Below are 45,317 nucleotides of genomic sequence, written 5' to 3' on the forward strand. Positions count from 1 at the left end.
TGTGGATAACTTCTTATCATCACCAGTTACCGCTTTATAAGCTTCATCGGGAATTCCCTCTTGCAAGCAATCCAAATCCAACACTCCTACTAGGGAATTTCCACATTTAATTCTGTGGTCTAAAAAATTGAGTGGTAACTTGCCAGGAAAGCCTTCAATCCATAATGCCACTTTGCACAAATCCACTGCTAAGGGATTTAAATCCACCCCATAGATGCAATTTTGAATTACATCTCGAATCGCTAGCTTTAAAGGTTCGCTGCCTGGCTCTGCTTCTTGGGTGCGGACTTTGGCTAATTCTTTACCGATACGACGTGCTGCGGCTAAAAGAAAATGTCCCGAACCACAAGCTGGATCGACTATTTTTAGACTTAATAATGCTTTTTCTAATTCGTAATTCGTAATTCGTAATTAGCTTTTGTAGTACGAATTTTTTCTTCAATTACAGGTTCTAATGCCGTTTTTATCAGTTGTTGTACGAGTTGGGGTGGGGTATAGTAAGACCCCGTGGTTTTGCGATCGCTCCCAAATACCAATTTAAATTCGTAATTCGTAATTCGTAATTCGTAATTAAATGTTGAATTACGAGTTACGAAGTCTGAGTCACGGGTTACTTGGGGATGAAAGTCTAACAAACTCTCGTAAACGCTCCCCAATTCTTCCACATCTAACGCCCCATAATTCACCCGCCGCAATTGTTCTTTATCTTGATACAGCGACAGGTGGCGAATTGCTACTAGTAAATCGTAGTTATCAATCGCAAGATCGCCTAAATCTGGCAGCGTATCGGAGCCAAATAGATCGCCATTTAAAGGCGACAATCCTAATAATCTTCCCCGCCAGTTTTCATCAAACAACAGAAAAGTGACCCACAATCCCTGCCACAAATCTTGAAAACCTTCCCGCCGCCAACTAGGACGTTCCGCTAACTCTCGCAGTCGCTCAATGCTGTAGTATTCGCGGTAGATTCGCTCTTTCTCTCTATCTTCTCCGATTAACAATAAATTCCGCGACTCTGCCACCATTAAAAACAGCAGACGATAGATTAGCCGCAATAATTGACGATAATAATTTAATTCGTAATTCGTAGTTCGTAATTCGTAATTATTAGAAAACTTTTGTCGCAAGTGTTCGTTATTTGGGTGTTGCAGAAAACCCGTACCTAACTGGATCAAAGCTTTTTCTACACCGTCCCGCAGGCGATCGCGGACTCGTCCTCCCTGTTGCAATGCCTGCTGATGGTAATATTCCAGCAAGCACTTATCCGCATCGTCCATTCCTTGAGGCAAGCGGGAACGGTGGAACAGGCGATAAAACAGTCCAAACTCGGCAAAATTCTCGCCGTTGAGAATTTGCTCTAGGTCAAATTCAATATAGGTAAGGCGAGTCATCAAGGAAGAGTCGCGCAGTAACCGCCAGCGCAAACCGTTAGTTGCGATCGCCCACAAGTGTTCCGTCTTGTTGAGATATTCCTGCACCAGTGCATGGGCTGATAACCTGGGAGTACCGCTAGGGGGACGCCGATCCACCTTTACCCGACAACCGATAATGTGGATGGGTGGCTTGTTTTCTCCTGGTTCGGCGCGATGAGAAATTGCATAAGTTTGTCCCTCCACCACTTCAGCTTTGGCAGTGTAAACGGGGTCGTAGCCGAGGCTTCGTAACAGCGGCACTGCCCATTCGCGGGTAATCGTTGTCGCTGGATCGTCCGCGTCCAACCTTAATAACGCTCGTTGAAACGCCGCCCAGTAAGCTTTGGCATCTCCCCAAGCAGTAGCAATCTCGTCTGCTAGCTTGTCCGTTTTGGCAAAACCAAAATCCTCCGGTGCTTGTCCTTTGATACTGCCCGTCAGCACCAGAGAAGTCAGATCTGGAGCGATTAAGTTGCCTTCAATTTGGACGGCTGTAATTGTAGATGCTACTGATTTCATAAAACTCAAAATTAAAAATTCAATAATTCCAGACAGAAGCGATTGCACCTGGACGAAAGTTGTAATTCCTAAGTCCTTTTGCGCTGCCCTGGTTGGAGAATGTAAACGCCCAGAATGTCCATCGGTAGCTGAGGTTTAACCTGGATCTGCCCTTCTTTGGTAATTGCTCTGACGCGCCGATGCGATTGAGAAAGTTCGTGCGATCGCTCTCTAGCAAACAGTTCCAAATCTGGCTCTAGTTCGGTGATTCTGTTGAGCAACTCCTGTAATTCCATTTGTTTCATGGCTTGTGGAACGTCGCTTACCGGAGTAGCTTGTTGCAGCAGGGACATTGCCTCTTGGGGCGAAAGCCAAATCGGATCGGACGGAGAACCAGTAAATCCAACTACGGCACACTCTTCCGCCAGCAATGTTTGATGTTTGTGACTATCTAACAAGTGTCGCAGCCGTAACAACAGCAAAGTCGTGCGCTTCAGGACAGCATCCGTCGTGGTAAAGCCGCACCGCGCTGCTTTGGGATCTTTAGCGTTTTCTAGTGCATCTTCGAGGATGTAACGCGCTAAAGCTTCAACTAGGGGGTGATTTCGTCCCACGTATTCCACCCCTTCTAGTGCAGGGGTTGTAAACGTTAGCAACCGCGACTTATTTCCTACGCAACTAATGTCGGGCGGGACACCCGCCCGCCCGTTGCTTAGCAATGGCTGGAGAAATTCCGGTGGTGTTGGCAACAGCCATCCCTGCTTTTTCTCGATTAGCCCCAAGTTCAAGCTTGAGCAAGCAGATTGCACGAACCGCTCCACATCTCGCTCGTTGCCTAAAATCTCGTCAGAGTCAATCAATTCCCGTTCTACATCCTCTGGCTTGATAGTGCGCTGAGCAAAGCGGGTGCGGCTGGCTTTTTCTCGTTCTACTGCTTTATCCCAACTCTTGTGGACTTGCTCGACGGCAGAATCTTCATCCTCTAACAAATCCAGCAGCGACAGCTGCACGGCATCGGTAGCGCGATCGAACAGAGATTTAAACACCGCTTCCGATACGGTAGTGCTGTCCATCGGCACGGGAACGGTAATCCCCAAGGTTTTGTGGATCTGCACGGCTTTGCGAATCAAGACTTCTAGCACTGCACCATCTACGGGATTATCCTGACCGTAAAGCAGGCAGCTTTTAACTTTCGAGACAGGTTGACCGTAGCGATCGATCCGCCCTTCCCTTTGCTCCAAGCGATTTGGGTTCCAGGGCAAGTCATAATGTAAAACAGCACTAAAATGCGATTGCAGGTTTACCCCTTCGCTCAAACAATCCGTAGCCACCAGAACTCGTTGAGGATAAGACTTCAACTCTTCTAGGCGAATTTCCCGCTCGTCTTCCGATAGTTCTCCAGTAATTGCAATGACTCGAATTTGGCTACCTTTTTTCTCTAGTTTTTGTTTGAGAGCATCGGCAACATAGTTAGCAGTGGCAATATAGCGACACCAGAGAATGGGGTTCATCCCTTCTTTGAGCAAAGATTCAACAATGGCGATACACGATTGCAACTTCAGATCGCGATCGCCCCGCAGTTTCTCTGCGGCTTGGATAAAAGCTTTCAACTGCCTTCTGTCCGCATCCCTGTAGGTTTGCTGTCCCTGTTCCACAGCCACTGTAGGTTGAGCATCTACAGATTGTTCTTGTTCTGTAGGGTCGTAGACGTAGGAACTCATCAGTTCCTCGTCCAAAGGCGAGTCTTCAATTTCCCTGCTTCCAACTCCCGCTCCCCGACTCCCAATTTGCTTGCTCAACGTTGCCACTGCCGCTGCTGGCGAAGACATGACGCAACGAATTAAAGCCAACGCCGACCAGTATCGTCCCCGACGTTGGGCATAGCTCATCTCCTGTGTCGTAGTTTTTACTAAACCGCGAGCGAAGTTGTAGACATCCTCGAATAGCTCTCGATACTCTTTCGATAGCTTGTAGGGCTGTTCTTGCGACTCTCTTTCTGGAAAAGGTGTCTCATTCCCCAACCACAGCTTGACATCCGCCCGCCGCCGCTGGACGAAATGGCTGGCTAATTTGTCTCGCTCCTCTTTCGTCAGGCGATCGAGACTCAAATGCTCGAACTCTGACTGGAGCAACCCTAGCAGCGACAAAAAAGATTCTTCAATGCCGCTGTGGGGAGTGGCAGTCAGCAACAATACATGGCGGTCTTGTTTCTTGGCAATCTGCTCGATTAATTGATGGCGTTGTTGTTGGGACGTACTCTTGCTGCCTGGACGAGTACAAGTATGCGCCTCATCCACGATTACCAAATCTGGACAGTGAGTGATAAAGCTAGCACGACGACGCTCTGCCTTGGCATAGTCCAAACTGACAATCAGGTGACGATAGTAACTAAAAATATGGGAACCGTTCGGCACTCCTCGCTCCAACTTGGAAGCCGTACCGGAACGTACTACGATTGCATCAATATGAAACTTTTCTCGTAATTCCTGCTGCCACTGGTCGCACAAATGCGGAGGGCATAGAACGACTAATCGCTTTGCCTCGCCCCGATCCAACAATTCGCGGGCAATTAATCCAGATTCGATGGTTTTACCAATCCCGACATCATCCGCAATCAGCAGCCGTACCGTCTCTAATCTCAGCGCCATCAACAGGGGAACGACTTGATAAGGACGGGGACGCAACGATAAACGTCCCAAGCAGCGAAACGGTCCCGCACCACTCCGCAGCAACAGACGTGCTGCATCCATCAGCAAGAGCGCAGCACAATGATCTTGTACTCGATCGCCTTGAGGTAAGGGAAAAGTGGCTGATTCAATAGCTTCCAGCCCTAGCTCTCGATAGATCCCAGCGATTTCGTCTTCATTCCCACTCAACGGACGCAAGCGGATAACGTCCTCAAGTTTGGACGGCAGCACAACCCACTGCCGACGGCGACAAGTAACTATAGAACCTGGTGTAGGATTTAGTTTTTCCATCACTGTGTCCTTTGAGCGCGAGCTGCTTGCGTTCCTGTAAATAAGGCACGCAGATATTCCTTGATGAAAGCCATATGCCACCAACCCCCGCTCTCTAAAAGTGTTTGTTTAGTAAGTGGCGATCGCCGCAAAAGTGCCGTTAGACGAAAGCCGCTTTTTCATTTGAAAACTAATTAGCTAAATACTTCTGCAACAATTCCTCGCCGCGATCGCCCATTTGTTCTATACATTGCCAAATCTGCTGCTGCGCTAGCGGTAAAGGTTCGCTACGCCCGTTTTCCCACCGATTAATCGAACCGCAGGTAACTCCCAAATGAGCTGCGAATTGTTCTTGTGTCAGCCCAACCAACAACCGTAATTCGCGAACGAGCTGACCGATTTGTGGCTGATTCATTACTAAAGGTCTTTTGACTGACATCTGACTTCTAAACTCCAGTTCGGGCGCTATATGGGTTAACACTTGTCGCATCACATCCCACATCCTATTTGCTGTAGAGATTTAGCGTAACCAGAGAAAATCACGATCTTCGGTCGGCAACGAACTACAGTAATTAAATGGAATTAGACAAATGATTAGCTTTCCTTATTCAAAAGATTTACTGAAGGCAATAGCTAATTTATTTGCGATCGGCAAGCTTTTTTAGCACTACCTATACAAAAACTTTATTTAGTAGAAATGTCTTGCGTAAATTCCGCAAATATATAATAGGTATGAATAAACAACGGCAGTTTTAAATGTTGTCCGTACACTGACGTTGTGTAGCTTTTATTGACTGGACAAAGCAACACGAGCAGCAGTTTTTGGTAGCGAAAACTCGTTCGTAAGTGGGGGAAGTGCAGATAATTTGACCTCAAGCAGTATGTTCAGATCGCTAGTGAAGGCTTAGAATATCACAGGTTTCTATTACGTGAGGTTATGACCTGTTTCTATTACGTGAGGTTATGACCTGAGCCAATGAAGAGCGAAGTAGGAAAGAGCTTGGGAAAGGCAGTTGTTATCTTGCCTTCCTGTTGAGTAAACCCAACCAGATGCTGATGGAGCGAGTTTATTTTCAATTTCATGCCGAACTAAATGACTTTTTGCCTCCAGTGAAAAGACAGGTTTGGTTCGTGCGCCAATTGCAGGAAAAGGCAGCCGTCAAAGACGCGATTGAAGCTTTGGGCGTACCGCACCCAGAAGTTGACTTAATTTTAGTTAATGGCGAATCAGTTGATTTTTTCTATTTAATTGGCGATGGCGATCGCGTTAGCGTTTATCCTATTTCAGTAAGAGTTGAGGCAAGTCCTTCCTCTCGCGTGCGACCACCACAGCTAGCTCAGATCCAGTTTGTCCTGGATATCCATTTGGGCAAACTTGCTACCTACTTGCGTTTGTTGGGCTTCGACACCTTGTATCAAAATGATTACGAGGATGAAGAGTTAGCTAAAATTTCTAGTCGCGATCGCAGAATTTTATTAACCAAAGAGCGGGGTTTGTTGAAGCGCAGTATTGTCATCTACGGCTACTGCGTGCGGGAACAAGACCCGTTTAAGCAAGTAGTGGAAGTCTTGCGACGCTTCGATTTATTTAACGCGATCGCCCCTTTACAAAGGTGTTTGCGCTGCAATGGTTTGTTGCAATCGGTGAGTAAAAAAGAAATTGGCGATCGCCTCCCACCTAAAACGAAAGAATTTTCCGATAAATTCTCAATCTGTCAGGAATGCGCCCAAATTTACTGGCAAGGCGCACACTTTAGCCGCATCCAAAATTTTATCAAACGGATTCAAATGAGTATGACCAAAACCCACTCGTCATGAAATCACTCAATCACTGCTCGATCCTGAATACAACTTTCAACCTCGAACAAATGAATTACTTGAGCAATATATCTATTCGCATATCTTCCTGGCTGCTACGTTAAGTATCTTCACCGGATAGTGGCAGTGGTCAACAAAGCGCGTGTGTCTAGTGGCAGAATGAAAAGCATTAGACTTGAAGATCGATGAATATGCCTTTTAACATCCGTCAGCTAGATAATCTCTCCTACGATGATGTTGAACCGATCCTCGATGACTACATCAATGGTGCGCTCGAACAATTTGTCAACTCTCCTGAAGGAGAAGCCCACCTCAAAAACTACCCAGAAGGCGGCGGCTGGATTGGCACATTCATTGAAATGGGCTACAACTACGGCGAGACGACGCTGCCCAAAATGACGAAAGGGGACGTACAAACCCTGATGGAATATACTCTGCCGCGCAAAGTCACCATTTTCGCTCCGGCTGAAGCCGAAGATGCCATTCCCGAACTGGTTGCCTTCTGGCAGTTTCTCCAACGGGAATACAACCTTCGCAGCGCCAAGGCGATCGTCAAATATCTGGAATCGCTGGCATCCGAATTTCCCAACATGATGAGCGATCCCTCTAGAGGTGGTATTGCTAAAGCATTTATGATGATGGGTCATCAAGCTGGATTTGATATGACCGCTCCCGAAGGCGTTCAAGCATTTCAACAACAGTACAACACAACGCCAGCCTCAAATCCGACACTCCCGACCTGACTACCAATGCGCTGAAAAATTTGATTCAGGGGGGATTAGCTCTGCCGGACTCCGAGCGATCGACTCCATCCCCGTCCAAACCGAAAGGAATGGGAATGCAAAAGACTCCGCCCGCGAACAAGACTTCTCGCAAGAGAACTAGCCGTAAGAAGAAATGACGCTCCGAATTCGTGGAGTCGTCAAAGCGGCTCAAAAGGCGCAAGATAGCTTAAATAGTGGCATCCCCTCCCAGGAGGTTGCTGCTTTTAAAGCATTTGTCACTAGCTCGCTTGAATTGATCGAGCGGTTATGCGATCGAGGGCGGATGACACCAGAGCAATTGCCAAGTAGATCGCGTTTGGCTTACTCTTTTCTCAAAGGGATCGATCTGGACAATCTGCCGATGTTGGAAAGCCGTATTGTCTCTCCAAAAAAAGCGCCGATTGGTGTCAAGAACATTAAAGGAAAGCAACGTAGTATATTGCAGCAACTCTCATCTTTGGCTGCTAGTCCCACCCCAAAACCCGATCTATTCCAAAAGCTGCTTGACTCATTAACACAAGCTGTTGCAGAAATTGAAAACATTTGCTGCCAACAACAGGCAGCACCAGCCGACTTAAGTAATTCCTCTAGCTCAATTTATGCTTGGATGAAGTTTTTGAGCGATCGATCCCATCTACAATTGCACCTTCAGGCGACTCGTTCTACCTGGCAAATTGCTCAAGCAGTTTCTAGAAAGCATTGTCAGGAGTTAGGAAATGTAACAGTTGAGGTGACGTACCAGGCAGGATTGTACAAATACAAGCGGCAAGGAAACGTTGCTACTCTCACTATCAGCGAAGGATTTATCCATGCCAACGGGGAAGTTTTGACAGCACTGGTGACAGACGCATTGCTGGGCAAGAGCCAAGAGCGATCGCGGCTCATCAATGATTTTGCTGGTTCGCCAGAATATAGTCAAGTACTATTGGAGTTGGACTCGTTTGCCCGTGCAAATCGAGACAAAGCTCAAGGCAAGTGCTACGACTTGGAAGAGTTATTCGATCGACTCAATCGCGAGTATTTTGCTTCAACTTTGGTCAAACCACGTCTGGATTGGAGCCAACTCCAAACTTACCGCAAGTTTGGCTACTATCACCCAGCTAAAGACCGAGTGGTTATCAGCTCAACTCTGGATGATGCCAGAATTCCCCAGTTTGTGGCTGAGTTTGTCTTGTATCACGAACTCCTACACAAATATCATGGGGCAAAATTAGTAAATGGCAGGCGTATGGTTCACACTCGTGAGTTTCGCCGAGACGAGCAGCAGTTTAAGTTTTATCAAGAGGCTTCTAGATGGCTGGAAAAGTTGGCTTGGAACCAATCCCAGGTTTTTGAGCTAGAGCAATGGCTGTAAGTTATCCAGCTTGGGTTGCATCAAAAGCTTGAGACACAGTCGTTTAACGTTGCTGGTGAAACTCAGGCCAACAGTGAAATTCTCTTCATTCTATGTTGCTGCATCAGCGCAGCCGTATACCTATGGTGATATTGCCGCCTCGATCGCCAACATCCGCTGCTGGGAATACTTGACACGGCATTTATCGCCAGCTATCATTCAACCATATGGTTGAATTAAATGCGGCTCTCGATCTGATTTTTGCTGCTCTCGCCGATGCGACACGCAGAGACATCCTTGGGCGTGTATCGAGAGGAAAACACACCATTAGCGAATTAGCCCGATCGTATGCCATGTCTTTAGCAGCGGTGGCGAAGCACGTCAGCGTGCTTGAGAAAGCAGGACTAGTGACTAAGTGTCGAAGTGGCAAGGAGAAAGTGATTCGGATTGAACCAAAGGCGATCGAAGTCGCCGCAGCGCATCTGAGTCAGTATGAAAAAGTCTGGGCTGCCCGCTTCGATGCCTTGGAAAAATTAGTCGAAGAAAATTGACAAGTAGGAACATAACTGTATGGCAGATCTAAAAGTCACAGTCCCAGAAAATTCACAAAATATCTTGGGCATCGTCACGATCGATGCTTCTTTAGAAAAGGTATTCGAGGCATATGTTAAAGAGGAACTCTTCGCTCAATGGTGGTGTCGTGGTAATCCAATGAAAGTGTATCGCTTTGATTGTCGAGATGGCGGCAGCTGGCATATTGCCGAGCAATCGGAAGATGGTAATGAGTATGAATTTACTGGTTGTTTTCACGAAGTCGCTCAAAATCAACGTATTGTGCAGACGTTTGAATTTTTGGGGATGCCAGAACGCGGACACGTCATGCTGGAAAAAGCTGAGTTTGTATCGATTAACGATCGTACAACTGAGATTCGGACGCACAGCACCGCCATGAACCAAGAAGACCGTGATGGCATGGTGGCAAGCGGAATGGAAAGCGGCTGGCGGCAGTCAGTTGAAGCCCTTGGTAAGCTTTTAGAATCAGACAACTAGCTTTCGCAAGCTGGTCTAAAGACCGATTCTGGTTGGAAACAGCCGATTCCAGGAGATCGATCGGGGTGTCGCATCACAACCGCGCTGCACCGGAACGTAGCAATACGGTCGGTTGAGTTGCAAAGGTTATATGCCGTCGCTACATTTTGCCGTTAGGCTTGACAAGCATTCTATGGAATCCATCAACGAACAAATCACGCGCATCTCGGAGAAACTAGGGAGAGTTGCTACGTGCACGCCTAGTAATGTTTTTGGAGTAGAAGGACATAGATTTCTCCTCCATCAGCCACTGGAAGTCCCTGACGTAGAAAGATTTGAAGCCAAATACCAAGTAAAACTTCCCGTCGGTTATCGCGCCTTTATCACTCAAGTTGCGAACGGTGGTGCAGGACCAGCCTATGGAATGTTTTCCCTTGAGTGTGCTTTAAGGTGTCGCTTAACGGAGTCCCCTATTGACGTTGTTCCAGATGACATCCTAAAATTCCCCTTCCAGCATACTTCAGCTGACAATCCCGCTCGGGATGATGAAGTCATTGCTATGTTCGAGCAAGCCGATCCGGGGGAAATTACTCTAGATGAACTTGATAAGTACCAACTTTACCTACTTTACCTAAGTGCGGGCACGCTCGCTTTATGTCACGAAGGCTGTGGTTATCTGCATAGATTGGTTGTGAGTGGACCAACCCGTGGACAAATGTGGCTTGATGGTGAAGTCAGCGAGCAAGGATACTACCCTCTTGGGGTGAGCTTCTTAGAGTGGTATGAGAAGTGGCTTGATGATGTTATTGCTGGCGGTAGGGGAACTTGGTGGTTCAATGCCTAACAGTTCACTGGAGTCGGACGGCAGGGTTATACAGCCTCAGTAGATTATTTTTCTGTTGACTCGAACGACGCTCTGTTGTGTAATCGCCGATAACTCTTACCTTCAGGCAATCGAGCGTCAGCGAAACGCCGTGTTGCCCGATTGCTCACCGCGCTCCATGCGATCGCGCGCTCGCCAACAACCGATCGCATAACACTGGTTCCTAGCTATTTTCACGTATTCAGTCATGGCATGGTTGGGTAACCTAATTCCCTAGATTGCTAGCAATTTTAGAAACCTACTACCAAAATTTCATTGCCGTCCGTAGTTGCAATTCACCAGCCCCTAGCAATGGAGCGGAAAATTTAGCCCTCAACCACAATTAGCCAATCTAGAGTTGGTAACCGCGCGATCGTTCGCGAACGATCGCTCTTCCACCCCGCCCCTGGACGCACCATCGTTCGCTCTTCCACCCCGCCCCTGGACGCACCATCGTTCGCTCTTCCCAGCCCAAACGAAGTTAACCGCGTCTCACTCGAGCGCGAAACTAAAGTTTTGCACTCAAATCTATCACAGAGAAAATATTAATTATTGCTAAAAGAGCTGCTCCAGTTTTTGACTATCAGATACCCTCTTGGCAGTTAACGCTCGTCAATTTTATGCCAACAACGATTGAAACTCAATTGGTCGATTTTTTGCAGCAGCAGGCTCGGAATTTGGGCTGCTTCAACTCTAGCTAGCACTGGCTCAATCTCAAACGACACATTTGTTACCAATCGTCCTGTGGCAAGAGAATTTGTTGAGTTTAGAACAACTAGAACAAGTATTCGATTGGTGGTCAACAGCTGCAGAGATCCAACTACGAATCCAGTCAGAAAAACCAACAATAGCAAGAATTAGTTAGACAGCGAAAGTTGAGACAGCGTTTATAGTAGGAGCGACACAAATTATTTACTGGCTAGAAAAAATATTAGTCCATGATAATTGAGGCTATGACAATTGAGGAGATCTATCAGTTTTTTGCGACCCAGCCACCGATTTATTTAAGCAGCGAACAGGCAGTTTGCTATGTGCTGTCGGTTTTGCTTATAGAGGAATCCTACGGCACCCGACTGATCCAAAAACTGGAAAGCGACTACCCGCCGTATCGACTGTCTGATACTGTCCTCTACGCAGCACTGAATTTTTTGGAAACTGAAAGAGCGTTAGCGCAGCTGAACGAAGTTATCGCTTCGCGCCCTCAAAAAGTAGATGGGCGCGGTCGTCCGAGGCGGATGTATTCGGTCAGCCCCCAATGGCTTGATGAGGCACAAAAACTCGCCGCTTTATGGCGAGGATTCGTTACCAAACAGCCACAAGTAGCTTCATCTGTTGCCGTTTGAAGCGCGATGCGATACGTGCGGTATGCTCTTCGACCATGCACACGCATTCGCGAAGCGACCTTCGCATCCAAGTCGCGAGCGTGCGATCGGATCTCAACTAGATGCTACTGGGCACCAACGCCAAAAGCAAAGCAGCTGCTGACTACTTAGGAGGCAATCGATTTGAAGGACACAACACCACAAAATCCCCCACCACAAAACTCTCAGCCACCAGTCACCCGTTGGGAACTGATCGACGCGATCTCCAAACTGTACGTGATTCGGGACGATCCAAATCAATTGAAAAAGACTCTCAATAAACCCAGAAAGCCTTATTGCTAGTAGTTGCAAAAGTCCGAGTCAACGTGTTGTCGGGTTTAAGTTTGAGCGATTTTTCCTGACTTGACGAAATCCCCAAAACATCAAGTCGCTCTTTGCCGTAGGATAGGAATTGTGAAGTAAATCTAAACCCAATCTCACAAGTGAAGATCAAAGGCAACGGACGCGCCAAGATACTAACTCAAGCTGAACTAGAGCGCCTATTTACACGCGGATTTCTTAGCTCTAGGGACAAGCTGCTATTCGCGATCGCTTACTACTGTGCCTGTCGCGTCAGTGAAGTGCTGGCGCTGACCGTGGAAGATTTAGCGGGTAGTGTAGTGACGCTGCGTAAATGTACCACTAAAGGCAAGATGGCGACGCGCACGCTGCCTTCGCACCCGAAGCTACAGGGATATTTAGCAGCTTACGATCCACCGTCTGGTCTGTTATTTCCAGGACGCAGTGGAGACAAGCCACTCACCAGAGCAGCTGCCGATCTGATCCTCAGAGCTGCTTGTAGAAGAGCGAGGATTAGGGGAGCTTCGACTCATTCATTTCGTCGCACGGCGCTGACGAATATGTCTAATGCCAACGTGCCGATCCGCGTGATTCAGGAAATATCAGGGCATAAATCGCTCACAGATCTCCAGCGCTATCTAGAGGTGAAGCCAGACCAAGTAGAGTCAGCGATCGCACTATTGGTTTAGTTTACAACTTAGCACTTGAGGAGAGAGTGGACGAGGCGGGTATTGTGGCTAGATTTTTTGGTAAAGTTGGCGCTGCCATCGGGTAGGGGTAAGCCAGTAGCCGTGAGGCATTTTCTGGAGTTGAGGAAACAGCAAGAACGCACCCAGGAGGTAATCGATCAATTTGTCGTAGCTCTGGATGCGGGTGAAAGATTGCAGTTGTCTTAGTACCGCCAAGAATGCTTCAGACGTTTCCACTCCCATCATCATCATCTCTCGTTCTTGCTGCTGATTAAACTCGACTTTCGTACCGTGCCAATTCCACAGTAAGCAGCACTGCTGTAGGGATAGATGAAGCGGTTGCAGTAGCAATGCGGCACGATAGAAGAGTCCAGAGCGCCTCAGCATATAGGGGTGAATTGGAAAAGTCAGGTTGGCAATCTTGCCTGCTTGAGCAATTAAATAGTGTAGCGATCGCTCGCCCAGGCGCGTTTGCCGTTCTGTGGCAAACAACCAATCGCATCGACGCTCAAGCGCCAGTTGTCGCAGGATCTCGACTTCGGCGGCGCAGAGGAGTTGAAGATTGATTTGTTTGTGGAGACGAGCGCCACTTTTGAGTTCGCGATTGCGGATGAGGTAGAGCGTTTTTCCAGTCAAGTCTAGGTCCGCTCGGCGCAGCCAACACAGCTCAGATGGCTGTAGACATTGGCAAAATAAAGTCATCGCGATCGCCTTGTTCCTGGTGGGGTAACGAGTCTGCTCCATCGCGGCGATGACGGCATCAACTTCATGAAGGTAAAGAAATTCGCGTTCGCGGCGTTGTTGGAATACAGTTTTGAGTGGTGGCGGTGTCCTGGGCATGAAACAAATAAATTTTTCGGCAAAGTCCGCGATCTTATCGTGCCACACGATTTGTCACTGTGAAGGCGATAACGAGAACTACGACGAGTGCTCCGCGCTTCGCCCCAACTTAAAGGGGTGAGCGTTGAATATTCAGATTCTAACTGGAAAATAAAACTGATATTCTAAATAGAATATCAAATAGAAGATTGCAAAATACAGACATCGTATGCCACCAGTTGACCAGCTCGTAGCCCAACTCGTGCAAGAACGCTCTCAAACTCAGATGAGCGAAACGCAACAGCATTCTGCGGCAGCAACTCCCCGTTTGAGACAACTTTCTGGGCATGAGTGGCGGCATCTGGAAAAAGAGCCAATCTATTTACTCAAGCTGACAGTCAAAGTGGGAGTGCAATCGTTGAAGTTGGACGGCTCCCACTTAGGGATTGGGGATGATGTCTTGAGATTGTTGGAAAGTGAGGCAAAGGGGGGTTACGCCGCCAAGATCAACCACCGCCTCAAAGATGCTGCAACCAAACTCCAAGCACGACAGAAAATCATCTACAACCGCTACACCCTTTTGAGCGAACCGTTCCGCTTCGTCCACGAATCGGTACTGCCCGATGCCCTAGAAGCAATTGAAGGAATGATGGCGGAAGCTGACTCTTTGCGGCAAGGAATTTTAGCAACATACGAATCAGAATACGCTGGCTTCTTGTCGTGGGTGGAGCAAGTACTAAAAGCCGCAGCATTAGAACCAAAAGCAATTGAGCTAGCGTTACGGCAGTATGCTGGTGCTTATCCGACTCAAAAGGAACTACAAGTAAATTCATTGCAAATTCTAGTGGAAGGACCGATAAAAATTCCTTCCCTGCTAGAGCGTTCGGAGCGCGAAGCAGAAGTGCAAAGGCAGCAAGCAGAAGCAGAGGTAGCCTCTGTCGAACGGCAAAAACTCAAGTTAATCGAGCGATCGCAACAAACGCTACAGCAGACGTTGATTTCAACTTTATATGACGCGCAAATCAGAAGTCGGGACGAAGCAGACGCAAAGCTAGCACAATTGCTAGAAAGCTTCAATTTGTCGGGAGCGGATGCGACATCAAGAACGGGGCAGAAGTGGGACACCTTAATTGCTCGCTTGCAAGTCCTGATGCAATACGATTGCGATTTAGAGCCTGTGGTGGAGAGGGCGAGGCAGCTGGGGCAACTCTACAGAAGCGACAATCCCGACTTAGAGCGAGTACAGCAGCATTTGGAAGATTTCAGAGCCATGCTGAAGCAGCGCGTGCAGCAACAAAATTCGACTGGGGAGGGACTTACTAACCTGACGAAGGCGTTGGCGCTGGATGCGGGTTACTCCGAGTTACTTCGGCAGTTAGAGGCGATCGCACAGCAACCAGATCCGGAGCAGTTACGGCAACTCAAGGGCAAGTTGGCATCGATGGAGAATTTGTTTAAATTCCGTACCAAAGACTTGCTCAAGCGCTGGGAGATTGCTGAGGCAGCCGTGCGCCAGTCCTTGGGGCTAGAAGCAACAGCCAAGACAAAGGATCTCGTTACCGCTCCAGATACCGTCGATAGCGACGAGCGCGAGCGACATGACTCGATCGACCGACCTTACGACCCAGAGGCTGGATTTTAGGAGAACTCACTTTCTAGTTGGAATACAGAATTCAGATTCTAGTTAGAAAACAAAATTAAATCATCATGATTAAATCATGGCAATCGCTAAAAACACCAAAAAGTTAGCTGCTCAAGTCTCCAACAATGCCAAGGCTGGCTCTGCTCCAGAGCGGTTGCAGCAGTTACGGCGAGAGTTGAATCAGATTTTCTTGGAGCGTTCTAGTGCGATCGATGGAGTGCTAGCCGTATTGCTCAGTGGTGGAAATGTGGTTTTATTTGGTCCGCCTGGTTGTGCTAAAAGCTGGATGTTACAGCAGCTGTGCCGAGCGATCTCTGAAGCTGTATTCTTCGATCGCCTGTTGCAACCGACCATTACACCAGACGAGTTACTAGGGCAACTGTCGCTGCGAGCATTACAGCAGCAAGACGAGCTGATCCGCAACACCAAACGCCGACTGCCGGAAGCGCACATTGCCTTTTTAGATGAAGTGTTTCGCGGCAACTCTACTAGTCTCAACGCCTTGTTGCGATTGATGAACGAACGAGTCTTCGAGAATCCAGAGCCGCAGCCAGTCCCACTACTGTTCCTGTGCGGTGCTGCCAACAACGTTCCCACTGATGGAGACTTGGATGCTTTTGTCGATCGCTTCGTCTATCGTCCTTGGTTGCAGTACGTCCGCAAATTGGGTTCCAAGCGGGAATTAATCCACCGCGCCAGACATAACATCAAACCGGAGGTGCTGGTGCGCCTGAGTTTGGCAGAAATTAAAACTTTGCAGCAGCAAGCAGCGATCGTACCTTTTTCCGACGAACTGGCAGAAGATTTAATTAAATGTCAACTGGCGCTGGAGAAGGAAGGATTTTTCATTAGCGATCGCAAGTTGCAACAGCTAGTGAAACTGCTGCAAGCTCACGCACTGGTGCAGGGCGATGAGCAAGTGTACCCAGAATCCTTTCACGAATTGCTGCCAGACTGCCTGTGGCAAAGAGATCCCAAAGAACGGCAGAAGATCGGTCAAATTTTGAATGCTTGCATTCCCGATCTCAACCAACAAGCCGTATCTTGGTACGACGCGGCAAAGGAAGAGGTCAGTACTGTGGTGAGGGCAGCTAGAGAATACGATTTGCGTCCGAACAATTCGTCCGAACAAAAATTGATCGAAGCAGCCGACAATGCCGCGAGTCGCTTAGAGGATATTGCTCGCAAGATTGAGAAATTAATCGTCGATAACAAGAGCCGCAATGCCCGACGAGCGCAGAGAATACTGACCGATATTCGCGAAGAATTGCTAGTAGAAGTTGGCGGTTATAAAAACAAAGTTTATCAATAGTTAAATGAGTTGAATGGTAGCTTCTATTCGCTATGTGACTCAATTGCTTGTTCGGGATAAAGTTGCTCGTCATTTGTTACTTTGTACCACCAGTAACCGTCACTGGAGTCGTCCAGATCGAACCAACGGCGCACGATGTGAGTTGAGCGTTCTTCACCATTCCAGTAGAGAATAACTGACTGATACAGCTGAAATTTTGGGGAGCGGACTTGAATTTTTTCTGTGCGATCCATACTGAATCGATTTACTGGAAATCTTCTAGATAAGCCTTATGCTTTAAGCACTTCTTTCTTCTTCTCGCAAGGCGAAAGTGACAATCGCATTTATCTCCTCTTCTTCTTCTTTCAGTGTTTGGTATAGCTGCCAATTTTGTTGCAGATTCAGCCAAAACTCTGGACTGTTACCAAAGAATTTTGACAGCCGTAATGCCGTACTTGGTGTTACGCCGCGCTTGCCATTCACTAACTCGTTGACTCGCTGGTAAGGAACGTGGATGTTGTTAGCTAAATCCTGCTGCGTTAGTCCTAGTGGTTCTAGAAAATCTAGCAGCAAGATTTCTCCTGGGTGTGTGGGAGGGCGATATTTGGGAATTTTCATCTATTGATACCTCAACTGCAAATATGGTTCATGGCAGCTTTTGGTGATCCTACGTCAGGATCGAGATAACTCTTTACCATTTCAAGGTTTTGGAATTCCTTCAACAGTTATTGCCTGATTCCCAGCAACTTCGATTAGAGCATTGGAACTTTGACCAAACCAATAGGCACTTGAGTGTGACTGTTTCTTCCACGCAGACTCTTGCTCAATGCCCGCTGTGCCAGGAATTGAATCGTCGGGTGCATAGCCGCTATCAGCGAACCCTTGAGGATCTGACCGTGGCTCAGTATGGAATGACCCTTCATATGCACGTTCGCAAATTCTTCTGTGTCAACCCAACCTGCCAACGTCGCATTTTCACAGAACGACTGCCCGCGGTCACCATTGCCTGGGCACGTCGGACCAACCGTCTTGCCCAATTGTTGAGCGCCATTGCACTAGCACTTGGTGGTGCAGCAGGCGTTTGCTTGAGTGACCAATTGGGCTATCGCCTGAGTCGGAATACACTGCTAAAACTCATCTCCCAACTGCCCCTACCAAAGATTATTCCGCCCCAGACTCTAGGTGTAGATGACTTTGCATTTCGCAAGGGACAACGCTACGGCACGATTTTGGTGGATTTGGATCGGCATCGTCCGATTGCTCTGTTGAAGGACCGTGAAGCTGGAACCCTCGCCGAGTGGCTGCAGCAGCATCCAGGAGTGCAAGTGTTGTCGCGCGATCGCTCCAAGGCATACAAACAGGGCATGGAGCAAGGGGCACCCGATGCGATTCAGGTTGCCGACCGATTCCATCTGCTGCAAAATTTAGCTGAGGTATTGGAGCGTTTTTTTGCCACATGCACTCAGACATTAAAAGCGGTAGACCTCGCTTATCACCGTAGCCTCGGTGCGATGATTGTTGCACCATCCAAGCCATTTACAACTCAACAAGCGCAACAGCGTCCTGAAAGGCGGCTGACTAACTACGAGCAGGTACACAAACTACGGCAACAAGGCTTGAAGGTGCTTGATATTGCACACCATTTAGGGATGGGGGAGCGGACAGTTTTTACCTATCTGGCGGCTCCCAGTTTCCCAGAATGGCAACCCCATCCCTGCCGTCCAGGTAAGAGCCTGCTTACTCCCTACAAGCCGTATCTGCTAGCGCAATGGAATGCGGGGCAGCGTCAGACCAAGCGGTTATTTGCCGAAATTCAACAGCAGGGATACAAAGGGAGTTACATGACGGTAACACGCTACACACATCAGTTGCGCCAAGCCCAACGCCAACAGTTGAGCACTCTAGAGGGACGAGGACATGCTCCTTTGGTTACAGACTTGAAGCAGCCGCCCCTGAGCGCTCGTCGAGCGGCTTGGTTGGTGTTGAAGCCCTTGAAGCAGCGCTCCGTTGAGGATGAAACTTTGCTCGCTCACTTGAAGCAGCACCCCGCTCTCACCGTCGCGATCGATCTCGCTCAGGAATTTGCAGACCTGGTGCGGCAACGCGACCCCAAGCAACTAGATCTTTGGCTTGAGCAAGCTAGTAGTAGCTCCTTGACACAATTTCAACGATTTGCCAAAAGCTTACAATCAGATTATGCGGCAGTCAAAGCTGGGGTGACATTAGCTCTTAGCAATGGACAAGTGGAAGGACAAATCAATCGCTTGAAGATGCTCAAACGACAGATGTATGGTCGCGCTGGGTTTGACCTGCTGCAACGAAGACTTTTGTTCGCCAGTTGATTTACTTCAGGTTTTCCAACGCGGATGCTCTACCCAGATCACCAAAAGCTGCCATGAACCAAATATTAGTGATAATCGACAATCTCAACCGCAGATGCTCCTTGCTCCAACCAGACAAAACAGATCCGAGGCTCGGTCGTTGATGCGAATACTATGCTGACCCTGGCGGTCGCCTTGCAGGGCTTCTAACTTGTTACCTGGTGGAACTCTCAAGTCGTTTAAAGATACGGCAGCATTCATCTGGTCTAACTTTCTACGTGCTACAGCCCACAGGTTAATCGGACAAGTTTTTCGTGCTGCTTTTGAGTCACTACCATCAAAAATCTCTTCTGTTCCTCGATCGAATGGCACTAAGATAAGGTGAAAAGTTTAGATAATAAGGGTTACAGCTTTCTGCCTCATAGCGCAGCAGGCAAACAGGTGAAGATATCGCACGCTCAGCAAGGACGAATCTGTAATGCAGTTTGTCATGCAGTAGTTAATCAAAAAATACTGTAGAGGAAAAGCTTCCAAGATCTTAAAATACTTTGTTTGATCTTGGAAGCCGTTAACACTATTACTACTGTGCCTAATCGAGTAGAAATTCTCAAGGATAAATTTACACAAAGCCTAGGCTTACCTTTCCGAGACTTGTTAAGTGAGGCTACAATTCAACAGGCTATGGATGAGTTACACATTAAATATCGTCGCCGACTTTTCGATCCATTTGTGACGCTATGGGCATTTTTATCTCAGGTTCTAGATGTAGATAAAAGCTGTCATAACACTGTGAGTAGGGTGATTGCTTATTTGGTGGGTGAAGGAGTGGAAATCCCTTCAACAGATACAAGTGCTTACTGCCAAGCTAGAGCGAGATTGCCGGAAAAATTATTAGAAAACCTTTTTAGTCAGGCGGCACAAAACATAGATGAGAAAGTGACAACAGAACATCTGTGGCATGGTCGAAATCTCAAGGTAATAGATGGTTCAACCGTCTCCATGCCTGATACTGTAGAGAACCAGAAAGCATACCCTCAACCAAAAACTCAGAAAGCTGGATGCGGATTTCCGATTGCCAAAATCGGTGTGATATTTAGTTTAGTAACAGGCGCTGCTGTTGCTGTAGTAATTGATGTGCTCAATACACATGATATCAAACTTGCACGCCCGTCTCTACCAGTTTCTTAAACCATTGGATATCCTGATAGGAGATAGAGCTTTTTGCGCTTACGCCGACATTGTCGCTATCAGAAACCTAAATTGTGATGTAGTATTCCGGAAACATCAAGCTCGAACAACATCAATGCGACAAGGGAAAATTGTCGGAGATTGTGACAAATTGGTAACTTGGTACAAACCTAAAATCTGCCCAAAAGGATTAAATAAAGATGAATGGGTTGCTCTGCCTCAAACCATAATTGTGCGAGAAATCTTCTACTACATTGTGATTCCTGGTTTTCGCACTCGGCAAGTCAGTTTAATCACTACTCTCTTAGATACAAATACTTATTCTACTCTGGAAATTGTCAGGCTTTACGGTCAACGGTGGGATGTTGAGCTAAATTTAAAACATCTCAAAAATACTTTGGGTCTGGATGTTTTACGATGTAAAACTCCCTCAATGGTACGCAAAGAAATTTATGCCTATTTGCTAGTTTACAATCTACTTCGTAGTTTGATGTGGTTGGCTGGTAATACTTCTGGTACTCCACCGTTACGCCTGTCGTTACAGGGTACTCGTCATCATTTAATTAACTTTCTGACTCAACTATTAGCTACTTCTTCAACAAAAGTAGAGCAAATTTATCGCATTTTACTCAAAGTTATTGTTCACAAAGCTGTTCCAGAACGTCCAGGTCGCAGTGAACCACGAGTCCGTAAACGTCGCCCGAAAGCTTATCCTTCCATGACCAAACCTCGACCCGAATTACGACAACAACTGCAAACTGCTTAGAATACAAATGTTTCGGCTTATCTTAGTGCCATTCGTTCCTCGATCTTTGAATGAAACAATCATGAGCGCGATCGCTGAGTTTTAACATAATAACACGGATATTATGCTAAATTAAACTAAAGGTTGCTAGTTTTGATTGCTACTTGCCAGTTTTGGTATTGTTGATGCTTGATAGACTTTAAATTCTATGCTGTATGACTTTGAGCCACTCGTGTATCGAGTTGCCAGCATCTCCAAACTCTTTTGGCAGGAATACCTTAACTATTTTGAAGATGCTCGGTCGATGGTGAAAGTAGGAACTAGCAAGCTGTTTGCCTTTCCCAGTTTCACTCTAGAAGTTTTCCATCGACTTTACTACGAGAGCGAACCAGAGCAACTAGACCCACTGCCACCCGAAAGTGCTTGGGCAACAAGATTGCATCGGGAGTTTCAGCAACTGGTTGGCTTTGACGAGCTGGTGGAGCAGTGTCAAGGCAACCAACTAGCAGCAGGACTGGCAACCCACGAGTATTGCCGTCAAGTGTACAATCGACTGCCGCCGCCCATACCCCGATTTCCCAATCCGCAACAGTATCGGGATTTGATTAAGCAACTGAAGCATCACCCTGAAGTTCCACCATCTGAGGTGTTTGAGCAGATATTGACTTCTCCTCAAACAACTTCCCCAACTGGTTTACCGCTACCCAAAACCCGACAGCAACGGGAACGATCTCTGTGGTTGAGGCAGATAATTGAAGATAGTGGAGATCGCTCTGCCCAACTGATCCAACTCCTACAACAGGAAGGAAAACAAGCTGTATGGCAAGCTCAACAATATGCAAATAGTTTTGATGAAACGCAAGTACGGCAAATGCTCAGGGCTGCCCTGAACGCCGCCCATGAGAAATTAAGCGAGGCAGCTATTTGGTTGGAGATGCTGGGCTTGAGCTGGGGAAATGAAATGGGTGGAGAACGGAGCGTTTCTCCCGCAGAAAAAATGGCGTTGGCTCAGAAGATAGCTCTTAATGCCAAGCTCAAGCAGATCGCTGTTGTTACCGGACGTTTGCAACAGACTGCTGAGCGTAAGCGTCGCAGCCAAGCTCTCGATGCTTTTGGGGAAATAACAACGATCGAGTTAGGAGATAACTTGTCGCGGTTGTTGCCGAGTGAACTCCAGAAACTCTCCGCTCCCGATCTGTTTCCTCTGTTTGCGCTATTGTATTACGATCGCTCCCTACTGCAATACAAGACGAGAGGGAAGGAGAAGCAATGCAAAGGACCGTTGGTGGTGTGCTTGGATTCCTCTGGTTCGATGGATGGATTGCCTGACACTTGGGCGAAAGCGGTGACGGCAGTGTTAGGACAAATTGCTTTAAGGGAGGGACGGCACTTGCGAGTCATCCACTTTGCAACTAGAGTTTGTCGAGTTGACGACTTTCCACCCCACCACCATGACTTTTCTCGACTACTGGAGTCGATGCTGGCTTTTTACAATGGTGGCGGTACTGCTTGGGAACCAGCATTATTATCTGCTACCGAATGTATTGAGGGAAAACCACAGTTCAAAGGAGCAGATATTGTCATGATTACAGACGGCAAGTGCGACGTGAAACAGGAATTTTTAGAGCCGTTAAAAGTCAAGAAGCAACAACTAGAATTTAGTATTTATGGAGTCCTAATCGGTGGTGCGGGCTCTCGGCAGATGAAGCAGTTTTGCGATCGCATCTGGGTTATTAAAGATCTAATGAGCGATGAAGTAGAGATCGAGGAGTTATTCTTACTGTAGCCCAGGTTCGACATGTACTATATGTAATGTTCCTCACTCAAGTCCAACCAATCTTCAGCTTATGCCTCTCGATCGACAACGCTACCCCCAAAACTGGAACCAAATTGCCCTGAGTGTCAAACAAGCAGCTGGTTGGCGCTGTCGGCATTGTAGGCAACTGTGTTTGCGCCCTGGAGAAAAACCTGACTCGCTTGCTCGTTCTGAATGGACGCTTGTCACTCTCTCAGTCCACCATGCCAATTTCACTCCAGAAGATAACCAACCGGAAAACTTGATTCCGCTATGTACCCCGTGCCATCTGGCACTGCACGCAACAACCAGACGTAAAAATGTTTCACCTGGGCAACTGTCACTATGGTAATTTTCAAAAGCACTTGGTACACAGATTGCTGAGTAGCCAAAACCTTATGCTTAAAACTCTTACTCTCGTTCTAGCTTTTATTCTAGCTTCAAACCTAACAATTAACTCTGCTTTTTCCCTCTAGCTGCCCGTGTAGTTGTCTTGCGTCTAGTTGCTCCACCAGAAGATTTGCGTCTAGCAGAAGCAGTGGTAGAAGATTTGCGTTTGGCTGGTGGTTGGGCAGTAGTTTCTGGCTCTGGTTTGTCAGAGCGCTCTTCGGGTATAGGCGAGAGTGTTTGGGGTGATGCTTCGGGCTGCGACTTTTGTTTTATGGTTGATTTGGGAGAAGTTTTGTGCTGGTTGGCTGAGGTTGAATTGGAAGTGGATTTTGCTGGGGTAGATTTGGGTATGGTTTGTGGCTCTACTGTCGGCTGTGGAGTCGCTTCTGGTTGGGCGGTCAGCGCAAAGGATGTTTGGGATGATACTTCAGGCTGCGGCTTCTGTTTTGTCTTTCCTCTAGTCGCAGTTTTACCGCGAGTTGCTGGCTTTGAAGATTTGGCAGTTGTCTTACCAATTGATGCAGATTTGTTGGTAGTAGTTTCTGGTTCTACTGTTAGCTGTGGAGTTGGTTCTGTCTGAGTGCTTGGCTCGGTAGATGGTGGATTAGTCTGTTTCGGCGCGGCTTTGGGTTTTGATGTTGCAGCTGCACTTGGCTTGTTCTTGGCTTGACGCTGTGTCATTGTCTTCGCAGGAGACGCACGCTTTTGTGTTGTGGTGTCATCAGACTTGCTCTTGGGCTTCGATGCTTTAGCTCGACTGCTTGATGATGGTATTTCCGGCTCGGATACTATCCCGTGAAGTTGTAACTCAACAGCGATCGCGCCTTTAGTTTCGGCAGTGACGATCGCCACTATCATTTCTTTTTCGCGATCGTGCTGCTCGAATTGAGTTTGGAGGCTGGGCAGTCCCATTTGTCTGGATAGTCGAGGAATTTGACTCGATTTGAGAAATCTTGCCTCCATTTGTGCGATTTTTCCAGTTGGGTAGTAGTTGACTACCAACACCCCTGCTCCCTGTTGGCTTGCCATTTCTCGGTAATATTTACCAAAACTAGGTAGATCGGCGCTAACTAACTGCTTCAACTGTTGCGAAGAATCCATCAAAAAATTGGCTCAACACCAGAAAATTTATCTTACATCTACAATAACTGCCGATTTCATAATATGCGAGATCTTGTTTTGAAAAAAAGTCGATTGAATGAGTTGCCTTATTCCTAACATTGAGGGAACACGGGAATGAGAGTGAGAGTCATTCGATTGGAATTGCAAATAGATACAAAAAGAGTGGAATTTATTCAAGTCGTGCATTGGCAAACCAGACAGAGGTGGGAGCTGCCAAGGATGGGAGAGGGGAGCTACCTGCGATGGCTAGACGAACGAGAATACGAGTTGGTAGAACAACAGCACTTAGGGAGGGGAGAAATTGAAATTTACCATGTCACGGGCAGTCAAACGTATGCAGTTTACTTTCCATTTTTAGTGGAGTTGGACGTAGAGTGCTTGTTGGTTGAAATATTGACCCAGAACGAAGTACGAGAAATCGTTGCCAACGTGCGGCAACGCTGGCAGCAGATGGTGGGAGATGTAGAGTGAGGTTTGGGCATCTAGTCGAGGGAACAGCGTTGTTTGAGCGTAATTTGGGCAACTCTTAGGGCTGTCAGGGCTTTTTCTCGGAGTTTTTAGGTTTGCGCTTATCTTTGACATGACGAGATTGTTCCGACGTTCGATCTCAAATAGATCGACTGCTTCAAACAAAGTGCTTAACTTCGCGTAGCCGTAATTTCGTGGGTCAAAAGATGCTTGATTAGCTATATGTGCGCCGATCGTCCCCAAGCTAGACCATCCATCATCTTCCTGGGTACTCGAAATTGCTAATCTGAGCAAATTGACTAATTTTGTATCCTGTTTTAGTTCTTTGCTTGTCTTCTTTACACTTCCCAGTTCCTTAACTCCTTCAGAATCAACATCTTGACCGAGACTTTCCAAATACAAGAAAGTCGAGCAAGCATAAACGAATGGAAGTGGGGTCTTTTTTTCGCCAAATCCATACACTTTTAACCCATTCGTGAGAATTCGCATTACCAAGGGAGTGAAGTCACAATCGCTGGACACAATAGCGAATGCATCTAGATTTTGCGTGTACAACAAATCCATCGCATCGATAATTAATGCTGCGTCCGTGGCGTTCTTTCCCTTGGTGTAGTCAAACTGCTGTACTGGACGAATGGCAAATTCGTGTAAATTATCTTCCCAAGCTTTCAGCGAAGGATTTTTCCAGTTACCGTATGCTTTTCTAACGTTAGCAACACCGTACTTCGCAATCTCAGAGACGATCGCGTCAATCTTAGCAGCAGGAGCGTTGTCTGCGTCAATTAGCAAAGCAATTTTTGATTCTGATTGCTGCATATTCTTCTAGATTTTTTGCCTGCTTGAATACCAACACCCGAAAAGCTCCTTGAAAACATCTGTTTTTACTGAGGACTAATTAGTACCCTTCTAATTCGACTGCTCGTGTACGATTGTCTAACAGTATCTGCGGTTAAATTTCAAAATTTTAGAGATCGTACCAGTATCGTGCCATCTAAAACTGCCTTAGTCGTAAATATTCGTTACTGTCGCTCCTCTTGCCATCGACTCGAACGAGTGCATGAGGTCATTGAGCGATTGCTTTGTTGCGTCACACGACGATGTTTGGAAAATTGAGCGGTCCTGGCTTAACGATAAAAATACAGCCTACTAAATAATTCAATTCGAGCAATCACTGCCATCTGCCTGTGATACGCTTGCTCGTGCATGAGAGAAACATAGCAGTCATGGGAATAATAGGGCGAGTGACTGAAACTGGAGCAGATAAGGAGACAGGAAGCAATGCAACTCAATCAGGTCAAATGTTGGCAGCTCGATCCGATGACTTGCGATCTGGAGACAATTACGCAACGGCAGCACGACATTGACTTAGTAACAAAAAGCCTACTCAAGCAGTCGTATAGAGCATTTTTTCTAAATCCAAGAGAGGAAATCGAAAAACTCAACTGGTATCGCGCTCTAATTAGAGGAGAAACGAGCAAATTCTACATTGACGGTAGTGGGGTATATCAACTTGTCAATATAGACTTGACCCAAAAGGAGATGTATTTTGAGAAAAGCCGCCAAGCGACGGGCTACAAACCGTGGATCTTCTACAGTTGGCAAAGCGACCACAACCCATCAAGAAGTCACATCAAAACAGCTTTAGATAAAGCGATCGACAACATCAACAATAGCCGCAAACCTAGAAGAGAGTTGGAACTGGTTGAGTCAACTCGACCGGAAGATGGAGCAAAAGATATTGTTGAAGCAATAAAACGCAACATAGATCGGAGCTTGATAGCTGTTTTTGACATTACTAATACAGCACAAATTATCGGCGATTCTGCGCTCGAAGTAGGGATGAAGTACCAGCCGAATGCCAACGTATCTTATGAATTAGGCTATGCTCTCCATAGCAAAAGCCCGCAGCAAATAATCCTAGTAAAGCAGAAGCGGAAAGATTTAGGCAATGATTTAGTGCCTTTCGATTTCCAACAGCATCGGCACTGTCAATATGATAAACCTAGCAAGCTGGAGCAAGATTTGATGCAAGCAGTATCTTTCATGCTAGAGAAGATGGGCTGGATTTTATGAATAAACTTCTTTACCAGCTTAGTACTACTACTCAAGTAGCCTAGAACCATGTTGCCAGTTGAATGTAAGTTTTGGCTAACAGTTTCAGTTCTAGGATGCTGTAACTTTTTGGCTAAGACTTCGGCTGAGAAAGCTATCACAGCAGCAATTTCTGTAGGATCTAGCCTAAGCTCGACTTGAACCAACTATGCCTCAGCTTAATTGACAAAACCTTTAAATTCTTGCCTAGTCGATGTTCTATGTATATGACATAACTAATGTCACAGAAGATTATGCAATTCATGTCACAATGGCTATTTGTTGTAGATTCCTGGGAATGCTATAAGTCAGTCCGCTAAAATTTGTTAGTCTACCCAGGTTATGCCGCTGAATCTACAAACTAGCTCTTGTTTTTCAAACTCTCAAGCTCAAGTGAGCTGGCGTGGTGAACTAATTGTCAATGTAGGAGAATTTGAAACTTATTTGGAAGGTCCAGTTTACGAGCGCTTGATTGACGAGGAAAACCGAAAGGCTTGCATTGCGGATTTACAAGGATTGGCTACTACTGGCATGGCATTTGCTACTTTGGAAAAATTATTAGCTTCGGAACCAGCCAGAGAGCCGTGGGAAGTAGGCGAAGCACTTGCAGAATGCTTATTAGCAGATTCATGCAACGTAAAGTGGCCTTGGAATAGTGAGCGGGATAAACGTACGCCGGGCGCATCTAATGGTTGGGGGAGTACAAGGTCGGTGCTAGCGAGTGGTTAGCAAACAGAGTATCAAATCGATGATTTGCCCAAGCAAGACGCAGATGCAACAAATGATTAAACCCAACCTCACTCCAACGCATGCCCACACCTTTGAAGCGTTGTTGAATCAACCACTTGCAGGTGCTTTCAACCATGCCGCTGCCGATAGGTAGCCCCATCCGTTTGAAGGAGCGATATTGTAAATGATCGAAATGTGTCTGGAGATAATCGCGCACCTGTAACAAAACGGTTTTAGCAGACTCAGGTGTTGAGCGATACTGCAACAGATAGCTCAACTCTTTGAGAATGCGATGCACGTAGCCATGCCGCAGTTGATGACGTAAGCGTTGAAACCACTGCTGTGGAGTGCGCCCATTGTTTTGACCATAAGCATCAGCTGCACGCCATAAGTGTCCCACAGCGTGATAAAAGTCGAGAATTCCAATCGTACAATCAGCAAAGCTCTCTCGGAACAGCCGCCAGAAGCCTCTAGCTCCATCACTAATCCAAACGACCTGGCAGGCGTGAACGATACCTTGACGAAATGCTTCGAGTTGCAATCGGGGTTGTAAGGCAGAGATATCACCTAATACAGCTACCACCCGACGCTGATGCACTCGAGTGACAGTTTTGCCGGAGCGAGTCAGATGCTGACCAAGCCTTGCCAAAATTGCCACTTTGATTTCTCGCGGCTACGAGCTTGCCACTGGTTGTGCCTGAGGATGAGCGAAACGGGACTGTTACTCCATCAGCAGCAATGATTAACGGTAGGGTGAGGGCAGTGGAGTCTAATGGTTCTAGCATTGGTTCAACTCCGCCTGCTAAGTGCTGAAGTTCCTCTGACAATTGCTTCATTGATTGCTGACCAAACGTTTGCACCCACTGCCATAACGTATCGTTGCTCAAACGAATTCCACTTACCTGTTGCAATACCCATGTCGCTAATTCAAACGGCATCAATACTGCCAGTCAACACCCTAAGCGCATCAATTCCGTTGAGGTTTGTTGGTAAGGCGTCATTCCTAGTTGAGAATCGAATGGAGCGCACTGACTGCCTGCACACCGATTTGGGCATCGCCCCACCCGTCGTTGCCATTGCACCCATCCCACGAGCGTCAGCATGCGACGAGACACAAAACCTTTGCTGTGCAACCGACTACCGCACTTGGCACAATTCCCCCACTTCTGGGGGTGCTTGGCTCGTTGATTCAGGTGGTATTCCACCAAGCTTTTAGCAAACCACAGTCCAATTTGCCAAGCCGTTAGCACCAGACTGGCAAGCGTAACGCTCTTTTGCAGTTTTTCATAAAACTGTTGCAATTCGGGGGTTTCAAGTTCGACGGATTGTTTGAGCGTTAGCATGAATATAGAAGTTTATTGTTTCAGGTGCATCCTGCTGGATCCACCTTTTTTATCTCCTCTTCTATTCTCGCTAATCCTGCTTGTACTCCCCCAACCATTAGATGCGCCCGCTCAAAATTCTTCCTTAGCAGTTTTGAGAGATCAACTAGTACAAGCAGATGTTACAGCTTGGCAAAGAGCAATGGGAGAAACTGGGCAAGACTACTACCAAATTTGGAAGATTATTGAAGGAAATAAGTAGATAGTCTAATTACTGATGAGAGCGCTTTATGGTAGACACTGTTTGCAATCTGTTATTTCCGTGAAGTAGTCTTCCAAGCAGCTTTTGGGAGAATCTATACGTGTTAACTATACCCCGCTCCCAGTAGTAATGGCATCTGAAGTCGAGCCAAGGAAATGATGCGCCAGATGAGAGGAGAAAAAAGGAAGCGAGCGCAAAGTTGAAGTTTCAGGAGTAGAGGAGGGGAGGCGGCGAATTCCTGACTGGTTTGAGACAACAGTGTTGCTGGGGAAATATTGATTAGCGGTGGATATCTAGCACAGCGGGATTTGACAACAATTTGTTGTCAAATCCCGCTGCTTACTAAATGGGAATGCTTTCATTCTAAATCTTGTTGCTCCATTTCTTCCCCAGTTGCACGATAGTAAGCAGCGATCGCCGCCTCTTGTTCGCCGCGTAGAGTATAGCGCCGAAAAGCTTTCTCGCTCTGATGTCCGGTCAGTTTTCTGGCGTGGGTGGGATCGACACCCATCAGTAATAACTCGGTGCTGTAGGTATGACGGAACGAGTGTGGGTGTAGCTGGGGAATTTCTGCCAATTCACCGATCTTTTCGATGGCAAAGTAGATGCCGTGGTAGCTCAATCGTTCTCCTTTACGAGTTGCGTGATGGGAAAGAATTAGGGGGCGATCGCTCGTGATCTCTTCCCCTTGTGACTCGCGCCATGACAAATACTCTTTGAGTGCATCGCGGCTCTGTTTTCGCAGTGGCACTAATCGCGGCTCGTTTGTCTTCGTATCTGCCACAAAGATCAGCCTACCATCGAACGCACCAACGTTGAGGCTGACAATTTCTCCCGCCCGCAAGCCGTGGCTCAAAATGTGTAGTAAAGCTAGATCCCGTTGTTGCGTCTCGCCCAGATACTCGGTTGCCGCCCAAATTCGCTCTACTTCCTCGGCTGTCAAACTCTGGGCAGGGGGTAGAGGGATCTTCTCTAGCTTCACACTGGCAGTCGGATTGACGGCGAGAATGTCAGGATAGGCTAGCACCAGCCAGCCAAAGAAGCTTTTAAGCGTAGCGATCGCGCTGTTGATACTGCTTTTGGAGAGCGATCTGCCCGATTGTGATTGTACTTCCTCCACTAAATAAGCTTTGTACTGGGCGATATGGCGCGGTTTGATCTCTGACCACAGCAGATCGGTCCAGGCGATAAAGCGCCTCAATTCTCGTTCGTAAACCTTGCGCGAGTTAGGAGCTAAGTTGTTACTGTCGAGAAATTCTCTAACTTTAGTCACGCGGAGATCGGTTAGTGCCGTCCCAATTTTGGTAGGTCTACCCCGTCTGGGTTGAGCTGGAGGCGTAGCATCCAAGTTACCAAAATTAAGGGAAATCACTTTGATGGGTGGTAAGCGATCGCTAACGTCCATGATGATTAATGCCTAAATTAAATCGGGGTCTTCGCCTAATTCCCTCAGCCTTTGTGCCAGTCGCTGGGCTTTTTGTCTTTCGGCTTCCTCTGGCAGCAAGACTAAATCTCCAGCGCGGTCGTAGAAGCGCAGCCAATCACAAGTTCCAGTCGGCGGCTCTCGGCGGATACTACCATTCCAAGTCCCCAGCCACAATTCTAAAGTTTCGCACCACAACCAACCGCGCTCGTTCGGGATCAGGGGCTGGTAGCCGCGCCCTAGTTCTAAGTGCCATCCTGACAAAGAGTCGGCAGCAAAAGGATCGTATATAAAGTAATCTGGAGTGCGGAACACCCGTTCGTACAAATCTTTTTTCGCCCCACGATCCACATTTGCCGTACTTGCTGAAAGTAATTCGACAATGACATCGGGATAGCGACCGTCTTCTTCCCACACCACCCAGCCTTGGCGCTCGCGGCTACCGTCTACATCCAAGGCGACAAAAAAATCCGGTCCGCGAAAATCGCGGTTCATCGCTTGATTGCGGCTGTAGTAGACGAACATATTGCCCCCAGCAAAAAAGTCCGATCGCTCGGCTAGCGCCGACAGCGCCGAATCAATCAGAACGTTCATCGCAATCCGGTGGCGGTTAGTCTCCAATGGTTCTCCATCATCAAAAATGAGATCGCTTGGGGGTTCTGGCGCTGACCAGTCTTCCACATACTTTTCCTGCCCAATTGCGGTTTCATGGGACATGGCGGCTGAAGGCAATCTGCCTCATCGAGGTGAGCGACGAAAACCGAGTCGATCGACTTATGAGTTGGTCAACTATATGGTTTCAATTCAGTATATCACCCTTGTTATATAAAATAAGTCACAATTATCTTTTGTCTGGCTAAACTACGACTAAATTTAAAATGGTTCAAGTGTACTATAACTTTAACTGTGGCGGACACTATATCGCAGCAGAAGCTTTATGCCTCTAGAAATCGAAATAGATTGAGAGGTGGAACTATTTCGCGCCTTGAGTTTAGAAACGCTTGTCAATAGGAATTTTAAGGATTTTTTAAAAATGAAGCATCAAACCTGTTAAAATTGCTGTGCAAAAGGAATTACAGAAATCGACTTGGGTTGAGAGCCGAACCCATTTCGCGCCAAGATACACTTCCAGTTCAAAGCCCTGTTGAGTAAACTGCCTATAGAGAAGAAGTTTTCGTACTCCAGCCGCGTAAGATCCCATATATATCGAGATCCGAGCAAAAATCATTTCTCTACAAAGAGAGTAGTTTACAATAAGTGTACAAAGTGTATAATATGTATTGATAGTTACTAGTACATATAAACTAACTTGATAAGTAGTTGCAAGACAGGAAAAAACTGTAATTGCAGCCAATTTTTCTGACTACACGGATAATGTAGTCAATAAAGATGGAGAAAACTATGCTCACCTGCCGCGACATAGCGAAATACTTTCTAGCTCAAGAGGATGAAGATGCTGGCGATTTAATCTCTAACCTCAAGCTTCAGAAACTGGTTTACTATGCCCAAGGCTTCCATTTAGCTTTGTATGATGAGCCGTTATTTTCCGAACGGATTGAAGCATGGACGCATGGTCCCGTTGTACCTGAGCTGTACCGTGATTATAAAGAAATTGGAGCTAATGGTATTCCGTGTCCTGATGACATAGACTTTTCCATCTATGATGAGAAAACTCGTAGTCTTTTAGATGAAGTTTATTGTGTTTTCGGACAGTTTTCTGCATGGAAGTTGAGAAATATGACACATGAAGAAGCTCCTTGGAAGGATGTTTCTGTGCCAGGTGGTGAGATTACCCAAAGCGCTATGAAAGAATACTTCAAAACTCAGCTCAACCATTCAGTCACGGTGTAATGTCGCCTCGATTTAATGCCAATAATCGTCAGGAGAAGGGAAAATCGATTAGTGCTAGAAAAGCCAGCGATACTAATCCTGAGCAAGAACCCCCTATCTTCTGTCTACGGTTTTTAAGTAAAGACTACTGTTTATCTAAGTGTACAAAAGATGAGAAGTCGGCTTTCGCTGATACAATTTTCAAGCTTAGTCAGTTGACATGGAGTGAAATAAACTCTTCTGGACGGCATGGTTTAGGTTATGAGAAGATCGCCAGAGATTCGTTGAAGGCTGCTGTTCCGAAGCATGTTACTGATGATGTGAATTTCATCGCTTTCCGGTTCTGCGCCAAGGCTCCGATGGTTGGATATCGCGATCGGGCTGTATTTCATGTGCTTTGGCTCGACCGAAATTTCACGCTCTACAACCATTAGACTCGGCTAAGGGATAATGCGAGGAGCAAGACGAGCGCTTATCCCTTATCGTTCTTCAAGATAAGCAGCTAAAGCATTATGTAAGGAGTGAAATGGTTTTGGATCTTACCCCATTTCAATTGCTATAAACTTTAGAAGTCCTCTTTTTTAGGGGTTGAAAAATCTTCTCTGTGTAAGTCTTGTGACTATTATATTTATGCCTAACATGACCACCCCTGTTAAGGTAAGCGTATGTACTAATACAAATTAGCGTGATTTTAACTGGTGGCTTAATTAGAAACGAGTCCAGTTCATTTTTCTCGATTCAAAAATTGAAGCGATCGCTTATTTTTGAACCGAGATGACCGGGTGTCTAGCTTTTTATCCAGTGCAAAAATAACACCTTAACAGGTGTAGCTTAGCATGATTCAACTGAGGGGAGAAGGATCGGTCGAACCTCAGTCGTTCTTCAAACACTGAATATTCTCTTTTGCAACAAAACTCTCAGATCGGGTTTAGAAAGAAAACGTAGTTCTAATTGTTCCTACATAAATGGTGTCGTTATCTTTATTGTGTTCGGGATTGGTAATGACCAGCACTCCTGGAGTAATGCCAATATTTTTGGTAACTTGAAAGCGATAGAAAGCTTCTAGGTGCAAAGAGGAATCTCTGTCTTCACGGTCATTAATATCGTTACTAGTCACTTTCGGTGGTAAGCCAACCACAATACCACCCAAGTTACCTTCTCGGAAGAGATCTGGAAAAGCCAGGGTCACTGCATAGTAAAAGATAGAAGCATTAGCTCCATCGTTGACTCCTGAGACAGCTTCAGCTCGCGTGTAGCCAGCCCAACCGCCCAATGCTAACTTAGGGTTGATTTGGAAATTCACCGCTAAGCCATAAGAATCTGACGTGTAGCTTTCTCCATCGAATGGGTCGTTGGAGTACGTACTCCCAACTCCTGCATCGCCTGCATCAAGACCATTGTAGGAACGCACGTAGGTCAGACCCAGATCGATAGTTTTAGTAGGCTTTAGAGTCAGCTGGGCTAATGCTACAAAGGGACCACCAGTCAACCCAGATGTGGGGTTTTCGGCTTCACTTGCTAAGTAAGCTAAGGATAGGTTAACTGCATCGCTGAATTCATAGGTTAGACCTGCCCCCGAACCATACCCAACTTGCGAGTAGATGGGACTGCGGTAGCCAAACGCAGAAATAGCACCATCCTTTACGTCTCCAAAATAGGGATTGATGAGATCGACAAAATCGCCTAACACACCACCGTAGGGTTCGACAAGAACCGTCAAGCGATCGCCTATAGGAAATTCGTAGGCAAGATAAAACACTCCTAAGTCATTTTCGTTAGAGCCAACGGTATCTCGCTCGTAAACGAGTCGTCCCATGTTAGTACCCGTTGCGTCTCTAAAATCGGGAAAGTTGTTGGCATAAAGCGAGACAGTCAGCGTATCTTTTCCAGTAAAACTGGTCTCGAAATCTAACAGTACCCGATTGCTGAGGGTGAAATTTTCATCCACCTTGCCAGCCGAACCTGCTGACACGCCAGAAGGAACGGCTTTGTCTTTCCCAACAGCTCCACTCAGAGCAAAAATGACTTGCCCGTTGAGTTTAGTCGTAGTAGAAAACTGATTCGCTTCCAGTTGGGCTGTAGCTGCTTCCAGTACATCTACCCGACCTCGTAGGGTACTAAGTTCAGTCGCAAAATCAGCTTGGAGCCTTTGCAGAGTGGTTAAATCTTCTTTGGTAACTAGGTCGGTCGTTGCAGTAGAGATCAGCTCGTTGACTCGTTCCAGGCATGCATTCAACCCAGCAGCAAATTCATATCTGGTCAATGCCCGATTGCCACGATAGGTACTGTCGGGATAACCTGCAATGCAGCCGTATCGTTCTACTAATGACTGCAATGCTTGAAATGACCAGTCATTAGGCTGTACGTCGGATAGCTGGGAGACTGAGGTAATCGAAGCTTCCTGAGCTATTAGGTTGTCAGAAGATTTGGAAGATAGGGTGTAGGGGGAAAACTCAGTTCCAGCAACAGATGGTAGGCAATAGGCGATCGCTACAAGTAGACTAGTGCTGCATGACAGTAAATATGCTTTTTTCACGTCGATCGTGACTCCTCACTCTCAAAACACTGCCACGACCTTAACTTCTACCCAATGAAATTATGATGAAATCACAGTATAGTCTGCCAACTAAATAATTCAAATTTTTTAACTAGGACTATCCTTCAATCACTCTAGTATCTGGAGATGGTGTAGTTTCCAAGGGTAATCGAACGATGAAAGTGCTGCCTTTACCGAATTCGCTCTGCACCTCTAAACTACCATCATGCGCTTGAACGATCGCCATCGCGATCGCTAACCCCAACCCCGATCCACCCGATGCTCTAGAGCGATCGCTACTAACGCGATAAAAGCGATCGAAAATTCGTTGTTGTTGCTCAGGTGCAATGCCAATGCCTGTATCTCGAACTCGAATCAGCGCGGAGTGACCGCTACGATCTAGAATTACAACCACGCGACCGCCTGACGGCGTGTATTGAATGGCATTAACCATCAAATTTGTAAATAGACGATACAGTTGCTCTTCATCCCCAAAGACGCGCAACAAAGCTTTTATGCGGATGTCAGATGTCAACGTTACTCCTGCGTCAAGAGCTAAGGATGTTAATTCTTCTACTAAATCGCTGATAATATCGTTTAAGCAACAAAGCTGATGTCGCGCTGGTAACGGTCGCCGCTCCATGCGAGATAGTAAAAGTAGATCGGCAACTAACGTTGTTAGCCGTTGATTCTGGCGGTTTAAAGTTTGTAAAATATCGTATGCTTCTGCTTTAGACAGGTCGGGCGATCGCAGAGCTGATTCGACAGTTGCTGCTAGTGCGGCTAAAGGCGTTCTCAATTCGTGAGCCGCATCCGCTGTAAACTGTTGAACTTGTCTGTACGATCTGTAAATTGGTCGCATTGCTAACCCTGCTAGCCACCAGCTGGAAACTGCCACCATTGCCATAGCGATTGGTAATCCCACTAGCAAAACTAATTTCACATTAGCTAGGTAATCGTCAACATCCTTAAGACTTCGCCCCATCTGCATATATCCCCAAGGGCGGTTGTCTTGAGTGTGTAATGATAAAGATATTTGGTGATATCGATTTCCTCTAGCATCGACAAGAGTTTGCCACGCCGCCTCTCCAGGGGTAAGCGGCAACTCATTTGGTTGCGAACCGAATAGAGCGATCGCCTGCCCAGAACGGTCTAAGAACCTGATGTAGTAGTCGTCTCGGTGAATGGCTCCAAGAATGTGACGTTTTTCCAATTGCGGCATTTGTGGCAAGAGTTGCTTGGTTGTCTGTTCCAAGCGCCCAGGTTGTATCAAAGTTTTTTCGATAGAATCATGTAGCGTTCCAGCCACAATCTCTAGTTCTCGGTCTAGAGTGCGCCAGTGAGCGTGAATAATTGCTTGATACACTCCAAAACCAAGTAGACCTAAAGTGAAGCCCATCACGGCTGCATACCAGGCGACTAATTGCCAGCGAGTCCGAGTAAAAAGTTTATTTTGCTGCATCGGGAATATTGAGGCGATAGCCCCTGCCAGGAACTGTTTCGATTGCATAAGCGCTGCCTATGACTGCAAGTTGTCGTCTGAGCAAGCGAATTTGAGCAGCTACTACATTACTAGTCGTATCCGCATTCACTTCCCAAAGCTGATTGCGAATTTGCTCGCTGCTAACAATCCGGTTCGGATGTGTCATAAAATACTCTAATAGCTGAAATTCCTTTTTCGTTAGTGGCACTAACTGCCGCTCTCCACTTTGTTCGACCAGATAAACACATCGGTTTGCGTAATCCAAAATAAAATTGCCTGCTTGGAGTTTTTGGGGTTGAATCTGAGGCGATCGCCGTTGGAGCGCCCTCACCCTTGCTAGTAGTTCCGCCATGCTAAACGGTTTCACTAGATAGTCATCTGCTCCTGCATCCAAACCAGTCACTCTATCTTCGATACTATCTCTAGCTGTCAGTATTAACACTGGTAACGGGCTGTTTTGACTCCTTAACCGCTTGCACAGCTCTATACCTGACATTCCAGGTAACGACCAGTCCAAGATAGCCATGCTATAGTGCGCGTGCTGGTTTTCTAAATATTCCCAAGCTTCAGTACCATTTAGAACTAAGTCAACCACGTACTTTTCTTGGTCTAAGGTTCGCTTGATTGCAGCTCCTAAGTCTGGTTCATCCTCAACTAGTAATATTCTCATAAAATTCATCCTTACGCTATTGTGCGTAGGTCTTTCCTCTGCTTAACCGTCAGTTAAATTATCTACTAAGAATAGATTGACAGACATAGATGAAATCAGGATGAAATATCAACTCTTTCTGAGCAAAATCGATTTAGTAGTTAAATAACAAAGCATTCGCTTTTACGAATTAGCCATTAAAAATTTACTTTTGATAGCATTTTCAGTTGAGAGTTAAAGCCTTACAGTTAATAATTTTCAGTGTTCTACTTACTTCTATTTGCATGGCTTGAACTTTTTAACAGCTTTTCAATCGGTTTCGTTACAAAAGTAGAATTCTGTACCACTAACTTAATTTGGCTACTATAACAGTCACACTAGGATACAAATACACTAGAATATAAAGCGACAAAAGGAAAATTTGCATAATCTAGCAATGCAAGTATTTCTGTTTCTCTGCTAACAGTTTTATACGTGGTTTAAAAAAATTAATTTTCTATCTTAGAGTAAGATTTTTATAATATCTTCTAAAAGCTTTGCTAGTAGTAAGGTGCGAAATAGAACTGTAGCTTTCTTCTCGCTTCAACATAGTACTCAGTTCTAAAAAGGATTTCATCCGAATTTCATCTCCGTCTGAAATAATAAGCAGGTAGTAGCGACAAACATGACGCTATTTGCTGAATAAGTTGGGCATTTCTGTCAACTCAACAACATAGGTGTGAGCGAAAACTATGACAAAGTTCTTGTGGATTGCTTTGGGATTGTGTCCGGTTACGCTTGTAGGTACTGCGTTATTCTTGACAGTCCGCACTCAAGCTGCTGAAGCTCCTGTATCGGAGTTAATTATAAATCCCTCAGAGCAAAAAATTGCACAACTAAGCCAATCTAATTCAACATTACAACCAGTTACTCCACAGCTAGATGAAACCAGCATTGATGGAATCAGCCAAAACAGACAAACCACAGACGCTCTAGCACAAGTTACCTCTGTTTCTCAGCTATCCGACGTTCAACCTACTGATTGGGCGTTTCAAGCGTTGCAATCCTTAGTCGAGCGCTATGGCTGTATTGCTGGTTATCCTGATGGCACTTATCGCGGTAACCGCGCTTTGACTCGATATGAATTTGCTGCTGGTTTAAATGCTTGCTTGGATAGAGTTAACGAACTGATTGCTACTGCTACTGCTGATGCAGTTACGAAAGAAGACCTAGCAACTTTACAACGGTTGCAAGAGGAATTCTCTGCCGAACTTGCTACGCTACGCGGACGAGTTGATGCTTTAGAAGCTCAGACAGCTGAATTAGAAGCCAATCAGTTTTCTACTACCACCACTCTAACTGGAGAAGTAGTTGCTGCTGTAGCCGATGTCTTTGGTGACGAGCGAGCTGTTCGTAGCGGTGAAGCAGACGGTTCTAGAGGAGATTTGGACATCAATACTATCTTGGCTGACCGCGTTCGGCTTAATTTCAACACCAGTTTTACTGGAAAAGATCAGTTGAGAACTCGGCTGCAAGCTCGTAACATCACCCCGTTTACGAGAACTGGAACTCCTGGCGCTTCAGGTGACACGGGTACTGCTATGACACGCCTATCGTTCGATGGCAGTGATAGCAATGATGTTGTCCTCGATGACTTTTGGTACAAGTTCCCCGTGGGTGACATTGCTGATGTCAAAGTTGACTTTGCCAACTCTGACTTCTTTGACAATATTTACACTTTCAACCCCGTATTTGAAAGCAGCGGTAATGGAGCCATCTCTAACTTTGGGCGCTTTAACCCGATCTATCGCCAGCAGGGGACTGCGGGTTCTGCTTTAACTGTCAACATTAACCCTAAAGGTCGTATCGGTCTATCTCTGGGCTATAAAGCACCGAATTCTAACAACCCTGGTAACAGTTTTGGACTTTTCAACGGGGATTATGCGGCGATCGCTCAACTAGCTTTTCGTCCCTCTGATGCCTTAAATTTAGGACTGACCTACGCTCATAGCTACGATAATGCGGCAACAGATAGCGTTACTACGAGCAACAGTATTAGCGTTTCGGGAGGTATTGGCAGTAACTTTGCTAACAATCCCTTCGATAGTGCTGCAACTTCAGCCAATCACTATGCTGCCCAAGCTAGCCTCAAGCTAGGTGAAAGAATCACAATTTCGGGTTGGGGCGGTTACACTGTCGCTTTGAATGAAAATAGCCCTTCTCAGTCTGCTGAAATTTGGAACTGGGCGGCAACCTTAGCCGTACAAGATTTGGGTAAAGAAGGCAGCGTACTCGGTCTGATCTTTGGTATGCCACCCAGAGCAGCTAGTAATGATTTTGGCGGTCGTCGCGATCGCGATAATTCTTATCACCTAGAGGCGCTCTACCGCTTTCCGATTACAGATAATATTGAGGTCACTCCTGGCGCAATCGTAATTTTCAATCCAGAACATAACAATGACAACAGCAACATTTATGTTGGCACTATACGAACGACCTTCAAGTTTTAGAAGTTGGTTCTAAGATTTGTCCTTGCCCGTTCATAAAGAAACGAGCAAGGACAGTACAATTGTTAATCTTTTCTCAAACTTTCTATATAGGATTTTACAGCTCTGAGGTAACCTCGATCGCTTGCAGTTTCAGGGGAAAGTTTGTTCTTTTTAACTGCACTTTGCACGAGTTCTTCAGCACTGACTCTCCCCGATTCGTAAGCTGCAAGGAACGCACTGTAGCCAGGAATACCTTGGTCTCGGAAGTAACCTTGATAAGCCAAATAAACTAGATTAAAGGGACGCAGTTGATATCTAACAGCAGTACTGTTTTCTCGATCTGCCGCTGCTGCTGTCTCAACTCCTAATATAGGTACATTTGCAATAGAAAACAGTAAAACTGACAGACCACCAAGTATTGTAAATTTCATAGCACAGACTCCTGGATTGATTTTGCTTCGCTATTTGAAATGACACCAACTCGATGCAAGTACTTGCATTTTGCTAGTACTGACAAAAAAGTTAGCTTTTTCTAAGCATTGAGTAAGCTTCTAGACAGAGCTACTTTTATCCTTAAGTAGTAAGTAGATAGAGCCTCAATTCAAGCTTTGTGAAGGGGAAAACTAGTACTGTATAAGTTTAATTCCAACCTCGACAGTGCAATTTGTGGCTCCAGCTACGTGTTGTCTAAACTGTTGCCCCGATTATCGAACACCTGAATAGCACTTCTGCAAAGCTGCAAGTCTCTCTCTAGTAGCTCCTCCAGATGGTCTTGCTATAGGAACTTTACAACCTTTTGCGTTAGATCCCTCAGACTGCCGATCTCCTACAACACCTGCATGGCACTTTTGTTCGTTTGCCAGTCGTTGTCTACTAGCTCCGCCAGAAGGTTCTGAGATCGGTGTCGCTTGACAGCCTTCTTTGCTGCCGGAATTGTTGGGGTTTGCATAAGCAGCAGAACCAAAAGATGCGAGCGTTAGGATGAATGCAGTACCGAGCAAAAATGTTTTCATGGTAAATCCTCCAAATCAAAAACGTAAATCGATTGCACTACTAATCTTCAGTTAGACAGCTCAAAAATCTTATCTAACCAATCCTTTAATTTTTTCAAGTGATTAGACTGAGATATTTTTTTGCGAACAAGTTCAAGTTATTGAATCGCTTCACTTGTAAATGAGTAGTTACTCAAGTGCCAGCCATACCCTTGACATCCTTATGTATGAAAGAAAATTTCTCGATTGAGCTTGTATTTACTATCTTGACAGGTTCAAATGAAATTGAAGTGAAATATCAACTATTACCGTATATAAACACGAAAGCGAGCAAAGCCGATAGGGATATCTGTATCAATCCCATCAAGCCTAGCGTAAACTCTGTACAACCAAGCATTGGTAATTCCTGAAATTTTTACATCTCTTATGGCGATTTTGAGTTCGTCTCCAGGAGGGATGGGTGTGGGAAACGCCAACGTGATTTTATTACCATCAACAGAGGTATTAGTGTCAATTTGACGACCTGACCGATCGGAAACATCGATCTTATTCTTTACCTTTAAACCAGTAGGTACGTCAATCGTTAGTTGGGAAAGAGATTTGCTATTTGGGGGAATTTGCAATCGAAAAGTGTGCCTGACGATTGATGCTTTAGATTGAGGAAATTGGACGGAGCTAACAATATGAGGGACTTTCATCGCATCTGTTGCAGGAATTGCATAGACAGATGGAACTATCGCTGCGGCTGTCAAACTAAACGCCGCAGCGTAAATTAGTGTTTTAATCATTTCGACTCTACTCTTACTAAGGAGCGGCTAAATTAATTCATACTTAGATTCATTTCGGCTGTGTAAACCTAATGCTAAGGTAAACCAATGACTATGAAATCAGGATGAAATTTTTGATTGTTAAAGAAAATTATTTATTTAGTAATATGCAGAATTATGGCTGAAGAAAATTTAAGTTGGAAATAACGCAAGTTTATGGACTGAAAACGATATTTAAAAAAGCTGGGCGATCGATCGAGACTCAATACTATGTCACAAATATCTACAAATTTGAAGAATTAATTAGACGATGGGTAAATTTCATCCAGATTTCATATCTGTGTGAAATACTTGAGACTTAGTGCTTTCCAGTCACCTCTAAACTTGAAAATCGAAGTGCATTTCACAATGATTCCGTTGCCCATCAGAGAGAAGCTTCAAGCTAGTAGAAAATTTACGCAGATGGTTTGTCTTATGACTGTAACGGGTGTTAGTACTGTTGTCTTTCTTAGCCAGATTCAATCAACAAGCGCCCAAACTAAGCCTGTATCCCTAACCGCTCCCTCAATGCCGGACTCGCTGAATCCCAGCCCCAATCCGCTCGATCTCCCTACCCGTCCAGAACAGGTCCGATTGCAGCAAGCACAACCAATTACTTTGCAACAGGCGATCGCGCTGGCACAAAGGAACAATCGAGAACTTCAGGTAGCAAGACAAACCTTGCAGCGCAGTCAAGCTGCCCTAAAACAAGCGCGGGCAGCTCAATTACCTACTTTAAGCGGCGAAGCAGAGTTTTCCCGCCAACAAAGTGCTAGCAATAAACTGGACGATCTCGACGACGGTAAAGAGTCTTCCCCTGAAACTCCTTTGGGCGGAACTTTAGAAGTTGGTTATGACATTTTCACCTCTGGTAGGCGATCTGGTAGAATCGGGGCTGCCCAGGAGCAGGTGCGCTTCGATCGGTTGGATGTAGAGCGCCTGAACGAACAAACTCGTCTAGATGTGTCAAATACTTACTATGATTTGCAAGAAGCAGACGAACAGGTGCGGATTTCCCAGGCTGCGGTCAATAATGCCCAAAGAAGCTTGCAGGATGCCATTGCGTTAGAAGAAGGTGGGTTAGTAGCTCAATTTGATATTGTTAGAGCTAGGGTGCAGCTTGGCAATGCAGAACAGGAACTTATCGACGCTCAAAGCCAGCAAGATATTGCCCGTCGCCAATTAGTGGAATTGCTGAGTTTGAGTGAGACAGTAGATGTAAGTGCTGCCGATCCAGTGCGGCAAGCAGGGGAATGGAAACTATCGCTAGAAGAAAGTATCGTGCTGGCGTATAAAAATAGAGTAGAGCTACAACAGCAGTTGGCACAACGTAGAATTGCCGAGCAGCAGCGTCGAGTCGCCTTGGCTGAGGCAAGACCGCAAATTAGTTTGTTTGCCAACTATCAAGTATTGGATGACTTAAGCGACGAATTTGATTTACAAGATGGATATGCAGCAGGAGCCAGACTGCGCTGGAATTTCTTTAGTGGCGGAGCTGCTAGATTCGGTGCGGCACAGGAGTCAAGTAATCGGGCGATTGCTGAAACTCGCTTTGCTCAAACTCGCAACCAAATTCGTTTTCAAGTCGAGCAAGCATATAAAAATCTTCAAGCAAATGCTCGCAGTATTCAAACTGCCACTGCCGCTTTGCAACAAGCTCAATTAGGTTTAGAGACTGCTCGCGTGCGCTTTCAGGGAGGAGTTGGTACTCAACTAGACGTGATTAGTGCTGAAAACGACTTGACACGAGCGCAGGTGAATCGGCTGAATGCAATTTTGAATTACAATCGCGCTCTAGCAACGCTGCAACGCGCTGTTAGTAATCTTTCTGAGAGTAAACCTATTAGCAACTCTAAATAATCTTCATGGCATTGAGCTGAAAATTCTGCGGTTGCAGTCAAAATCTAGAAATTAAAATGCCCGAAACTGAACTACACCTATAGGAATTTCTGTATTACTGCCGACAACTTTAGCCCAAAGGTTATAAACGGAATCAGGACCATGAGATAGTTGCTTAACCTTATTGAGTTCAACTATAAGCTTGGTGTTAGAAATATTTTTTTCGGGAAAATCTATAATAATTTTTTTGTCGTTAACAGAAACATTAATATTAACTTTCTGACCGTTTTGAGCCAAAACATCTATGTCATTACTCACAGCTACAGTAGATGGAGTGTCAATAATTAGCTGGGAAAGTCCACTAAGATTTTTGGGGACGTTTAGTTTGAAAGCGTGTTTGACAAGCTGCCAGCGATTAGCTGGAGATTGCAGCTCATTCTCAATATTGGATTTGTTATTGCTATTTATTTTTGTACTTGCATAGCTAGTAGAAGTAAAAGCTACGGTAGCTAATGCTAATGCTGTAGCATAAATTAGTGTTGTCTTCATTTAAGATTCTCAAAAATTAACTCTGTCGCCTAGCTTTCAAATTCACTCAAAATGAATCTCTTGCTAACTAGATTGACAGAGTAAGATGAAATTCAGATGAAATGTCACCCAGAGTTAAAATTACTTTGCAATCGCGCTTTCTTGCCAATTCACATTAAAAGCGCGTCGTTTGGTTTACAAAGGGTTGAATGTCATCAGCAGCTTCAGTTGAGCCAACAATATCGCTCCCCGCATCTAATTGGATATTTTCTGTTAGCAGGTACTTCAAACCAGTATCAAAAGTAGCAATGAATTGCGAACTGCTCTCAGTAGTCTTCTCAGTGAATAACTCGAAACAAGAACTCCACCAGAAAACTATTTAGCCGTAGCTAGCATTCACACTATAAAAGTGCTGCATGAGATTCATCTGCTCGGCACAGTCTTAGACCTGCCCCCAAGCTCTGCTTTCGGATAGTAGAAGTTGCTTGAACAGTTGCAGCCGCAGTACGCCCGCAGTACACCTAATGAGAAAATACTTTAGATAGTAATTGCTGTTAATGCAAATAGTTATTGTTAAGTTTTAGTGCTTACCAGACAGCACAAAAGTATGAAATTAGGATGAAATTTCTTAAAAATTTCAAAAAAATTGAGTATTTAATGAGTATCATAGAAGGATGAAATTAAGATGAATTTTTTTTAGCAAGCAACAAAAAATAATACTGTATATTTGCTTTTTGCCTTTATAAAAATAGAGTTTTTTAGTAATTTTAAAAAAATATAAAGACTACATTTTATAGCAATAAAACTTTGTTACTCTCTTTTGAAGGTTGAGTTTAAACGCTTAACCGTTGTAACTGTAAGAAGAATCAAGGCACTTAAGGAGTTATTGCATGATTGTTCCTGACATAAAGGGTTTGGAGATCGTCAATGAAGAAAATGAAGCTAGTGTGACAGGAGGCATGTCTATAAAACACTCTTATGCTTCCAGCTCTGCTGACGCATATGCTGAAGGTCCAGCAGGAGCTGCAATCTATACATTTACAGACTCAGTAGCTCTCGACTTTGCAAATAGACACTATGCTGCTGGTAGATCGAGATCTATTGCAATAGGCTCTAACGGTTAGTTTTACTGACAGAAATATCCTCTAAACTATACAGCTATCAAATATCACTAAGAGCAAAAACACCTATTAGTTAAAGTGCTTTTAGTGATTTTCTATTTAGTTGATTCTGAGTCATTCAGACCTTGGGTTTATGTTAAGGACTGGAGAGTATGTGCTTAGCATTATCTATAAATTTGAGTTACAGACATACCTATTGATGTGTCTGAAGTCATATCAGTAGTTACTTATGTTGTCAGCTATATAAAGCTAACACAACAGCATAAGTATTGCAGTTATTTATCTAGCTCGGCTTTGCATTTACGGAGTTTGGCTAAGGCTTCTTGTTGAATTTGCCGCACCCGTTCGCGACTAAAGTTAAGCCGCTCGCCTATATTTTTCAGTGAAAGTGCTCGTCCATCTTCTAGACCAAAACGCAAGCTCAATACCTGCTG

At 45.7% G+C, this 45,317-nt stretch carries 43 protein-coding genes and 4 pseudogenes (1 of these 47 cut by a window edge); 25 read left to right on the top strand and 22 right to left on the bottom strand.

Features of this window, described 5'->3' with window-relative positions; genetic code table 11:
* The 5 genes and pseudogenes from H6G17_RS32535 to H6G17_RS09045 form a co-directional block, all read right to left on the bottom strand.
* Positions 1-186: the beginning of a hypothetical protein gene (locus H6G17_RS32535; RefSeq protein WP_242038301.1), read on the bottom strand. The gene continues 2,028 nt to the left of window position 1, outside the view; 186 of the gene's 2,214 nt are visible here — the first part of the coding sequence; it begins with the start codon at positions 184-186; the stop codon falls past the left edge of the window.
* A gap of 24 nt (positions 187-210) precedes the next feature.
* A pseudogene (locus H6G17_RS34580) lies at positions 211-405 on the bottom strand (hypothetical protein); the annotation flags it as partial.
* Entirely contained in the window at positions 387-1,931 is a 1,545-nt protein-coding gene (locus H6G17_RS32540) for a hypothetical protein (RefSeq protein WP_199316604.1), read from the bottom strand. The gene H6G17_RS32540 and the pseudogene H6G17_RS34580, both read right to left, overlap by 19 nt.
* Positions 1,932-1,999: 68 nt before the next feature.
* Entirely contained in the window at positions 2,000-4,888 is a 2,889-nt protein-coding gene (locus H6G17_RS09040; protein ID WP_199316605.1) for a helicase-related protein, read from the bottom strand.
* A gap of 169 nt (positions 4,889-5,057) precedes the next feature.
* A complete protein-coding gene (locus H6G17_RS09045) occupies positions 5,058-5,306 on the bottom strand; it encodes a helix-turn-helix transcriptional regulator (protein WP_192156318.1) in 249 nt (82 codons plus the stop codon).
* Positions 5,307-5,923: 617 nt separating this feature from the next.
* Between H6G17_RS09045 and H6G17_RS09050 the strand changes: the two genes are divergently transcribed.
* The 10 genes from H6G17_RS09050 (at position 5,924) to H6G17_RS09100 (ending at position 13,023) form a co-directional block, all read left to right on the top strand.
* Positions 5,924-6,685, top strand: coding sequence for a Mut7-C RNAse domain-containing protein (locus tag H6G17_RS09050; RefSeq protein ID WP_192156320.1), 762 nt, complete (start codon positions 5,924-5,926; stop codon positions 6,683-6,685).
* 191 nt (positions 6,686-6,876) lie between these two features.
* Positions 6,877-7,428 carry a hypothetical protein gene (locus tag H6G17_RS09055; protein WP_206757152.1) on the top strand — a complete coding sequence of 184 codons (552 nt, stop codon included), beginning with the start codon at positions 6,877-6,879 and terminating at the stop codon, positions 7,426-7,428.
* 154 nt (positions 7,429-7,582) lie between these two features.
* Positions 7,583-8,803, top strand: a complete 1,221-nt coding sequence (locus H6G17_RS09060) for a M48 family peptidase (RefSeq protein ID WP_192156324.1) — start codon at positions 7,583-7,585, stop codon at positions 8,801-8,803.
* Between the two features lie 73 nt (positions 8,804-8,876).
* A complete protein-coding gene (locus tag H6G17_RS09065; RefSeq protein ID WP_192156326.1) occupies positions 8,877-9,017 on the top strand; it encodes a hypothetical protein in 141 nt (46 codons plus the stop codon).
* A complete protein-coding gene (locus H6G17_RS09070; RefSeq protein ID WP_192156328.1) occupies positions 9,010-9,333 on the top strand; it encodes a metalloregulator ArsR/SmtB family transcription factor in 324 nt (107 codons plus the stop codon). The genes H6G17_RS09065 and H6G17_RS09070 overlap by 8 nt, the downstream gene beginning before the upstream one ends.
* A gap of 19 nt (positions 9,334-9,352) precedes the next feature.
* A complete protein-coding gene (locus H6G17_RS09075) occupies positions 9,353-9,832 on the top strand; it encodes an SRPBCC domain-containing protein (RefSeq protein WP_199316607.1) in 480 nt (159 codons plus the stop codon).
* Positions 9,833-10,004: 172 nt separating this feature from the next.
* Positions 10,005-10,655, top strand: a complete 651-nt coding sequence (locus H6G17_RS09080; protein ID WP_192156330.1) for an SMI1/KNR4 family protein — start codon at positions 10,005-10,007, stop codon at positions 10,653-10,655.
* A gap of 971 nt (positions 10,656-11,626) precedes the next feature.
* Positions 11,627-12,016 carry a PadR family transcriptional regulator gene (locus H6G17_RS09090; protein WP_192156334.1) on the top strand — a complete coding sequence of 130 codons (390 nt, stop codon included), beginning with the start codon at positions 11,627-11,629 and terminating at the stop codon, positions 12,014-12,016.
* 162 nt (positions 12,017-12,178) lie between these two features.
* Positions 12,179-12,337, top strand: a complete 159-nt coding sequence (locus H6G17_RS09095) for a hypothetical protein (RefSeq protein WP_192156336.1) — start codon at positions 12,179-12,181, stop codon at positions 12,335-12,337.
* 140 nt (positions 12,338-12,477) lie between these two features.
* Positions 12,478-13,023 (top strand): tyrosine-type recombinase/integrase, encoded by a 546-nt coding sequence (locus H6G17_RS09100; protein WP_192156338.1) that lies wholly within the window; start codon positions 12,478-12,480, stop codon positions 13,021-13,023.
* Positions 13,024-13,071: 48 nt separating this feature from the next.
* Here H6G17_RS09100 and H6G17_RS09105 read toward each other — a convergent pair whose 3' ends face one another.
* Positions 13,072-13,911 (bottom strand): tyrosine-type recombinase/integrase, encoded by an 840-nt coding sequence (locus H6G17_RS09105; protein ID WP_347276417.1) that lies wholly within the window; start codon positions 13,909-13,911, stop codon positions 13,072-13,074.
* A gap of 160 nt (positions 13,912-14,071) precedes the next feature.
* Between H6G17_RS09105 and H6G17_RS09110 the strand changes: the two genes are divergently transcribed.
* Positions 14,072-15,484: a hypothetical protein gene (locus H6G17_RS09110; protein WP_192156340.1), complete on the top strand. Its 1,413-nt coding sequence runs from the start codon at positions 14,072-14,074 to the stop codon at positions 15,482-15,484.
* Between the two features lie 76 nt (positions 15,485-15,560).
* On the top strand, positions 15,561-16,796 hold the full coding sequence (locus H6G17_RS09115) for an AAA family ATPase (RefSeq protein WP_192156342.1): 1,236 nt from the start codon (positions 15,561-15,563) through the stop codon (positions 16,794-16,796).
* 23 nt (positions 16,797-16,819) lie between these two features.
* Here H6G17_RS09115 and H6G17_RS09120 read toward each other — a convergent pair whose 3' ends face one another.
* Together H6G17_RS09120 and H6G17_RS09125 are read right to left on the bottom strand one after the other, a co-directional pair.
* Positions 16,820-17,029, bottom strand: coding sequence for a hypothetical protein (locus H6G17_RS09120; protein ID WP_192156344.1), 210 nt, complete (start codon positions 17,027-17,029; stop codon positions 16,820-16,822).
* A gap of 43 nt (positions 17,030-17,072) precedes the next feature.
* Positions 17,073-17,393: a HigA family addiction module antitoxin gene (locus tag H6G17_RS09125; protein WP_192156346.1), complete on the bottom strand. Its 321-nt coding sequence runs from the start codon at positions 17,391-17,393 to the stop codon at positions 17,073-17,075.
* An 89-nt stretch (positions 17,394-17,482) separates the two neighbouring features.
* Here H6G17_RS09125 and H6G17_RS09130 point away from each other — a divergent pair, with 89 nt between their 5' ends.
* Positions 17,483-19,117 (top strand): ISL3 family transposase, encoded by a 1,635-nt coding sequence (locus H6G17_RS09130; RefSeq protein ID WP_192156348.1) that lies wholly within the window; start codon positions 17,483-17,485, stop codon positions 19,115-19,117.
* Between the two features lie 65 nt (positions 19,118-19,182).
* Here the strand turns inward: H6G17_RS09130 and H6G17_RS34585 are convergent.
* Positions 19,183-19,441, bottom strand: a pseudogene (locus H6G17_RS34585) (type II toxin-antitoxin system RelE/ParE family toxin).
* A 213-nt stretch (positions 19,442-19,654) separates the two neighbouring features.
* Between H6G17_RS34585 and H6G17_RS32545 the strand changes: the two are divergent.
* The 4 genes from H6G17_RS32545 (at position 19,655) to H6G17_RS09150 (ending at position 23,176) form a co-directional block, all read left to right on the top strand.
* Positions 19,655-20,284, top strand: coding sequence for a transposase domain-containing protein (locus H6G17_RS32545; RefSeq protein WP_199316608.1), 630 nt, complete (start codon positions 19,655-19,657; stop codon positions 20,282-20,284).
* Positions 20,244-21,050, top strand: coding sequence for a transposase (locus H6G17_RS32550; protein ID WP_242038302.1), 807 nt, complete (start codon positions 20,244-20,246; stop codon positions 21,048-21,050). Before H6G17_RS32545 ends, H6G17_RS32550 begins: the two co-directional genes overlap by 41 nt.
* A gap of 187 nt (positions 21,051-21,237) precedes the next feature.
* On the top strand, positions 21,238-22,815 hold the full coding sequence (locus H6G17_RS09145) for a VWA domain-containing protein (protein ID WP_192156350.1): 1,578 nt from the start codon (positions 21,238-21,240) through the stop codon (positions 22,813-22,815).
* A gap of 61 nt (positions 22,816-22,876) precedes the next feature.
* Entirely contained in the window at positions 22,877-23,176 is a 300-nt protein-coding gene (locus tag H6G17_RS09150; protein WP_192156352.1) for an HNH endonuclease, read from the top strand.
* A 101-nt stretch (positions 23,177-23,277) separates the two neighbouring features.
* On the opposite strand, the gene H6G17_RS09155 is transcribed toward H6G17_RS09150, so the two are convergent.
* The gene (locus tag H6G17_RS09155; protein WP_192156354.1) at positions 23,278-24,315 is read right to left on the bottom strand and encodes a hypothetical protein; all 1,038 of its coding nucleotides are present in this window, start codon (positions 24,313-24,315) and stop codon (positions 23,278-23,280) included.
* Positions 24,316-24,450: 135 nt separating this feature from the next.
* Here H6G17_RS09155 and H6G17_RS09160 point away from each other — a divergent pair, with 135 nt between their 5' ends.
* On the top strand, positions 24,451-24,807 hold the full coding sequence (locus H6G17_RS09160) for a hypothetical protein (protein ID WP_192156356.1): 357 nt from the start codon (positions 24,451-24,453) through the stop codon (positions 24,805-24,807).
* A 126-nt stretch (positions 24,808-24,933) separates the two neighbouring features.
* On the opposite strand, the pseudogene H6G17_RS09165 reads toward H6G17_RS09160, so the two are convergent.
* Positions 24,934-25,620: pseudogene (locus H6G17_RS09165) on the bottom strand (NYN domain-containing protein); the annotation flags it as partial.
* Between the two features lie 462 nt (positions 25,621-26,082).
* Between H6G17_RS09165 and H6G17_RS09170 the strand changes: the two are divergent.
* Together H6G17_RS09170 and H6G17_RS09175 are read left to right on the top strand one after the other, a co-directional pair.
* Complete coding sequence (locus H6G17_RS09170; RefSeq protein WP_192156358.1) at positions 26,083-26,877, top strand: hypothetical protein; 795 nt, start codon at positions 26,083-26,085, stop codon at positions 26,875-26,877.
* A 411-nt stretch (positions 26,878-27,288) separates the two neighbouring features.
* Positions 27,289-27,624 carry a hypothetical protein gene (locus H6G17_RS09175; protein ID WP_192156360.1) on the top strand — a complete coding sequence of 112 codons (336 nt, stop codon included), beginning with the start codon at positions 27,289-27,291 and terminating at the stop codon, positions 27,622-27,624.
* Here the strand turns inward: H6G17_RS09175 and H6G17_RS09180 are convergent.
* From H6G17_RS09180 to H6G17_RS09190, 3 genes and pseudogenes are all read right to left on the bottom strand, one after another.
* Positions 27,581-28,967, bottom strand: a pseudogene (locus H6G17_RS09180) (ISKra4 family transposase). The gene H6G17_RS09175 and the pseudogene H6G17_RS09180 overlap by 44 nt on opposite strands.
* Positions 28,968-29,566: 599 nt before the next feature.
* A complete protein-coding gene (locus H6G17_RS09185) occupies positions 29,567-30,613 on the bottom strand; it encodes a tyrosine-type recombinase/integrase (protein WP_192156369.1) in 1,047 nt (348 codons plus the stop codon).
* Between the two features lie 12 nt (positions 30,614-30,625).
* Positions 30,626-31,348: a Uma2 family endonuclease gene (locus tag H6G17_RS09190; RefSeq protein WP_192156371.1), complete on the bottom strand. Its 723-nt coding sequence runs from the start codon at positions 31,346-31,348 to the stop codon at positions 30,626-30,628.
* A gap of 684 nt (positions 31,349-32,032) precedes the next feature.
* Between H6G17_RS09190 and H6G17_RS09195 the strand changes: the two genes are divergently transcribed.
* Together H6G17_RS09195 and H6G17_RS09200 are read left to right on the top strand one after the other, a co-directional pair.
* A complete protein-coding gene (locus tag H6G17_RS09195; RefSeq protein WP_192156373.1) occupies positions 32,033-32,482 on the top strand; it encodes a type II toxin-antitoxin system antitoxin SocA domain-containing protein in 450 nt (149 codons plus the stop codon).
* Positions 32,482-32,895, top strand: coding sequence for a hypothetical protein (locus H6G17_RS09200; protein ID WP_192156375.1), 414 nt, complete (start codon positions 32,482-32,484; stop codon positions 32,893-32,895). Before H6G17_RS09195 ends, H6G17_RS09200 begins: the two co-directional genes overlap by 1 nt.
* 494 nt (positions 32,896-33,389) lie before the next feature.
* On the opposite strand, the gene H6G17_RS09205 is transcribed toward H6G17_RS09200, so the two are convergent.
* The 3 genes from H6G17_RS09205 to rppA form a co-directional block, all read right to left on the bottom strand.
* Positions 33,390-34,997, bottom strand: a complete 1,608-nt coding sequence (locus tag H6G17_RS09205) for an iron uptake porin (protein WP_192156377.1) — start codon at positions 34,995-34,997, stop codon at positions 33,390-33,392.
* Between the two features lie 118 nt (positions 34,998-35,115).
* Entirely contained in the window at positions 35,116-36,459 is a 1,344-nt protein-coding gene (gene rppB, locus H6G17_RS09210) for a two-component system sensor histidine kinase RppB (RefSeq protein WP_192156403.1), read from the bottom strand.
* Positions 36,446-37,150, bottom strand: coding sequence for a two-component system response regulator RppA (gene rppA / locus H6G17_RS09215; protein WP_192156379.1), 705 nt, complete (start codon positions 37,148-37,150; stop codon positions 36,446-36,448). The genes rppB and rppA overlap by 14 nt, the downstream gene beginning before the upstream one ends.
* Positions 37,151-37,860: 710 nt before the next feature.
* On the opposite strand from rppA, the gene H6G17_RS09220 reads away from it, so the two are divergent.
* The gene (locus H6G17_RS09220; RefSeq protein WP_192156387.1) at positions 37,861-39,618 is read left to right on the top strand and encodes an iron uptake porin; all 1,758 of its coding nucleotides are present in this window, start codon (positions 37,861-37,863) and stop codon (positions 39,616-39,618) included.
* Between the two features lie 62 nt (positions 39,619-39,680).
* Here H6G17_RS09220 and H6G17_RS09225 read toward each other — a convergent pair whose 3' ends face one another.
* From H6G17_RS09225 to H6G17_RS09235, 3 genes are all read right to left on the bottom strand, one after another.
* Positions 39,681-40,028, bottom strand: a complete 348-nt coding sequence (locus H6G17_RS09225; RefSeq protein ID WP_106216493.1) for a hypothetical protein — start codon at positions 40,026-40,028, stop codon at positions 39,681-39,683.
* A gap of 273 nt (positions 40,029-40,301) precedes the next feature.
* Positions 40,302-40,610 carry a hypothetical protein gene (locus tag H6G17_RS09230; RefSeq protein WP_106216492.1) on the bottom strand — a complete coding sequence of 103 codons (309 nt, stop codon included), beginning with the start codon at positions 40,608-40,610 and terminating at the stop codon, positions 40,302-40,304.
* A 284-nt stretch (positions 40,611-40,894) separates the two neighbouring features.
* Complete coding sequence (locus tag H6G17_RS09235) at positions 40,895-41,377, bottom strand: DUF2808 domain-containing protein (protein WP_106216491.1); 483 nt, start codon at positions 41,375-41,377, stop codon at positions 40,895-40,897.
* 453 nt (positions 41,378-41,830) lie between these two features.
* On the opposite strand from H6G17_RS09235, the gene H6G17_RS09240 reads away from it, so the two are divergent.
* Positions 41,831-43,255 carry a TolC family protein gene (locus tag H6G17_RS09240; RefSeq protein WP_242038304.1) on the top strand — a complete coding sequence of 475 codons (1,425 nt, stop codon included), beginning with the start codon at positions 41,831-41,833 and terminating at the stop codon, positions 43,253-43,255.
* Positions 43,256-43,306: 51 nt separating this feature from the next.
* On the opposite strand, the gene H6G17_RS09245 is transcribed toward H6G17_RS09240, so the two are convergent.
* Entirely contained in the window at positions 43,307-43,783 is a 477-nt protein-coding gene (locus H6G17_RS09245) for a hypothetical protein (protein WP_192156389.1), read from the bottom strand.
* Positions 43,784-44,652: 869 nt separating this feature from the next.
* On the opposite strand from H6G17_RS09245, the gene H6G17_RS09250 reads away from it, so the two are divergent.
* Positions 44,653-44,886, top strand: coding sequence for a hypothetical protein (locus H6G17_RS09250; protein ID WP_106216488.1), 234 nt, complete (start codon positions 44,653-44,655; stop codon positions 44,884-44,886).
* A 272-nt stretch (positions 44,887-45,158) separates the two neighbouring features.
* On the opposite strand, the gene H6G17_RS09255 is transcribed toward H6G17_RS09250, so the two are convergent.
* On the bottom strand, positions 45,159-45,317 hold a 159-nt coding region (locus H6G17_RS09255; RefSeq protein WP_347276419.1), incomplete at its 5' end, for a sigma factor-like helix-turn-helix DNA-binding protein.

Origin of the sequence: Chroococcidiopsis sp. [FACHB-1243], from assembly GCF_014696895.1 — a bacterium.
Lineage (GTDB): Bacteria > Cyanobacteriota > Cyanobacteriia > Cyanobacteriales > Chroococcidiopsidaceae > Chroococcidiopsis.

What these genes read in the sequence shown, in the direction of transcription:
- H6G17_RS09190 (WP_192156371.1), bottom strand. Translation starts at nt 31,348, where the DNA reads ATGTCCCATGAAACCGCAATTGGGCAGGAAAAGTATGTGGAAGACTGG.
- H6G17_RS09055 (WP_206757152.1), top strand. Translation starts at nt 6,877, where the DNA reads ATGCCTTTTAACATCCGTCAGCTAGATAATCTCTCCTACGATGATGTT.
- H6G17_RS09090 (WP_192156334.1), top strand. Translation starts at nt 11,627, where the DNA reads ATGACAATTGAGGAGATCTATCAGTTTTTTGCGACCCAGCCACCGATT.
- H6G17_RS09155 (WP_192156354.1), bottom strand. Translation starts at nt 24,315, where the DNA reads ATGGATTCTTCGCAACAGTTGAAGCAGTTAGTTAGCGCCGATCTACCT.
- H6G17_RS09110 (WP_192156340.1), top strand. Translation starts at nt 14,072, where the DNA reads ATGCCACCAGTTGACCAGCTCGTAGCCCAACTCGTGCAAGAACGCTCT.
- H6G17_RS09150 (WP_192156352.1), top strand. Translation starts at nt 22,877, where the DNA reads ATGCCTCTCGATCGACAACGCTACCCCCAAAACTGGAACCAAATTGCC.
- H6G17_RS09080 (WP_192156330.1), top strand. Translation starts at nt 10,005, where the DNA reads ATGGAATCCATCAACGAACAAATCACGCGCATCTCGGAGAAACTAGGG.
- H6G17_RS09245 (WP_192156389.1), bottom strand. Translation starts at nt 43,783, where the DNA reads ATGAAGACAACACTAATTTATGCTACAGCATTAGCATTAGCTACCGTA.
- H6G17_RS09145 (WP_192156350.1), top strand. Translation starts at nt 21,238, where the DNA reads ATGCTGTATGACTTTGAGCCACTCGTGTATCGAGTTGCCAGCATCTCC.
- H6G17_RS09125 (WP_192156346.1), bottom strand. Translation starts at nt 17,393, where the DNA reads ATGAAAATTCCCAAATATCGCCCTCCCACACACCCAGGAGAAATCTTG.
- H6G17_RS09230 (WP_106216492.1), bottom strand. Translation starts at nt 40,610, where the DNA reads ATGAAAACATTTTTGCTCGGTACTGCATTCATCCTAACGCTCGCATCT.
- H6G17_RS09160 (WP_192156356.1), top strand. Translation starts at nt 24,451, where the DNA reads ATGAGAGTGAGAGTCATTCGATTGGAATTGCAAATAGATACAAAAAGA.
- H6G17_RS09240 (WP_242038304.1), top strand. Translation starts at nt 41,831, where the DNA reads ATGACTGTAACGGGTGTTAGTACTGTTGTCTTTCTTAGCCAGATTCAA.
- H6G17_RS09200 (WP_192156375.1), top strand. Translation starts at nt 32,482, where the DNA reads ATGTCGCCTCGATTTAATGCCAATAATCGTCAGGAGAAGGGAAAATCG.
- H6G17_RS09060 (WP_192156324.1), top strand. Translation starts at nt 7,583, where the DNA reads ATGACGCTCCGAATTCGTGGAGTCGTCAAAGCGGCTCAAAAGGCGCAA.
- H6G17_RS32540 (WP_199316604.1), bottom strand. Translation starts at nt 1,931, where the DNA reads ATGAAATCAGTAGCATCTACAATTACAGCCGTCCAAATTGAAGGCAAC.
- H6G17_RS09195 (WP_192156373.1), top strand. Translation starts at nt 32,033, where the DNA reads ATGCTCACCTGCCGCGACATAGCGAAATACTTTCTAGCTCAAGAGGAT.
- H6G17_RS09070 (WP_192156328.1), top strand. Translation starts at nt 9,010, where the DNA reads ATGGTTGAATTAAATGCGGCTCTCGATCTGATTTTTGCTGCTCTCGCC.
- rppB (WP_192156403.1), bottom strand. Translation starts at nt 36,459, where the DNA reads ATGCAGCAAAATAAACTTTTTACTCGGACTCGCTGGCAATTAGTCGCC.
- H6G17_RS09250 (WP_106216488.1), top strand. Translation starts at nt 44,653, where the DNA reads ATGATTGTTCCTGACATAAAGGGTTTGGAGATCGTCAATGAAGAAAAT.
- H6G17_RS09040 (WP_199316605.1), bottom strand. Translation starts at nt 4,888, where the DNA reads ATGGAAAAACTAAATCCTACACCAGGTTCTATAGTTACTTGTCGCCGT.
- H6G17_RS32550 (WP_242038302.1), top strand. Translation starts at nt 20,244, where the DNA reads ATGATATCAAACTTGCACGCCCGTCTCTACCAGTTTCTTAAACCATTG.
- H6G17_RS09115 (WP_192156342.1), top strand. Translation starts at nt 15,561, where the DNA reads ATGGCAATCGCTAAAAACACCAAAAAGTTAGCTGCTCAAGTCTCCAAC.
- H6G17_RS09235 (WP_106216491.1), bottom strand. Translation starts at nt 41,377, where the DNA reads ATGATTAAAACACTAATTTACGCTGCGGCGTTTAGTTTGACAGCCGCA.
- H6G17_RS09045 (WP_192156318.1), bottom strand. Translation starts at nt 5,306, where the DNA reads ATGTCAGTCAAAAGACCTTTAGTAATGAATCAGCCACAAATCGGTCAG.
- H6G17_RS09075 (WP_199316607.1), top strand. Translation starts at nt 9,353, where the DNA reads ATGGCAGATCTAAAAGTCACAGTCCCAGAAAATTCACAAAATATCTTG.
- H6G17_RS09120 (WP_192156344.1), bottom strand. Translation starts at nt 17,029, where the DNA reads ATGGATCGCACAGAAAAAATTCAAGTCCGCTCCCCAAAATTTCAGCTG.
- H6G17_RS09225 (WP_106216493.1), bottom strand. Translation starts at nt 40,028, where the DNA reads ATGAAATTTACAATACTTGGTGGTCTGTCAGTTTTACTGTTTTCTATT.
- rppA (WP_192156379.1), bottom strand. Translation starts at nt 37,150, where the DNA reads ATGAGAATATTACTAGTTGAGGATGAACCAGACTTAGGAGCTGCAATC.
- H6G17_RS09220 (WP_192156387.1), top strand. Translation starts at nt 37,861, where the DNA reads ATGACAAAGTTCTTGTGGATTGCTTTGGGATTGTGTCCGGTTACGCTT.
- H6G17_RS09185 (WP_192156369.1), bottom strand. Translation starts at nt 30,613, where the DNA reads ATGGACGTTAGCGATCGCTTACCACCCATCAAAGTGATTTCCCTTAAT.
- H6G17_RS09050 (WP_192156320.1), top strand. Translation starts at nt 5,924, where the DNA reads ATGGAGCGAGTTTATTTTCAATTTCATGCCGAACTAAATGACTTTTTG.
- H6G17_RS09170 (WP_192156358.1), top strand. Translation starts at nt 26,083, where the DNA reads ATGCAACTCAATCAGGTCAAATGTTGGCAGCTCGATCCGATGACTTGC.